We start from the raw sequence: 57,030 nt of genomic DNA on the forward strand, positions 1-57,030 counted from the left end.
AATAGGAATAGATAAAGGGATAAATTCGATAGCAGCGACATCAGAAGGAGAATTGTACTCAAACCCGAGATGGCTGCAGAAAGCAGAAAAGAGACTAAAAAGACTGCAAAGGCAGTTGTCAAGGAAAAAGAAAGGGAGCAAAAATAGAGAAAAGCAAAAGAAAAGACTGGCAAAACTCCATGAAAAAGTAGCAAATCAGAGAAGGGACTATCTGCACAAGATAAGCTATAACATAGTAAAAAACAATGACATCATATGCGTTGAGGATTTGCAAGTGAAGAATATGATGAAAAATCATAAACTTGCAAAATCAATAGCGAATGCAGGGTGGGGAATGTTGGATAAGTATTTACAGTATAAAGCGGAAAGAGAAGGGAAAATATTCATAAAAGTAAATGCTGCATATACATCACAAAGATGCTCAAGATGCGGAAGGATAGTAGAAAAAGATTTATCGGTAAGGATACACAGATGTGAATGTGGATTAGAAATAGACAGAGATATAAATGCAGCGATAAATGTGCTGCATGAAGGATTAAGACAATTGGGGATAGCTGCATAAAAACGCAACAACATTTTTCGTAGGGAAGGTTCCTCCCGAAGTTACGCCTATGGAGATCGTGGAAGACCTGTTGTGGACAACAGCAGGCAACGGTCAATGAAGTAGGAAGCCCCATCCTCTATAGGATGGAGTAGGTTCACTAATTATTTACAGGATAAACCGTGTCGCGTGTTTCCTGCACCCTTTGATTTACGCCTTCCGGAAAAAGATGAAGAAGATGAAGATGTGGTTAATGTACTTCAGCCAGATATAGTCGTTGTGTGTGATAGCTCGAGGTTGCGTGGTACAGGTTTTTATGGAGTGCCAGAACTTATAATAGAAATAGTTTCTCCTTCTTCAATTAAAATGGATAAACTGATAAAATTCAATTTATATGAAAAAGCTGGTGTAAAGGAATATTGGATAGTTGAGCCAGAAGGTAAACTGGTCAGTGTTTTTACATTGGGTGATAATGGATGGTACGGTAGACCTGAATTGTATTCAGAAGATGATAGTATTAAGGTGAGTATTTTTCCAGACTTAACAATAAACTTAAAATCAGTATTTAGCTTTTGATTGAAGTTTTTAGAATATTATAAGAATTGGAGAGTTTTCGAAAAAGGTATTGACAAAACTATCATAATTTTATATACTATTAGCAAACAAGGTGAGTGTACCTGAGTTTTCAGGTGCCATGGGTTTTATTAGAATAAAATTGAATTGTCAGGTATGCTGAGAGTACCTATAGGCAGAGAGGCCTAGAGATGAAATGTTCATCTTTAGGCCTCTTTTTTGTTTAGTAGCGCGCCTTTATCGATGGAAAAGGAGGTGATATTATGAGAATTTTGAAAAAACAGTGGTATTTTATCGGATTAATTGTGCTTAATATTCTTATCATTCTGTCGGGATTGTTGTTTTTCTACAGCGGAATAGTTACGGGATTTAAAATACCAGCTTTTGGTTCTTATGTTCCTGGATACACGCTGGGGCTATTGATACTGTACATGGGCATTGTTAATTTTATTAAATTACACCGGTTATCTGCAAGAATAAAAGGCAAAAAATTTAGTTTTTCCAATTTTAAATAAAAATAGAGAGAGGGTGTGTTGTATGGGCAGGAAAATGGTTAATAAGGTGATGGTAAGTTTATTGCTCATCGCAATACTGGTAGGTGTCCTGGGAATTGTAGCCTATGCGAAAGGAGGGGATCCCTCAGGGGCTTCTTATGGCACATTAAATGATATAACAGCAGCCAAACCCGGGCATCCCACGGTAGATGAAATTGCGGTACAGGTGGCAAAAAATAAAATAGGACTCAATTTTGTGTGGGTTATGCTGACCGCCTTTCTAATATTCTTTTTCCAGGCTGGATTTGCTCTGGTTGAGACAGGGTTTACCCAGGCGAAAAATGCCCTTCATACTATGGGTATGAACCTGATGGTATTTTTAGTCGGTCTTATTGGATTTTTTATCACAGGTTTTGCGTTTATGTTTGGCAACGCAGGTAGTGCTGCCACTTTGGGTGGCTCTCCAGTTCTCAATAATGGTATAACCGTCAACGGCTGGAACCTTTTGGGGCTAAAAGGGTTTTTCCTCAGCGGAGACACTTATGACGCCGGGGTTTACGCTCTGTTTTTCTTCCAGATGGTATTCATGGACACGACGGTAACCATACCTACAGGGGCTATGGCAGAGAGGGTTAAGTTTTTAGCAGTGGTTATAACGTCTTTCTTTATATCGATGTTCTACTACCCTATTTATGGCGGCTGGGTATGGGGCGGTGGATGGTTGTCCCAGCTGGGTGTCAAACTGGGCCTGGGCAATGGCGCGCTGGATTTTGCGGGATCCGGTGTGGTCCACGCCATGGGCGGTATGCTGGCGCTGGCTGGTGCTATCGTCATAGGACCTCGCATAGGTAAGTTCAGAAAAGACGGTACTCCGGTAGCCATTCCTGGGCACGACATACCTATGGCAGTTCTGGGTACCATCATACTCTTCTTTGGTTGGTTTGCTTTTAACGCAGGCAGTACGTTAAGCGCTACTGATTTCAGGTTAGCTGTGGTCGCCACCAATACCATGATAGCCGGTGCTGTAGGCGGCATGGCGGCTATGACTTATATGTGGATAAAGTATGGCAAGCCCGATATTTCCATGACGTGTAACGGTGCACTGGCGGGGCTTGTAGCTATAACAGCTCCTTGCGCCTTTGTGAGCGGCGTATCGGCTTTTATCATAGGGTTGGTAGCTGGTATACTGGTGTGCGTATCGGTAGAAGTGGTGGAAAAGAAGTTTAAAATCGATGATCCTGTGGGTGCTTTTTCGGTACATGGTGTAAACGGATTATGGGGTTTAATAAGTCTGGGGCTTTTTGCAGATGGCACTTATGGAGCAGGACTTAATGGTGTGTCCACCCCTGTTACTGGCCTTTTCTTCGGCGGCGGATTTGGCCAGCTAGGAGCCCAGCTCATCGATGCGGCGGTGGTAATCGTATACGGCTTTGGCCTCAGCTATCTATTCTTTAGAACCCTTGATGCTATAATGGGTATAAGGGTAAAAGCTGAAGACGAGATGGCCGGGCTGGACCTGCCTGAGATGGGCGCTATGGCATATCCCGATTTTCAGCTGGCACCCAGTTTATATGACAGCGGAGGGCTTAAGAAGAACCTTGCGGCTCCTGAGCTAAAAGTAGACGGGATATATAAAGATACACTGAATGGAAGGGGACTTGTTCAATGAAGAAAATCGAATGCATTATAAGACCGGAAAAACTGGAAGAGGTAAAAGCTGCCCTTGATAAGTGCGGTGTTCATGGCTTGACGGTGACACATGTTATGGGTTGTGGCCAGCAAAAGGGCCGTACAGAAGTTTATAGGGGCATTGAGCTTAACATAAATTTATTGCCCAAGATAAAGATTGAGATAGTGGCAAAAGATAGTGATGTAGATAAAATCGTGGAGGCGGTAGCAAATACCGCCAGGTCAGGTAAAATCGGCGATGGTAAGATATTCGTATATGAAATTGCTGAGGCTATAAGGATAAGGACGGGCGAGAAGGGCGATACCGCCATATAAGTCAGTAGACATATCGAAATTGCTACAAATCAAGCCGATGTGAAAAAGCCTTATATCTTTTTCGGATATAAGGCTTTTTGCTTTTAGTAAAATTTCTTTTTTGTTAATTCTTCTTGAACCAGGTCCAGTGTCTCTCCAAAGCGCTGGAAATGCACTATCTCTCTTTCCCGTAAAAATCTCAATGTATCTTTGACACAAGGGTCATCGGTTAAATTTATAAGGTGCTCATAGGTAGAGCGGGCTTTTTCCTCCGCTGCCATGTCCTCATGGAGATCTGCTATAGGGTCGCCCTTTGCCTGTATATATGTCGCTGTCCACGGCATTCCGGTGGTATCGGAGTAGAATAAAGCCCTGTCGTGTTCGGTATAATGTTCACCAAGTCCATGCCTTCTGAGTTCTTCTACCGGAACTCCTTTTAGAAGCTTGTAGACGAGGGTTGCGATTATTTCCAGATGTGCCAGTTCTTCTGTCCCTATATCCGTAAGAGTAGCTATAGATTGACCGGTAGGCATGGTATACCTTTGATTTAAATACCTCAGGGCTGCTGCCAGTTCACCATCGGGTCCGCCATATTGCGCGATTAAAAACTTAGCCATCTGTACATCGGGCTTGCACACATTGGCTGGATATTCCAGCTTTTTCTCATATACCCACATAAGCGTGCCTCCTTAATACTCTATTTGCCATGGCCACGGCTCATTTATATATTGCCATGGGTATGCGCTGGGCGTGAAGCCATAGGCTATGAGCGGGCCGTACTGCTGCTCGTAGGCCTGTTTTAATGCGTTGAGCTGCTGCGATACTGTGTTGTATTGAACCAGTGCATTTTGATCTTCTGGATGGGTATCCAGGTAAAGAGTTAACTCTATAGCGATAAAGCTTAGCTCCTGAATTTTTCTCAACAAGTCCATTTATCTTCACTCCTCTTCTTTTTTTCCATATAAGGCATGTATAGTTCAGGAAACATCGTGCCTTTTTTAAGGGCCTCTTCAGGGCTATAGCTCCTTGTATATATCTGAAATGGTACGTAGGCATGGGCCAATTTCCAGCCATAAGGCATATCTCTATCCATATCAAAACCTCCTGTGCAAAGGTATTTCAATAATAATATATTCAAAAGATATAGTATGGTGAGCTGTATAAAAATTTTATTATCGAAAAAAATAAACTATAAAGAAATTTACGAGGAGGTAGGAAGTATGCTCATTGGTAAAAAGCGAATACTGGTGTTCGCATTGGTTTTAATAATGCTCGCGGCAGGATATATGTTATACATAAACAACAGAGTTTCACAAATAAAAGATATACCGGATACCATAGGGTATGCTCAATCCCGCGGTTATTCGGATATGGGAGATGTATGGTTGCTGGCAAGGCTAGTCAACGGTGAAGCCAGAGGAGAGCCTTATGTAGGGAAAGTGGCTGTAGCAGCAGTAGTTTTAAACAGGGTTATGAATCCTTCATTTCCTAAATCGATACCTGGTGTCATATATCAGCCGGGAGCTTTTGAGTCGGTTTCTAACGGCCAGATTTGGACAAACCTGTCTACAGAAAGCCTTATGGCGGCCCAGGATGCCATGGCAGGCTGGGACCCTACAGGAGGAGCTCTTTTTTTCTGGAATCCCAGTAAACCGGTCAATCCGTGGATGTGGACCAGAATTATAACGACGCAAATCGGCAATCACGTATTTGCGAGATGAGGAGTGATTATAATGGATAGATGGATCAGGAGAATTGCAGCTCTGGCGGTTATGCTGGTTCTAATCGCTGTAGCCATATATCAGTACTGGGATAAGATGTTTTACTACAGGTATCTAGAAGGGCAGTACCAGAGATCCTTTTATGAACTAGTGGATCATGTACAGAGCGTACAATCGAATTTAGCAAAGCTTATGGTAGCAGACTCCACCACGCAAAATATCAATCTCCTTTCTGATACCTGGAGGCAGGCTTATGCGGCCCAGACCGATTTAAGTCAATTACCTGTAAACGCTATATCGATTATAAAGACATCTAAATTCTTGTCGCAGGTAGGGGACTATGCCAATAGCCTTGTGAGAAAACAGGCCTCAGGGCAAAAATTGGATGCCAGGGATATAAAAAACATAAAAGACCTTCATTCAAGGGCAGCGGCTATAACCGTAGAGCTTCAGAGGCTTAAAACTGACTCGGCAGCAAGGGGAATGGCTTTTTCACCCAGCAGTATAAAGCGAACCATGACTTCTCCAGCTGGGAAGAAGGATGTATTGAATGCCAGCATGGCTAATGTGGAAAAACAAATGGCCAATTATCCAAAGTTGATATACGATGGGCCGTTTTCATCTCATCTTGAAAATGTACCGCCCAAAGGTCTTACAGGTCCTGACGTTACACAGGCTCAAGCCCGTACCAGTGCAATAGACTTCATTGGCCGCGATAGAGTAAAGTCTGTTGCAGCATATAAGGCTAACAACGCCACATTTCCCTCTTATGGTTTTGTTGTAAATACTACAGGAGGTGCGGGGGATAGTATAGCGATAAATGTGAGCAAAAAAGGCGGGCATGTGGTATGGATGTTAAGCCAGAGGCCCATAGGGAAGACTAGTTTAACGCTATCACAGGCGGAAGGACGCGCGGCCGACTTTGTATCTAAAAAAGGTTTTAAAAATATGGTGGTGGCTTATTCTGAAAAGTATGAGAATACAGCTATATTCAATTTTGTACCATCGCAAAACGGTGTTATAATCTATCCCGACATGGTGAAAGTCAAGGTGGCTCTTGATAACGGCGAAGTGGTGGGCTTTGATGCCAGAGGGTACTATATGAACCACAGGGCCAGGACGCTTAAAGCGCCCAAACTGACCAAAGAGGAAGCGATGAAAAAATTGAGCAGAAATTTGAAGGTGGAATTCTCCAGACTTGCTGTTATACCACTGGAGAATCGCGTTGAAGTGTTAACGTATGAATTTAAAGGGACTTACAACGGAGATACATTCTACGTGTACATTGACGCCAATACGGGAAAAGAAGTCAAGGTTTTACAGCAGGTAAGGACGTATAAAGGCGATCTTACCATGTGATAATAAGTATGGGCCCAATTTAAGGTGGGGAGGTTTTAATGTGTCGAGACGCCGAAGTATCATGTCAGATGCGTTGAAATACGAACTGGCAAAGGAGCTTGGCGTTGAGGATATCGTTCGAACTGAAGGCTGGGGGTCAGTGTCATCGCGAAACTGCGGTAACCTTGTAAGGCTGGCCATAGAGAGAGCAGAAAGAGCTCTTGCACAACAGCAACAGGGTAGAGACGATAGATATTAGAACCACCGTGCCCACAAAGGTAGCGGATTTATTCCGCTATTTTTGTTTGTTCTCGAAAAAAATCCTATTGAATAAATTTTTATATGGGCTTAAAATCTATATAGATTGGGAGGGTTCTAAATGGAGAAATTAAATGTCGCAGTTTTGTTTGGCGGAAAATCAGGTGAACATGAGGTTTCAATCATGTCCGCTATGTCTGTGATGAAAAACCTATCAAAGGAAAAGTATAACATCATTCCTGTAGGTATTGATAAGGATGGGCAATGGTATCTCTACAAAGGCGATACGGAGAATATAAGGCCAGGAGAGTGGATAAAGAATTCTAAGAAGGCATTTATACCGCCTGACCCGTTTATAAAGGGTGTGATGGTATTAGAAGATGATAGCTATATTACTTTAAATATAGATGTGGTTTTCCCGGTTTTACATGGCCCTAACGGAGAAGATGGAACAGTACAGGGCCTTCTTGAGCTGGCCGAGTTGCCTTATGTAGGATCAGGAGTTGTGGGGTCAGCCTGTGCTATGGATAAGGCTGTAGCCAATTCGCTGTTTTTGCAGGCAGGTTTGCCCCATGCTGACTTTGTTGCATTGAGGAGCAGCGAAGCGGCTAAATTTATCGATGAAATAGAGAAAAGATTCGGCTATCCATGTTTTGTAAAGCCTGCTAATATGGGTTCCAGTGTAGGTATTACCAAGGCCCATAATAGAGAAGAGCTCGTCTTTGGCTTGAAAGAAGCGGGAAAATATGATAAAAAAATAGTGGTCGAAAAGTTTATAAACGCCAGGGAAATAGAATGTGCTGTGTTAGGTGATGATGACGTTGTGGTCTCGTATCCGGGAGAAATTATCCCGTCTAAAGAGTTTTATGATTACGAGGCCAAATATCTGGACGGAGATAACTCCAAACTGTTGATACCTGCCGACTTGCCGGAAGAGAAAACCAGAGAGATAAGAGAACTGGCTGCCAGAGCCTATAAAGCTGTAAATGCCGAGGGTATGGCAAGAGTAGATTTTTTGGTTGACAGAGATACATTAAAGGTTTATATAAATGAAGTCAATACTATCCCGGGATTTACCAGAATCAGCATGTACCCCAAATTGATGGAATATTCGGGGATACCATATGGGCAACTGCTGGATAGATTGATAGACATAGCGATTAAGAGACGGAAGAAGGATGAATAATGGATTCAAGGCCGATAGGAGTGTTTGATTCAGGGGTTGGGGGCATGACGGTGGTAAAAGAGCTCATGGATGTTCTTAAAAACGAGAGCCTTGTCTATTTTGGCGATACGGCGAGGGTTCCCTATGGTACTAAATCAAAGCAGACGGTAACCAAATATGCGTTCCAAAATACCAGGTTTTTATTAAGCCAGGGTGTAAAAGCAGTGGTTATCGCGTGCAATACCGCCAGTGCAACCAGCCTTGAGGATGTAAAGGCCCATTTTGATGTACCTGTATTTGGCGTAATAGAGCCGGGAGCTTTAGCGGCAGTAAGTGCTAGTAAGAATAAAAAAGTGGGTATAATAGGAACTGAAAGGACAATATTGTCTGGAGCTTACGAGAAGGCCATAAAAGCACTGGACCCATTTATTGAGATAAAGAGTACACCCTGTCCGCTTTTTGTGCCACTGGTGGAAGAAGGATGGGCTGACACCGAAGTGGCCTATATGGTGGCAAAGGAATATCTAAAGCCGTTAAAGGACAGCGGTGTTGACACACTGGTGTTGGGCTGTACCCATTATCCTTTGCTCATGAGTACTATATCAAAGGTGATGGGACAAGATGTGGTCCTTGTAAACCCGGCACGAGAAACAGCCTTGATGGTGAGAGAGAAGTTGGAAGAATTAGGTCTGTTTTCTGCAAATGATGAAAAGCCTTATTATAAATTTTTTGTCAGCGATAATCCTGAAAAATTTCAGGAGATAGGTGAAAAATTTTTAAAAAAACCTATTTATGGAATTGAACTTATTGACATAGAGCGATATTAATGAGAAAATAGTGGAAAGGGAGTTCTATGAATAAAAAAGCTATAATAACCATAAGAGGAATCCATCAGGTAGAGGATAATAGGGATACTATAGAGCTTGTCACAGAGGGGAACTATTATAAAAAAGGAAATAATTACTATATCCACTACGACGAATCTGAAATTTCGGGTATGGAAGGAACAAGCACTACTATAAAGATTGAACCAGAAAGGGTTGTAATGCTGCGGCGCGGTGAAAATACGGCCAGAATGGTATTTGAAAAAGGCAGGAAGCACGCGGCTGAGTATTATACACCCTTTGGCGAGATGGGCGTGAATGTGACTTCAAAGAAATTGAAGGCGGATTTTAATGAATCCAGCGGCGAATTGTATATAAAGTATGTTCTGGACATAGATGACAGGATATTGTCTACCAATGAGATACATGTAACGGTCAGGGGGGTAAATTAATGATAAACATCGTAATGGACATAAAGAACAACCTGATAAATTCTATAAAAAGAGCAATAAATAAGGCTGCATTTGACGGAGTTATTTCGTTTGACGAGGTCCCCGAGATAGAGATAGAGGTTCCAAAAGAGAAAAATTTCGGCGATTTTTCCACCAATGTGGCCATGCGCATGGCCAGCATATTGAAGAAAAATCCTCGGCAAATAGCGCAGGCTATTGCAAAATATATTGATGACGAAAGAACCGAAAAAGTAGATGTGGCGGGTCCGGGGTTTATCAATTTCTATTTAAAGAAGGATTGGGTATATGACGTCATACCTGCCATCCTGAGAGAAGGAGAGGATTACGGCAGATCCAATATAGGAAAAGGCGAAAAGGTACAGGTGGAATACGTAAGCGCCAATCCTACAGGCCCTATGCATATGGGCAACGCCAGGGGTGGTGCTATAGGCGATTCTATTGCCAGCATACTGGAGGCATCAGGCTATAATGTGACCAGGGAGTTTTACATAAATGATGCAGGCAATCAGATCGAAAAATTTGCCCTGTCATTGGAGGCTCGATATCTCCAGCTCTTTGGACAACCGGCAGAGATACCTGAGAACGGTTACCACGGCGAAGACATTGTGGAGAGGGCAAAAGAGTTTAAAGATATATATGGAGATAGGTACCTTAACACATCACCTGAAGAACGCAGAAAAGCATTGTGCGATTACGCTCTTAAGAAAAACGTGGAGAAGCTAAAAGCTGATCTGGAGGCTTATGGCATAAAGTATGATGTTTGGTTTTCAGAGCAATCCCTCTATGATAGCGGCAAGGTGGATGACGTTATAAAGACCCTGAAGGCCAATGGAAGCACATATGAAAAAGACGGAGCTATATGGTTTAAAGCGTCGGATTATGGGGCTCCCAAGGATGAAGTCCTGGTAAGGTCCAATGGTATACCTACGTATCTTGCATCAGATATCGCATACCACAGGGATAAGTTTATAGATAGAGGATTTGAACGGGTCATAACCGTATTAGGAGCAGATCATCACGGCCATATGGCCAGGATGCATGCAGCTATGAAGGCATTGGGCATAGACCCCGAAAGGCTTCAGTTTATTATATTGCAGCTGGTGAGGCTTGTAAGGGGGAAAGAAGTTGTCAGGATGTCAAAAAGGACAGGTAAGGCCATATCCCTTATAGACCTCATCGAAGAAGTGGGTAAAGATGCAGCCAGGTTTTTCTTCACCATGCGATCAGCTGATAGCCAGATGGACTTTGATCTGGATCTGGCTGTACAAAAATCCAATGAAAATCCTGTTTACTATGTCCAGTATGCCCATGCCAGGATATGCAGTATGGAGAGTATTTTAAAACAGGAAGGCATAGCCTTAAGAGATCCTGACAAAATCGACTACAGCGCATTGAAGCAGGAAGTAGAGTGGGAGCTCATGAGGAAGCTGGCAGATTACCCTGAAGAGGTAGCACTGGCAGCTCAAAACCTGGAGCCTCACAGAATAACCAGATATCTGCTGGATTTGGCAGGTTTGTTCCACAACTTTTATAATACCTGCAGGGTCAAAGGAGAAGAGGAGGAACTGTTGCAAGCCAGATTTGCACTTGCCCTTGCCGTCAAAGTGGTCATTAAAAATGGGCTGGATCTTTTGAAGATTACAGCGCCTGAGAGAATGTGAGGAGGATATATATGAAGATTAAGCATATTGCTCATGCGTGTTTTTACGTAGAGGCAGATGGCAAAAGAATTGTAATGGATCCCTTTGATAGTTCTATGGGCTTTTCGATGCCAGAGCTTTACGCTGATATTGTGACGTCAAGCCACGGACACTTTGATCACAATTATATTGAGGGTGTTAAAGGAGATCCAGAAGCGGTGACGACTTCTGGGGAGCACAATGTAAAAGGCGTAGATATTACAGGCGTGCAGGTGTTTCATGACAAGGAAAAGGGCGCTAAAAGGGGCATAAACAATGTATACGTATTTAAAGGCCTGGAGGGGATTAACCTCTGCCACATGGGCGATTTGGGTCATATCCTTTCCTTTGATGATCTTCAGGCCATTGGCCCTGTAGACGTGCTTATGCTTCCTGTGGGCGGTTACTTTACTATAGAACCCGATGAAGCAGTATATGTGGCTAAACAGATAAACCCCAAGATAGTTATACCTATGCACTATATGTCTGAGAATGCCAGCAAGTATGAGGGCTATAATTTGCCAATAAAGCCTGTGGAGGCATTTTTGGACCTTATCGGCGACGCTCAGTTTATGGATGAATTAATAATCTCCAAAGATACATTGCCAGAAAAAATGCAGGTGGTTGTATTAAAAGAGCAGATATAGCGGCAATATAGCCGCTTTTTGCATGTAAAGGGGTGCGTTTTATGAAAAAGTATAAAAAATATGTGCTTCCAATTTTGATAATCTTGATATTAATATCATCTACAGCTATTGGCTACGGGCAGACTTTAATTGCTGACAACAGTTCATCAGTGATACCTGCGGAAAGCGCATCAAATACTGATGATAACCTTGTATTTATAAGCGATATCATGAAGTTCATAGAAGATTATTACCCCTATGATGTAACAAAAGATGAGCTTACCGTAGCGGCTGTAAAAGGGATGCTGAGGAGTTTGGATCCCTACAGCGATTATTTTACTCCGGAGGAGATGGCTCAGTTTGAACAGCAGACATCAGGGACTTATACAGGGATAGGCATACAGATAGAGCAAAAAGATAATTATATTTCGGTGGTATCGGTTTTTAAGGATTCGCCAGCGGACAAAGCCGGTATAAAGGTTGGAGATAAAATTGTCGGGATTGACGGCAAAGGCGTATCGGGTATGACGCTGGATCAAGTCGCAGGGCTTTTAAGGGGCAATGAAGGCACGAAGGTAAAGCTTGCAATACAGCGAGCTGGCAGTAATAGTCTTTTGACCTTTGAGCTTATAAGAAGTAAAATAAAGATAAATCCTGTGACCTACAAGGTCATTGATGGCATAGGGTATATAAGGCTTGACGAATTCAATGAAAATGCCGGGGAGTTTATGGGTAAGGCTATAGGGGACCTTAAATCTCAGGGCATAAAATCAGTGGTACTGGATCTCAGAGACAACCCCGGTGGCTTGCTCACATCGGCTGTGGATGTGGCCAGGTACTTTGTGCCCAGGGGAAAGATCGTGACCATAGCTTATAAATCTGAGGCGCCTGACGTGTACTATTCATATCTGGACAATGTCCCATTTAAACTGGCAGTTTTGGTAAACGGCAATACCGCCAGCGCTGCGGAAATCCTGGCGGGAGCCATACAGGACAGAAAAGCAGGTGTGCTGATCGGCACACGGACCTTTGGCAAGGGTATCGTTCAGTCTGTAGTACCTTTAGATGACGGCAGCGCTATAAAGATGACCATAGCCAGATATCTTACACCGGCGGATAGGGATATAAACGACAGGGGAATTAGTCCGGATATAGAAGTACCCGATCCTGTGGTAAAAGCACCCCTTGATACATCAAATCTTGCACCTTTTGAGTATTCGGCATTAAAAGTAGGCGACAAGAAACTGGCTGTGTACGCATTAGAGCAAAGGCTTAAGGTGCTGGGCTTTTACGATGGCTCTTTGAGCGATAGCTTTACCTTGAATACATTGAAGGCCTTGAATAAGTATCAAAAGAGCAAAGGCCTTAAGATGACCAATACATTAGATAAAGCGACATATGATGCAATAAACAAGGACATCGATAAATTAAAGAATCCGACTTTTGTAGATAGTCAGCTGGAATTTGCTATAAAATATTTAAATGCGTTAAGCAGGCATAAATAATGATAGAAAATTATACTGGGGCAGGGAGGAATCAAATGAATCGTACAAAATATATATTTGTAACTGGAGGCGTCGTTTCATCATTAGGTAAAGGAATAACGGCGGCATCGCTGGGAAGGCTTTTAAAGAACAGGGGACTAAGTGTAGCTATACAGAAATTTGACCCATACATAAACATAGATCCCGGTACTATGAGTCCATACCAGCACGGCGAGGTTTTTGTGACCGATGACGGTGCTGAGACCGACCTGGATCTTGGCCATTACGAGAGGTTTATAGATGTCAACCTCACCAAAAACAGCAATGTGACCACAGGTAAGGTTTACTGGTCTGTAATCACAAAGGAGCGAAAGGGAGAATATCTGGGCGCTACTGTTCAGGTGATACCTCATATAACCAATGAGATTATAGAGAGGGTTCACAGGGTGGCTAAAGAACGCCAGGTGGATGTGGTGATTACTGAAATAGGAGGTACAGTGGGAGATATAGAAAGCCAACCATTTCTTGAAGCCATAAGGCAGGTGGGGCTTGAAGAGGGCGAAGGGAATGTGCTCTATATCCACGTCACCCTGGTGCCTAATCTGGGCAAGGTGGGAGAACTCAAGACAAAGCCCACGCAGCACAGCGTAAAGGAATTAAGGGGGATAGGCATACAACCCGATATAATCGTGTGCAGGACCGAATATCCGCTTTCTGAAGACATAAAGCGCAAGATAGCATTGTTCTGCAACGTATCACCAAAGGCTGTCATTCAAAACCTGGATGCCGATAACCTCTACGAGATACCGCTTATGCTGGAGAAAGAAGGCCTCGATGACATTGTCTGCAGTAAGCTTAACCTGCAGTGCGGAGAGGCTGATATGACCGAATGGCGACAGATGGTGGAAAAAATAAAAAACCTTAAAAAAAGGGTGAAGATCGCCCTGGTAGGTAAATACGTAGGCCTTCACGATGCCTATATATCAGTGGTAGAAGCCTTAAATCACGGCGGCTATGCCAACGACACTTATGTAGATATCAAGTGGATCAATTCAGAAGAAGTAAACGACCAGAATGCATCGCAGCTTTTAAGTGATGTATCAGGCATACTTGTGCCAGGTGGTTTTGGAGATAGGGGCGTTGAAGGCAAGATCGCGGCCATAAGATATGCCCGCGAGAATAATATACCTTATTTGGGCCTCTGCCTGGGTATGCAGTGCGCTGTCATAGAAATCGCCAGAAATGTGGCAGGGCTAAAAGGTGCTAACAGCACCGAGTTTGATCCACATACGCCCTATCCTGTCATAGATATCATGCCTGAACAAAAGGATATAGATGAGCTGGGAGGCACTATGAGATTGGGTCTGTATCCGTGCAAAGTAAAAGAAGGCACAAAAGCCTACCAGGCTTATCAGGATGAGATCATATACGAGAGACACAGGCACAGGTATGAATTCAATAACCAGTTCAGAGAGAAGCTGGCAAGGGCAGGATTGGTTATATCAGGCCTTTCACCTGACGAAAGGCTGGTGGAGATGATAGAGCTGGAAAACCATCCGTGGTTTGTAGCGGTTCAATTCCATCCGGAATTTAAGTCGCGGCCCAACAGGCCTCATCCCCTGTTCAGGGAATTTATAGCTGCAGCGCTAAATAGGTAACAGAGTTTACAATAATATTACAGATATGTAACAATTATTGACTATGGAAAAAGTGGGTGATATAATCATAAGCGTATGAGGGATTATTCCCTCTTCGGTACATAAAATAATAAAACTATATAAAAAGGAGGAATTTTGGCATGAGGAGTTTTAAGAAAGCTTTGGCTTTCGTGTTGACTGTAGCCTTGGTGTTAAGCTCAATGATGGTATTTGCCTTTGCTGACACCAATACGTCAACATATCCGGACGTAAATGGCACAGATTATGCCACAGCAGTCAACGCATTGACATCTCTGGGCGTGGTCAGCGGTTATCCTGATGGCACCTTTGGTGTAAATGACAATTTAAATAGAGCACAGGTTGCCAAGATGATCGTTTTGACTTTAGGCCTGGGGAATGCAGCTGACAATGCTAAATCAATCAGCAAGTTCAGCGATGTTAAACCAGGTGACTGGTTTGCTGGCTATGTGAATGTGGCTGCATCATTGGGTATTGTCAAGGGTTATGGCAATGGTAAGTTTGGACCCAACGACAATGTTACTTATCCACAGGTTCTGATCATGCTCATCAGAGCTCTTGGGTATAAGGACAGTGATGTGATCACATCGCCAGACAATTATATACTGGACTATATAGTAAAAGCTGGACAATTGGGGATCACTGATGGTGTAACAGTTAATACAGGAGTTGCTACACGTGGTGATACAGCTAAGTTGTTCTACAATGCTCTGAGCGCTAACATAGTAACAGGTCGAAACACCGATGGTTCTCCGATCGTAAGTGAAACCAAGACATTACTTACTAAGTTAGCATCAGTTGCTACGTATACAGTTTTGTCAACTCCAAGCGTTGATTCATCAGTTTCAGCTGGGTATGTAGTAACAGATAAGGGAAGCATTCTGACAGATATTAATTTAGATGCGTACTTGGGTAAGACAATAGAGGTTTATACCACAGGAACTCCGAGCAAAATAATTGCTTTAAAGAGTATTGATACCTATGATACCAGCGTTAAGACATTTACAACATCTGATAATGGAAAAGTTACACAGTCTGTAAATGGTAATGTTTACAGCTACAAGTTTGAGGATCCTGGTATAACCGTTTCGGATATACCTACCGTATTTGATGGCGTAAAGACGACATTAAGCAAGGTATATAATAATATTGACAAGAATTCAAATGTCACATTAATAGATTATAACAATGATGGCACATATGAATATGCAATAGTAAAAGATGCAACAGCAGGCGTAACTCCAATTGTTGTACAAAATAATGTGCCTTCTGGAGCAAGTTATATAGATAACATTTATTCTATAAACGACTCTAATGGGAATGCATATAAAGTACAGGGTGCTGTGACATCTGCTTACGACATAAAAGCGGGAGATGTTGTATATAAGGTACCTGTAGGACCATCTGCTTCACCGTCAACATATGTATATTATGTCGTGAGAAATAAAGTGTCAGGTACTATATCGCAGGTTTCGTTTGATGGGAGCACGTTAACTGCAACTATTAATGGTACTTCTTATACAGTGAAGACGTCTGAAATAACAACTTCTTCTGTGGGAGCACAAGGTACTGCAACACTTAACAAAAATGGTGAGATAATTTCTTGGAGTGGTACTTCGTCAACAACAACGACAAATTATGGTATTGTTACAGCAGTTCAGAGTTTCAGCGATCAATGGAATACAAAAGTACAATTAAATAAACCGGATGGAACGACTGCTGTATATGATGCTGTATATGACGATATTACGTCAGGCGCGGTTGTAAAGCCCGTTACTGTGCCCAGCGTAGTATATTATACACTTGATTCAACTGGCAAGATTGATTCAATGAATATGGTAAATGTTGTACAAAACTATACAGTAAATTCAGTGGATACATCGAATAATGTGGTAACTATAAATAATACACCTTATTATGTAAATAGCAGCACGCAGATATTTACTTATGATAGTGTTAATAAGACAATAACACCTGTTAAATTTACAGACTTAGCTAATTTAAGCGGAGCTACAGTTTATGCAATGGATGCGCCAAATTACAATATATTGTCTTACTTGATACTTAATAGTTCTCAGATTACTACAAGCAATCAACCTCTTGTATATGTAACAGGTGTCAATACAGTTTATACATCGGCAGGTCAGTATAAATCAATAAGTGTATTTGATAAGAATGGCGTATCTAAGACATACAATACTGCTGTAGGTAATACTAGTATCAACGTATCAGCAGGCAATGTTTACGTCTTAACATTGGATGTAAAAGGCAATGTAACAAATGCCACACCAGCGGCTTCTGCTTCTGGCTATACTGTAAAAACAGGAGTAACCAATGTAACAGTTGATTATACTAATAATGGAATTAAGTATACGGAGAATAATACGCCGAAGTCTGCGTTGCTTGATCCAAGTGTATTTGTTGTAGATAAGTCAGATACTGCAGTAAGTGCGTTGGGCAATATAGATAGTAGTTCATCAATTGATCTGTACTTCAACAGTGTCGGAAAAGTTGCTATAATTGTAATTCCTTAATTAAAACTGATATAGCGCAAAATGACCCTCCATGTGGAGGGTCATTTTGTATTTATTAACGCAATGAATAGAAGATGTTTCTTTACTTTGTTTGTGGATGGGACCATTTCATTATCCATAATTGCAGAAGGAAAATAAGACATTTTGTAGAATAGATTTATAGGTGGTGAATATGGTCCGCAGTCTTTTGAGCATAGATTGGGACTATTTCATCCCTGTAAAGAGAGAGTGGTTGGCCTCTTATATAGAAAATGAGAAGAACATAGTATCGATGTGGTATAAGAGGTATATAGAGAGTGCTTTAAAGGGGGAAGATCTGGAAAAGTCGGTAGACACAGGGCTTATATTAAAAGACTTTTGGTCCAAAATAAAAAAACACTTCAATTTTGCGAAGCGTATCAAGGTGTTTGTATCCGAGTCTCACAGATTGTCCTATTACATCGCCAAAAACAATGAGTGCCAGGAGGTCTACTCTTTTGATGCACATTCAGATCTGGGCTATACAGGAATAGATTCGGCGGGGTTTGAGCCAAACTGCGCCAACTGGCTGGGAAAGCTGCTAAGTGAAGGTAAGATAAAAAGGGCTCACATAATATACAGTCCCTATACCCTTGAAAAGCCAGAGGATTTCAGTCATTTTAATAGGGCATTTGAAATCCTATACTATAGAGATATAGACTGCCTGCCTAAAGGCATATATACGGCGGTTATACACATCTGCAGATCCGGAGCATGGACACCGCCGTGGCTTGACTGTAAGTTTGATGAGTTTATAAAGGAGCTCCATCTGCCTTTTGAGGTGATAAGCCTTTATAAGAGGAACTGGGATATTAAAAAACTCTCACTTTCAGAACAGATTTTTTACCTTAACTTTGCGTAAAAAGTAATGGGAGAGGAGAAAGTAAGGCGTGAAAACATCCAGGGTATTAATTATCATTTTTTGCATATTGCTTTTGATTGCCACACTGCTTCCATTGCCAATATATGCAGCTGCTTCTGAGCCCAGCTCTTGGGCAGCACCTGCTGTTGAATGGTGTAAGCTTAACAATCTCGCTGAAGGCATTTTTTACAGCGATTATCAAAAGTATATAACAAGAGAAGAAATAGCCATGCTTTTTGTAAAGGCGTATGATTTCCTTGAGCCTTCAGACGAAGTTGTTGACAGTGATTATCCGTTTGTAGACAAATATACGCCGATGTATAAAGAATATATACAAAAAGCATATCAGCTGGGGATAGTAAGTGGTTATGGCAATAATACATTCGGCGCTTTGGACAATGTTACAAGAGAACAGATGTCGGTGATGCTCGTCAGGTTTTTAAACATGGTTATACTTGGTGGAATTGATTACAGTGGGTATTTATTCTATGGCGATGGGTTTAGCGACAGCCAGAAAATATCCCCTTGGGCCAGAGATTCTATGCTGTATTTATATCATTTGGGAATAATTAAAGGGGTTTCTGGCGATAGAATTGACCCTAAAGGCTATGTGACAAGAGAACAGGCAATGGTTATAGTATATAGGCTGCTGACCAACGATTCTATTATATCAAATATCCAATCAAACCTGTATAATTCAAAAAATCTATATACTGTTAAATCATATGATGACGTTAAAAAAGCAATAGTATCAGCTCTTATGAATGGCGATGAAAGAATTTATTTAAAAAGCGAAGGTGGATATGTGATAAAAGATGAGGATGTACTAAATCTGTTCCTTCAGCATGATATGTATGCTTCGAGTATTGAGTACGGCCCTGTGGATAGGGTGTATTATATAAAATTTAATTATGGCATTGGAGAAGAACAGGTAAAAAAAACCATCAGCAAGGCCAAAGAAATAATAAGCCAGATAATAAAACCTGGTATGACAGATTATGAAAAAGAATTGGCTATACACGATTATATAGTGACACATACCAAGTATGATTATGATAATTTCTTGAAAGATACCATTCCAGAAGAATCCTATACAGCGTACGGTGTTTTAATAAACGGTGTGGGTGTATGTCAGGGGTATGCCAGCGCTATGCATATGCTTCTTATGCTGGCGGGTATTGACAATGTGATTGTCACAGGTACAGCTAAAAATGATTCTTTTTCAGGAGGCCATGCCTGGAATATCGTAAAGATTGGAGGAAAATATTATCACGTTGACGCCACATGGGATGATCCTGTTGTTATCGGAGGTAGTGAATTACTAAGTCATAAATACTTTAATCTAAGCGATACTGAGATGTCTAAGGATCATGATTGGGATAAGAGTCTCTACCCTGCGTGCAATTAAATTATTTTCATTGCAATTTTTCTTTGCCTCCTTTATAATATTCTTGTGCACAAAAATGTTATAACCAAGGTGCGAGAAAAGTGTGAATTTTTGCGGGATAAGGGGGATATAATGGATATAGCAAAGAAGTATTATAAGCGCAATGCTTTCTTGATATTTATCGATCCAGCACTGTTCATGAACGGAATGACGTTTCTATCTATAACAGCGGTCATACCTTATTTTTTGATAAAGCTGGGGGCAACGAATACGCAGATAAGCCTTGCCAATGTGCTGGTAAGCCTGGGGACTCTCATACCGCAGCTGTTTATTGCCAGAGTAGTACAGGGTATGAGATATAAGGGCGTAAATTTTACCAAAGTGCTGCTGGTACAGAGGCTTATATTTGCAGCGTATGTCTTTACCATTCCTTTTTTTGCCGTCAGCAATCCTCGTGCAGCGGTTATCATGTTTTTAATTTTTTGGGGTATATTTAGCTTTTTTGTAGGTACATATTCGCCTTTTTATTTTAGCATAATGACAAAGGTTATCCCTTACGATAAAAGAGGTAGTCTATTGGGTAATTCATATGCTTTTGGAAGCATCACAGGACTTATATCGTCATATTTATTAAATTTGTTTTTAAATAATATTAAATTCCCGCTTAATTATACCGTGATATTTTTTGTGGGTATATTTATACTTATTGTTGACGCATTGTTGTTTGCAATCATTAAGGAGCCACCTGATGAAGCAATAGAAGATGATAATGGTATAATAGAGTTTTTTAAGGAGATACCTTTGATATTTAAAACCAATAAAAACTTTAGAAATGCGGTTATAAGTTATGTGTTCATAGTAATAGCAAATGTATCGCTTTCGTATTATGCCGTGTATGCCACCAGGGTTTTTCACGCAAGGCCTTCAGACATAGCTGCGTTTACTGCTATTTCATTAGCAACTAATGTGGTGAGCAATGTGATATTGGGCCAGATTTCTTCAAAATTTGGACAAAGGACAGTTTTGATGATATCCACAATTTTGGGCATATTTGCTGGTTTAAGCGTCCTGCTTGTCAAGAATATGCTGGGCGTATTTGTGGCATTCTCTTTAAGTACGGTGGTCAACAGTGGATATATGCTCTCCAGCGGTATACTGATATCAAAGTACGCTGAGCAAAGCAAGATATCTACATATGTGGCTATAAACAATACCATAACGATGTTCTTTTCTACCCTTATGTTTATGATAAGCGGTAAACTGATAGACGCCTTTGGTTTTATGACGATATTTACTATAAGTTTGATATCTGCTACAGCTGCATTTTTGCAGCTGAAGTATAAAGTAGTAGATAATTAAGGGGGATTATAGTATGGCTAAAATGACGCCCAGGGAAAGGGCAATAAAAGCTCTGACACTGCAGCAGCCCGACTATGTGCCGACCATGGAGCTGGAGTTTCAGCTTACCGAGGAGATGTTTGGGGAAAGCTACATGAGTGAAAAGGACCTGAACAGGGGGATATCTAAAGAGGAAATCATAGACCACAATGCCAGGCTTTTGGCTAAAGTGGTGGAGTATTTTGATTACGCAATAGTCATGGTATGTTATGGCGTACCTCATTTCCCTGATGAAGACTATACGGATACCCTTATAAAGATGCAAAAGAAAACCAGGGAATATTTGAGCGAGGATAGACTTTTTGTATGCCATGGTGATGCTACCTATGCCATTCCCGATGGCAATACCATGCTGGACTTTGTTTACAGCCTGGTGGATCGCCCTGATGAGATGAAAGAAAATGCCAGAAGGATGGTAGAAAGGGAACTAGAGAGAGATAAGCGCCTTATTGACGGAGGATTTGATGGTTTTGCCCTTTGTTCTGATTATGCCTTTAATCGTGGTTCATTTCTCTCTCCGGCGATGTTTAGTGAGTTTGTAACGCCATATCTGGCGAAACTCATCGAAGGACAGAGGCAGATGGGTGCTTATGTCATAAAGCACACCGACGGAGATATCATGCCTATCATCGACCAGATTATAGATTGCAAACCCCATGCGCTGCATTCGCTGGATCCTCAAGGAGGCATAGATATAGCCGAGATAAAGAAAAAATATGGCGATAAGGTTTGCTTGATAGGAAATGTAAACTGTGCCCTCATGCAGACAGGGACAAAAGAGCAAATTTTAGAAAGTGCCAGGTATGCTATGGAAAACGGTAAGCCTGGTGGAGGATATATTTTCTCCACGTCCAATGTGGCATTTAAGGGTATGCCCCTGGAAAGTTATCTCCTGATACACGATTATTACTTAAAAAATAGATATTATTAAAATATAAAATTTATTTTATTTTATATTTTATAAAATGTATGCTAAAATGGAGGATAGGACAAGGGAGATGATGATATGGATTTTTTACGAGCTATAGTTAACAGTGATGATTTATCAAATATAATTAGACTTCCAGATAATTTAAAGCATAAAAAAGTAGAAATTCTTATACTTCCATTAGAAACGGCAGAAAGCAATAATGATATAAAAAACTTTAGAGGTATTTTTCGAAAATATAAAAATACAAAATTAATTAATATGGAACATGAAGCTTGGCAAAAAGCAGTGGAGGAAAAATATGGTAATAATTGATGCTAATATAGCGTTAAGGTATTTGCTTGACGATGTTCCAGAATTAGCTAATAAAGCTGCAGAGGTATTGGAAAACAATGAGATTTATATACCCAATGAAGTTTTTGCTGAAATTATATATGTGTTGGAGAAGATATATAAAATAGAAAGAGAAGAAATCGCTTCGATATTAGGGGATTTTATACAAATTGACAATATAAATGTTACAGATATAAATTTATTGCTGGAAGCTCTTAAATTATATAAAGTGCGAACGCTTGATTTTGTTGATACGTTATTATACTCGTATAAAAAACTTAAGAAATATGAGGTTTGTACATTTGATCAGAAATTAAAAAAACTTATAGAGAATTTGGGAGAATAGATATGTTATATTAAAATATAAGGAGGTTTTAATGTGGGCAATAATGAAAAAATCGGTGGCGGTGGTTTCCACCACGTGGCGCTACGGGTCAAAAATTTTGATGAAAGCTTGAAGTTTTATGTGGATGGCTTGGGATTTAAGCCGGCTATTACGTGGGGCGAGGGTGACAACCGCGCGGCTATGCTGGATACCGGTGATGGCAACTTCATTGAACTTTTTGCAGGCGGGACTGATGGGCCAAAGCCTGAAGGTGTGATTTTGCATATAGCGTTTAGAACAGACAATTGCGATAAAGCCATAGAACAGGCCAGAAAAGCCGGTGCTGAGATAACTATGGAACCGACAGATGTGGAGATAAAGGGGTCAGAGACATTACCCATAAGAGTTGGTTTCTGCAAAGGGCCTGATGGCGAGGTATTGGAGTTTTTCCAGTATAGATGATATAGGAGAAACAAGTTGATTTTTTTACGCCTGAGTTCTCATTGAAAATCAAGATGGGAATTCAGGCGTATTTTATGTCGTGGTCAATGGAGGCCGAAAGATACCAGGCCATTGTCGAAATGATTAGAGTATAAATACATATTAAATATTAAGAAAAGATTTATATAAAACGGTTGACTTATAATATATAAAACGGTTGATATACCATTTTTTATATTTGAAAACTATATATTAAACGGTTGACATATAGTAAATGGTGTAATATAATTAGGAAGTGGCGAAAAGGTTTTTACAAAAAGGTGGACGTCAATCTGGTACCAATAAGTGAAAGGAGAGTATTATGAAAAAGTCAAAAATTTTATCAATCGTATTGTCAGCCGCTTTATTAGTTTCACTTCTGGCGGGTTGCAGTACAAAAAGTAGCAACACAGGGAACAGCAATACAACAACATCCGCCAAAGGTTCAGAAACCGTTAAAATTACTTTTCTAAACTCCAAGGGAGAAATTCAAACCCAGTTAGAAGATGCAGCTAAAGCTTTTACCAAAGAGAATCCCAACATAACAGTTGAGGTACTTCCTGCACCAGCCGGTCAGTCGCCTTTTGAAAAGGTTATGGCGATGTATTCTGCAGGCAATGCCCCCACATTGGCGATGCTGGATCCGGGTGATATAGCTAAATTCAAAGATAAATTTTTAGATCTAAGCGGTGAGAAATGGGTTGCGGATGCGATCGATTGGACTTTAAGTGTAGCCAGAGTAGATGGGAAGGTTATTGCATTTCCATTAGCAGTAGAGGGATATGGCTTTATTTACAATAAGGCTGTATTGGATAAGGCTTTCGGTGGGAACTTTGATCCAAAGTCAATAAGAACCAGAAATGATTTGGAGAATGCTTTTAAAAAGGTAGAAGCATCGGGCGTGAAAGCCCTTGAGATATCTCCGATGGACTGGTCTTTAGGCGCACACTTTTTGACAATAGCGTATGCCGACCAGTCGAAAGATCCTGCTCAAGTAGATAAATTCTTGGCAGATATGAAAGCAGGAAAAGTTGATTTAGCAAACAATAAAGTATTTAACGGTTTAATGGATACTTTCGATATGATGAAAAAATACAACATAGACAAAAATGATCCTCTATCTCCAACCTATGACAGAGGCCCTGAACTTATAGGAAAAGGGGAAGTCGGCTTCTGGTTTATGGGAAACTGGGCATGGCCTCAAATAAAGACTTTTGATACTAATGGTCAATATGGATTTATACCTGTGCCCATAAGCAATAATCCTGGCGACTATGGTAATTCACAGATAGCTGTAGGTCCATCGAAGTTTATAGGAATAGATAAGACACAGAACAATGCCGCTCAACAGGATGCCGCTAAGAAATTCTTGAATTGGTTAGTTTACAGCCAGGCAGGCCAGGATGCTCTTGTGAACAAAGCCAATGTTATACCTGCTTTTAAAAATATTACATTAGAGCCACAGGATCCCTTGGCCAAATCTATAAAACAGTATATGGAGGAAGGTAATACACTAAAATTGGAATTTAATACTATATTGCCTTCAGATCATTGGTCAAAGCTGGGTGCTTCTATGCAGAAATATTTGGCCGGCAAAATAGATCGCAAGGGCCTGATAGGCGAAATAACCGATTACTGGAAAAATGTAAAATAGGACGGTCAGAATATTGAATAACGGATAGCCATATGTGCCTATCCGTTATTCAATGTAAATGAGAATTTTAAGAAAGGGTGTTACAATGAATCAAGAGAAGAGTTTTTTAGATAAATTTAAAACTTATTTGATATTTGCTGGGCCAACAACTGTTGCATTTTTTACCGTGATAATATTTCCCTTCCTGTTTGGTATATATTTGACCTTTACTGATTGGAATGGGATATCTGGCTCGCATTCTTATGTAGGATTTTCAAATTACCTGCAAGTGTTTAAGGATAAGGTGTTTTGGACCTCATTTTTATTGACGATAAAATATGTATTTTTTACTGTGATACTTATTAACGTCATAGCGTTCTTTTTAGCGTATATATTGACAAGCGGTATCAGAGGCCAGAACTTTTTCAGAGCGGGGTTTTTTACTCCTAACCTGATTGGAGGAATATTATTAGGGTTCATATGGCAGTTTATATTTTCAAACATTTTGGTGTATTTAGGCAAAAAATTTAATATACCGATATTTTCCTCTTCATGGCTGTCAGATCCGAATAAGGCCTTTTGGACATTGGTGATTGTAACGGTCTGGCAGTATTCCGGGTATATGATGATAATATATATAGCGGGTTTTATGAATATTCCAAAGGACTTGCTAGAAGCAGCAAGCATAGATGGCGCTAATGCTTACCATAGATTGAGACACATAGTGCTCCCACTGATGATTCCATCGTTTACCGTTTGCGTATTCTTATCCTTACAGAGAGGTTTTATGGTTTACGATATCAACCTGTCCTTGACAAATGGGGGACCTTTTAAGAGCACTGAATTGATATCAATGTATGTATATAACACTGCATTCTTAAGTCAGCAATATGGTGTTGGTCAGGCAGAGGCCTTCTTCTTATTTTTAATGGTGGCAATTGTCACTCTGGCCCAGGTGTACTTTAGCAAGAAGATGGAGGTAGAGGCTTGATGAAAAGAAGCAATTTTATAGTTAATATAATAAAATTCGTGTTTTTAGGCGTCTTACTGGTATTGTATGTATTTCCTTTTTTCATAGTTTTAATTAATTCCTTTAAAGATAGAAAGGAAATACTTACCAACCCATTGGCATTGGCCAGTAAGCTTAACTTCAGCAATTATACAGAGGCCTTTAGTAAAATGAATTATATACACGGCTTTATAAATTCTTTAATTATTACGGTTTTTAGTGTCCTTCTTATTACAATTTTATCATCAATGACCGCTTATATATTTGCAAGGAAAAAGTGGAAGTTCAATCAATTTATGTTCTTCCTTATGGTAGCATCTATGATCATACCTTTTCAGGGTATAATGATACCACTTGTTAAAATATATGGTTCTATAGGCATGCTGAACAGTAAATGGGCGCTAATATATATGTATGTAGGCTTTGGTGCGTCTTTAGCGGTATTTATGTATCATGGATTTATTAAGAGTATACCTTTAGAGCTGGAAGAAGCAGCTATAATAGATGGATGCAATCAATTGCAAACCTATTTTAAAATCGTATTTCCTCTTTTAAAGCCAGTGACAATGACAATAGCAATACTGGATATTTTATGGATATGGAATGACTTCCTGCTGCCATCCCTGGTGTTGATGGTACCAGAACAGAGAACTTTACCGTTATCCGTTTTTTATTTCTATGGGACCTATACAATTGAGTACGGGCTTGCTACGGCAGGGCTTGTGCTGGCGATAATTCCGGTTATAATTGTATATATAATAATGCAGAAACATATTATAAAAGGCGTTTTACAGGGTTCAATAAAATAAAGCATTGGAGATGAGATTATATGAATAAATTGGATGAAGCCGAAAAGTATATAAAGGCTAATAAGGAAAGATTAAATAAGCAGTATAGATTAGAATATCATCTTATGGGTGAATATGGATGGATCAATGATCCCAATGGATTTATTCAGTACAAAGGTAAGTATCACTTATTTTATCAGCATTATCCCTTTGATGCGGTTTGGGGTCCCATGCATTGGGGACATGCCATCAGCGAGGATCTGATCAAATGGCACTATGCGCCATTAGCTTTGGCGCCGGACGAAGAATACGATAAAGATGGTTGCTTTTCAGGCAGCGCCATTGAGAAGGATGATAAGCTATATCTTGTGTATACCGGCAATATACACACAGGTGCTGATGGAGGAGAGTATAAGCAGGTGCAGAACCTTGCCTATTCAGAGGATGGAGTGCATTTTAAAAAGTATGATAAAAATCCTGTAATAGGACAGGAACAGATACCAGAGAGAGCCAGTAAAAGAGATTTCAGGGATCCAAAGGTATTCAAAAAAGGCCAATATTACTATGTGGTGCTGGGATCAAATGACGGAATGGGCAATGGCCAGGTGTTATTGTACAGGTCGTTGGATCTAAAGCAGTGGGAATTTGTAAATATTTTAGCTAAAGGCGATGAAACCATGGGGTATAATTGGGAGTGCCCGGATTTGTTTGAACTGGATGGGAAAGGCGTACTCATTGTATCGGCTCAACACATGAAGGCTAGAGGAAATGACTTTAATAATCCCAATTCAGTCATCTATTTTATTGGAGACCTGGACATAGAAAAAGGTGTATTTCAGCTTGGCGATTGTCATGCTGTGGATTATGGTTTTGATTTTTATGCGCCGCAAACTACCCTTGATAAACTTGGAAGAAGGCTTATAGTGGCATGGATGGATATGTGGGAGATGCCTATGCCGACACAAGAAAGAGGCCACAATTGGGCAGGAGCTATGACGCTGCCAAGGGAGATCGTAAGGGTTGGAGATAGATTGTACTTTAAGCCCATTGAAGAAATAAAGAACTATAGAAAAAATCATTACCATTTGAGAAACATTAAAATAAATGGAGAAAAGTACTTAGATACCATCAGCGAATGCTATGAGCTTGAAATAGAGTTTGATGCTGGTGAAGCAAGGGAATTTGGCGTCAAGGTAAGAAAAGGAAAAGAGGAAGAGACAATTTTATGCTACAGCAGAGATGAAAGCCTGTTTATATTTAACCGCGACAAATCCGGGATAGGGCCAAAAGGAGAAAGAAAAACAAATATAGCATTAAAAAATAATAAGCTAAAGCTCAGAATATTTGTCGACAGATGCTCCGTCGAGGTATTTATAAATGATGGGGAAAAAACGATGACCGGAAGAATATATCCCGGCAAAGAATCACTGAACATATCAGTGTTTTCTAAAGGAGAGTGTAGCATTACTCGTTTAGACAAATGGGATATCGCCGTATTGCCGTAGGTATATTAACAGATTGATGTATCTTTTTGAGTTATAAATACTAAAATAAAGGAGCAATTTGGAGGATGTTATGTTAGATTTTAATGACAGTATAAAATTTGATGAGAAAGAAAATGACCTTTTAACCGTAGGTGAAATGTTGGTAGATATGATTTCAGCTGATTATAGTGAAGATTTTGAATGTGACACATACAATAAATTTTTTGGCGGTTCTCCGGCAAATATCGCTATGAATGCCAGGAGGTTAGGGATAAAGTCAATAATTGCTTCAGCAGTGGGGAAAGATGGATTGGGTGACTTCTTAATAAAACGCCTGGAGCAATGTGGAATTGATACCAGCTATATAAATAGAGTTGACTGTTCTACGAGCATGGTATTGGTCACCAAGAGTAAAAGCAGTCCTACGCCTATTTTTTATAGGGCAGCGGATTATAACATAGTGTATTCGAAGCAGCTTGAGCAAGCGGTACAAAACTCTAAAATAGTGCACTTCTCAAGCTGGCCTATTTCAAGAAAACCAGCAAGGGATACTATAGAAGCGATAATAGAAGAAGCTAGAAGGAATAAGGTATTGTTATGCTATGACCCAAACTATCATCCGATGATCTGGGAAAAGGGCCATGATGGATTAAGCTATATAAAATCCATTATAGGCAAGGTTGACATAGTGAAGCCATCAGAGGATGATGCCAGGAGGATATTTGGCGAGGATACTCCGGAGAACCAGCTTAACAAGTTTTTAGGTCTGGGAGCTAAGTTAGTAATAATGACGCTGGGCAAAAATGGAGCTATAGTATCCAATGGCAGGGAAACAAAGAAATTCAATACGCTGGCCACTGAGGTAGTTGATACCACAGGGGCAGGTGATGCTTTCTGGTCCGGTTTTTACAGTGGCCTGATAAAAGGCTATACGCTGGAAAAGTCCCTTAAGCTGGGCTTTGCGGTAAGTGCTTATAAATTGAGATACACAGGAGCCGTTGTCGAATTGCCAAATTTAGAAGAGATAAAAATCCTGTTTGGTATATAGGAGGCAGATTATGCATATAGCGTTTTTTAATCCACAGGGGAACTTTGACAGGAAAGATTCTCACTGGACTGAACATCCGGATTTTGGGGGGCAGCTGGTTTATGTTAAGGAGGTTGCTATTGCTATAGCAAAGCAGGGACACAGGGTAGATATAATAACGAGAAAAATTGACGATCCCGATTGGCCTGAATTTAAAGAAACCTTAGACCATTACGATGGAATAGAAAATATAAACATAATACGGATACCCTGCGGTCCTGCAAGTTTTTTGCCGAAGGAACAGCTATGGCAGTATCTTAATGAATGGGTAGACAATATATTGCTGTATTACAGAAATGAAGGGAGCATGCCTGATTTTGTAACAACCCATTATGGCGATGGAGGAATTGCCGGAGCATTATTTAAAGAAAAAACAGGAATACCTTTCTCTTTTACAGCTCATTCTTTAGGTGCCCAGAAAATGGATAAGTTGAAGGTAACCCCGGTAAATTTTGATGAAATGGAAAATAAATATAGGTTTTCTAAAAGGATATTAGCAGAGAGAACTGCTATGTTAAATTCTTCGATAATATATGTGTCTACAAGCCAGGAAATGGATGAACAGTATGTTCATCCATTGTATAAAGGAGCGGGAGATGTGAACAACCCGGAAAAGTTCAGAGTAGTTCCACCAGGGGTCAATACAAAGATCTTTAGTGCTTGCGGAGAAAATCCTGAAGAAGACCGTGTGAGAAACTATGTAAAGGCTATGTTTGAGCGGGATTTAGATGAAGGCAGAAGAGGGCTTCCTGCAATAGTAGTATCCAGCAGATTAGATCCTAAGAAAAATCATGTGGCATTGGTAAAGGCATATGCTGAAAGCAAAGAACTACAGGGAAGGGCCAATTTAGTAATTACTTTGAGAGGTATAGAAAATGCTTTTGCGGATTATTCAAAAGCAACAGAAGAGGAAAAAAAGATATTGGATGAGATAATGGCTATCATAAGAGAAAATGACTTGATGGGCAAGGTATCAATGTTCAGTATAAATGGCCAAGATCAACTTGCTGCTTGTTATAGAGAATTGGCAAGAAGAAGATCCGTATTCTGCTTAACAGCGGTATATGAACCCTTTGGATTGGCGCCTATAGAGGCTATGAGCTGTGGACTTCCGGCGGTGGTCACGAAATATGGCGGGCCCAGTGATGTACTCTACGAAAACGGAAAGAGATATGGTGTGCTTATAGATGTGTTTGATTTAAAGGATATAGCAAGAGGACTGGTTGAGGCCTTTGATAATTATGAATATTATAAAAAGCAGGGTATGCATAGAGTGGCAAGCAAATATACATGGGATGCTACTGCTAATGGGTATTTAGATGCGATAGTTAACATGGATAAAAATGATTTTAGTTCAAACGTGGAAGTGCCCTATTGGTTTAAAAACAATGATTTAGAGGATAATTCTATAAGTTGGCTGAGAAAAAATTATTTTGGCAGGTGATAGATATATGCCAGAGATACGACAAGACCCCTTTACAGATAAAATGGTAATTATAGCCAAAGAAAGAGAGAAAAGACCTTTAGATTTAAAAGACATGAATAGCAAAGAAAATAGCATTTCAAGTCATAGCGAGAAATGTCCCTTTTGTATTGGTAATGAGCATATCACTCCAACGGAGGTAGGAAGAATTGAAAGAGATGGTGAATGGAAGGTTAGGGTGGTTCCTAATAAATTTCCAATACTTTCTCCAGATGAATCTATAATGGATAAATCTGATTTTTACCGCTGCAGTTCTGGTTATGGCTTTCACGAAGTGATTATTGAAACCATGAGGCACGATGGAAGTTTCTTCAATATGAGCCTTCAGGAATTTAATGATTATCTTCAAATGCTCGTGGAGAGGTATCATGCGTTAAAGAAGAGCGAGAAGGTAAAGTATATAAGTATATATAAAAATTACTTAAAAAATGCAGGAGCTTCTTTAGAACATCCTCATAGCCAGATATTAACAATGCCTATCGTGCCGCCAGATATATCAAGGGAAATGGATAATGCTAAAAAATACTATAGGGAAAAAGGTCATTCCCTTCATGATATGATAATGAGCTATGAACGAGAAAAAAATGAGAGATTTATACATGAAAGTACCAATTTTATGATCATTGCTCCATATGCCTCCATGTACAATAACGAAATTGAAATAATAAATAAAGACAATGGTAAATTTGAGGAAATGGGTTCAAAGAAAATAGAAGAGCTAGCAGCTTTGCTTAAGAAGCTTTTTCAAAGGATGTATGCAGTATTGGGTGAATTCCCTTTCAATATGTTTTTTCATACTCATGCTGTTGATGAAAAGGCGACAGAATATTATAAGTGGCATATTCATGTGACTCCCAGAATGTCTTATCAGGCAGGTTTTGAACTGGCTACAGGTGTATTCGTAAATGCTGTTGCCCCGGAGAGTGTAGCCCAGATGCTAAAATGGTAAAACACTGATGTATGATATAACGTCTTTTTATAAATCCTGATATAGATAAATGCCTTATGTTGAATTATAATAAATATATGTACTTATTTTTGCATATCTAAGCGGCAAGAAATGCCAGGTCAGCTTTTTTGAATGGTTACAGTATTTGTACAATAAAAACCGTGATGATGTGAGAAAACCAAAGAATATGAGAGGGGAGGTGCTTTAAATAGCGACTATTAAGGATGTAGCGAAAAAGGCCGGTGTTACTGTTACAACAGTGTCAAGGGTTTTAAACAATAGGGGCTATATAAGTGAGGCTACGAGGAAAAAGGTTTATAAAGCTATGGAGGAGTTGAACTATCAACCCAATGAGCTGGCCAGGTCATTATATAGGAGAAAATCAAATTTAATAGGGGTATTGATACCAAGTGTATCTCACCCATTTTTTGGCCAGCTCACTTATTATATAGAATATTACGCTCATGAAGCCGGTTATAAGATATTACTATGCAATTCGGGACAGGACAGTGTAAAAGAGAAGGAATATATAGACATGTTAAAAAGGCACCAGGTAGATGGTATAATCATGGGAAGCCATACCCTTGATGTGGAACAATACGCAAATATTAATTTACCGATAGTTGCCATAGACAGACACCTTTCTGACGATATACCGTATATTTCATCAGATAACTATCATGGAGGTGTTTTGGCTACTGAGCTTTTACTGAAAAAAGGCTGCAAGAAGGTTGCACACATAAGTGGACCGTTAATATTGAATACTCCAGCAAATAATCGCTATAAGGCTTTCAAAGATGTGGTGACAAAAGAAAATGTTGAGCATTTTGTAGTTGAAACTAAGCTAAATAAATTTGAAATCGATGAATATATAAGATTAGGGACAGAGCTATTGGAAGCACATCCGGATATTGATGGGATATTTGCTAGCAGCGACATGATTGCGGCAGCTATAATTAATGTGGCGAGGATTTTAAATAAAAAAATTCCAGAAGAACTAAAGGTTGTAGGCTATGACGACATAGAACTTGCAGCTCTTATAGTTCCTCCACTGACCACCATAAGACAGCCTATTAAGGAAATAGCAAAAAAGGCTATTGAATTAATTTTAGATCAGGTAGACGGGAAAAAAGTAGCGACAGAAAATATTTTACCGATAACCCTGATAGAAAGGGAGACGACATAATAACCTGATTGGGGCTATTCCTTGGGGGAGGAAAGCCTCCCCACACAGGTTTTCATTTATTCTTACAATTCTTCTGCCACGCCTTTGACGAAGGATTTATGGGCGTCGGGCACATCCTGCGTCAAAAGGCTGACTGTAGGTACGGCAATCATGGATACGGCCATGGATATAGCGCCCAGCTGCGGTGCCATTCCGGCATTGAATTTAAATACCAATGCCAGTATTACTGATGTGGCAAAGCCAGATATAAATCCTGCAAAAGCACCGGATCTGGTGGTGCGTTTCCAGTACAGGCCGTAAAAGTATGGAGCCAGGAATGATCCCGACACGGTACCCCAAGAAAATGACATCAGTGATAGTATTACCGTTTGTCGATTTGTGGCTATGACAACTGATGCGATGATAAAGATAAGGCACAATAACCTCATTATCAGGGTTTCTGTGCTATTTTTTATGCCAGGTTTGATTTCTCGCAGCAGGTCCATAGAGATGGCAGAACTGGATACCAGGACCAATGATGCTAGAGTCGACATAGATGCTGACAGGATTAATATGGCCAATAATCCTAAGAGCCAGTCGGGAAAAGCTTTCATGGCTACAATAGGCATGATCATATCCATATCGGGTTTGCCTGTAGCAGCGTTTATTGGTATCTGATTATTGAGGAACAGTCTGCCAAACGCTCCGATAAAATAGGCGCCTCCTGCTACGATTAATGCAAATGCTGTTGATATGATGGTAGCCCGTTTGACAGCTTCATCGTCTTTTATGGTATAGAATTTGTGTATCATCTGAGGTAGTCCCCAGCTGCCTATACTGGTGAGTATTACTAATGACATAAGGGCAGAAAAACCTCCTGGTCCAACAGGTGCTACAAGTCTGCTATCTATATGAGCCAATTTCTCAAGGCCTGAGGACAGGCCGCCTACATGGGGGTTAAGCAATACAAATGCGACCATGACTATGGTGCCCATAAGCATTATAATGCCCTGGACAAAATCGTTAGTGGCGGTGGCCACATATCCGCCAAGCGTCAGGTATACAGCCGTCAACAATGCCATTGCCAGTATGCCGTATGTGAACGGGACATGAAATACTGCCTCAAAAAGGTATGTTAAGCCCTGATAGACCGATGCAGAATATGGCACAAGGAATATAAATATTATCAGCGCAGAGAGAATCTTTAAGGTTTTGCTGCCATATCTCTTTTCAAAAAACTCGGGCATTGTAGATATGTTTAATCTGTGGGTTACTTCACGGGTTTTTTTGGCCAGGACAAGCCATGCGGCAAGGCTCCCCAGCAACGCATTTCCTATGCCTATCCATATAGCAGATAAACCAAATCCCCAGCCTATTCTACCCGCGTAGCCTATGAAAATAACTGCAGAGAAATAGGTCGTGCCGTAAGCGAAAGCGGACATCCATGGTCCTATCTTACGTCCGCCCAGGAAAAAGTCATTCACAGAAGAGATCTTCCTCATGCTGATTAACCCTATAACCAGCATAATGAGAAAGTATGCAGCAATAAATACATATTTCATTTTTTACCTACCGTCCTCCCATCCTAAAATTTTTTTATGAGAACCTACCGTCCTACCAGAAGCTACAGAAAATTATCACATCCTTTTTTTAAGATATAATGTGCATCTACAGCAAATGATGCTAATAATAAATAATATATTCGACAAGAGATGTTAATATCCTTCTTCAGTATTGAGAAATTTCCAATAAACAAATTATGGTATAATGGAGATTGGAAAACGGTTAGTTAATTATCAGAAAGGACTGATAATAATGGCGGACAGGTATTACATAGGTATTGACATAGGTGGCACAAAATTGGCCGTGTGTATTGCAGATGGTAAGGGTAAGATTTTAGACAAATTAAAAATGCCTTCAGAAGCCCATAAAGGCCCTGAGCAGATGATTGATAAGATGTTTTTGATGGCGGATGAACTTATGGGCAAGTACGGTATCAAGAGCCAGGATGTCGAGGCTTTTGGTATAAGCTGCGGTGGTCCACTGGATTCCAAAAGGGGCATTGTCATGTCGCCGCCCAATCTGCCGGGATGGGATAATGTGCATATAACGGAGATAATCCAGGAGCGCTATTCCAGGCCGGCATATCTCCAGAACGATGCCAACGCCTGTGCCCTGGCTGAATGGATGTATGGTGCAGGTCGAGGATATAAGAATGTCATATTTCTCACCTTCGGCACAGGCATGGGTGCGGGGCTGATACTGGACGGGCGGCTTTATTCCGGTACCAACGATATGGCAGGGGAGGTGGGCCATATAAGGTTGGCACCTTTCGGACCTGTGGGCTATGGAAAAGAAGGATCTTTCGAGGGATTTTGCAGCGGAGGTGGTATCGCCCAGATCGCTGCGGCAGAGGTTTTGAAGAGAAGGCAGATGGGGATGGAAGTGGAATTTGCCAGGGGGTTAGAGCCTGAAGAGCTAACGGCTAAGATTGTAGGGGAGGCGGCGGACAAAGGTGATGAGGTAGCCATAGAGATTCTGCGCATATCTGCCAACTTTTTAGGTCTGGGGATATCTATCCTTATTGATATATTGAATCCTGAAGTGATTATCATAGGCAGCATATATGCCAGAAGTATTAAGTTTTTCAAAGACATTGTGGAGGAAGTTATCAAAAAAGAGGCTTTGCAGCGCTCTGCTAGTGTGTGCAAGGTGGTACCAGCGATGCTGGGAGAGCAGCTGGGTGATTACGCCAGTATAGCTGTGGCCATGAACAGAGGCAGATGAGCTTTTTACAAAAAAAGTAGAGAAGAAATCGATAACATATGTGAAAATTTCAAAAAAATTCAGTTGACATTTCGCTCCATTGCTGTTAGAATAACTAGTAATCATTAAACACCTCAACGCATATCAATACATAAAAGCTATGAAGGAGACGGATATACACTTAAAAACTATAGAGAGCCGGGGTTGGTGGAAACCGGTGTTGCGGTGTATATCTAACTCACTCTGGAGCTGCATGGCTGAAGTGGTAGTAGGTCATGCCGTGCGCCTGCGTTAAAAGGTAAGGTTTTAAAACCTGATGAGGCCCATGTCGTGAGGCATGGGTGGATTAGGGTGGTACCGCGAGCTTAACCCTCGCCCCTATACGACTGTATAGGGGACGGGGGTTTTTTAATACACAAGGGGGTGATCTTATAAAGCATGTTTTAGCTGTTCTCGTAAATAACCATCCTGGTGTTTTATCAAGGGTGGCCGGTCTTTTCAGCAGGAGAGGCTTTAATATCGAAAGCCTCGCAGTAGGGACTACGGAAGATTCTGACATATCCAGGATAACCATCGTTGTGGATGGTGACGACTATGTGGTCAATCAAATATCTTTGCAGCTATATAAACTGGTGGATGTCATAAAGGTACAGGACTTATGCAAAACAGATTATGTGGGTAGAGAGCTGGTCTTATTTAAAGTAGCTTTTAATTCATCAAACAGAGACGATATCATGCATATCATCGAAATTTTTAGAGCCAGGGTCATAGATGTATCTAGAAATTCTATGGTAATAGAAGCCACAGGGGATCTGGAGAAAATAAGTGCTCTTGAAGAACTTTTGAGACAATTTGAAGTGCTGGAAATTGTGAGAACGGGTCTTGTTTCACTGGAACGAGGAGATAAAATCTTAAAAGATTATGAGGAGGAGATTAACGATGACAAGAATGTACTATGATGCGGATGCCAATTTGGATTTATTAAAAGGCAAGAAGATAGCGGTTATAGGCTATGGCAGCCAGGGAAGAGCCCATGCTTTAAATTTGAAGGACAGCGGTCTGGATGTGGTCGTAGGCTTATATAAGGGTAGCAAATCATGGGAAAAAGCCGAAAAGGATGGGCTTACGGTTATGGAGACGGCAGATGCGGCTAAAGCTGCTGATCTCATAATGATATTGATACCTGACGAAAAACAGGCTCAGATGTACAAAGATAGCATTGAAGCCAATTTAAAGGAAGGGGATATACTGGCTTTTGCCCACGGTTTTAATATTCACTTCCATCAGATAGTTCCTCCCGAATATGTAGACGTCATAATGATAGCACCGAAGGGGCCTGGACACCTTGTGAGAAGGGTTTATGAAGAAGGTATGGGAGTTCCTGATCTCATCGCTGTGTACCAGGACTTTTCGGGCAAAGCGAAGGATTATGCACTGGCTTACGCTAAAGGTATTGGCGGAACCAGGGCAGGGGTCATCGAGACCACGTTTAAAGAGGAAACAGAAACAGACCTCTTTGGCGAGCAGGCGGTTTTGTGCGGCGGCGTGACAGAGCTTATAAAGGCGGGCTTCGAAACCCTGGTTGAGGCAGGCTATCAGCCGGAGATTGCCTATTTTGAGTGTTTGCATGAGATGAAACTCATAGTGGACCTTATCTATGAAGGCGGATTTAGCAAGATGAGGTATTCTATAAGCGATACGGCGGAGTTCGGCGACTATATGACAGGTAAGAGAATAATTACTGAAGAGACCAGAAAAGAGATGAAGCAGGTGCTAAAAGAGATCCAGAATGGCGAATTCGCTAAAAAGTGGCTTTTAGAGAACAGGGTTGGCAGACCTGTATTCAATGCTATGAGAGAAAAGGAAAGAAATCAGCTTATTGAAAAAGTAGGTAGTGAATTGAGGAGCATGATGTCCTGGCTGAAAAAAGATTGATATGGGGGGATTTTAATGGGGGTCAGCGATGTAATCATATACGATACTACGCTGAGAGATGGAGAGCAAACACCTGGCGTAAATTTGAATGCCAAAGAGAAACTGGAGATTGCCAAACAGTTAAAAAACTTAAATGTTGACATCATAGAAGCAGGATTTCCTATTGCGTCCAATGGAGATTTTGAAGCTGTGAAATTAATCGCGAATGAGGTAAAGGGCGTTGGAGTATCAGCTCTGGCCCGGGCATCCAGGGCTGACATCGATAGAGCATATGAAGCGCTCAAAGGCGCTGAACGCCCAAGAATACATGTGTTTATCGCTACATCAGATATTCACCTTAAATACAAGCTGAAGATGAGCAGGGAAGAAGCGCTGAATAAGGCTGTAGAAATGGTGGCCTATGCCAAATCAAAGCTCCAGGATGTGCAGTTCTCTGCGGAGGATGCCACCAGAAGTGATTGGGATTATCTGGCGAAAGTTTATGAAAGCGTCATTGATGCAGGTGCTACTACCATAAATATACCGGATACAGTGGGATATACGACCCCCGGTGAATTTGCTCAGCTGATTGATTATCTGAAAACCCATGTGAAAAATATCGATAAAGTCGCCATAAGCGTCCATTGCCACAATGACCTGGGTCTTGCTGTAGCCAATTCTCTTACTGCAGCGTTAAATGGGGTAAGGCAGATAGAGGTTACCATAAACGGGCTTGGAGAAAGAGCTGGCAATGCCGCGCTGGAAGAAGTGGTGATGGCGTTAAATACGAGGAAGGATTATTACAAAAGAAATGTAAACATCAATACACAGCAGATATACAGGACCAGCAGGCTTGTAAGTACTTTGACAGGTATAAGCGTTCAGCCCAATAAAGCCATTGTAGGTGCCAACGCCTTTGCCCATGAGGCTGGAATACACCAGCATGGGGTCTTGAGCGAGAGGAGCACCTATGAGATAATGACGCCTGAGTCTATAGGTTTAAGCCATAGCAGTATCGTGCTGGGCAAGCACTCGGGAAGACATGCCTTTGAGGCCAGGCTGAAGGAGCTGGGTTACAATTTAGATCCGGAGGCTATAAATAAGGCTTTTGAGCGCTTTAAAGACCTGGCGGACAAGAAAAAAACCGTGCTGGATCAGGATATCGAAGCTATTGTTGAAAATAAATCTATAAGTGTGCCGGAAATCTATCAGCTGGAGTTTGTGCAGATATCTTCAGGCTCTAATATAACGCCTACGGCGACGGTAGGTATAAAGCGAGAAAATGAAGTTGTTCAGGCAGCGGAATGCGGTGATGGACCGGTGGATGCGGTGTTTAAGGCTATAGAAAAGGCTGTGGGTCAGGAAGTAGAGCTGGAGGATTATTTCTTGAAATCTGTCACAGGCGGCAAGGACGCTTTAGGCGAAGTAACTGTGAAAATCAGTAAAAACGGGAAGGTGTTCCTTGGCCATGGCTTGAGCATAGACGTGATAGAGGCCAGCGCCAGGGCTTTTGTAAACGCTATAAATCGAATGATGGTAGAACTTCCCGGCGATAAAAGCGATGGAGGTCGAGATTGAGAATGGGAATGACGATGACGCAAAAAATCCTGGCAAAACATGCAGGATTGGATAAGGTGGTACCAGGTCAACTTATAAAAGCAAAAGTGGATATGGTACTGGGAAATGATGTGACATCTCCTGTAGCTATCAAAGAATTTGAAAAATTGGGCCTGGATCGGGTCTTTGATGTGAACAGGATAGCGTTGGTGCCTGATCACTTTACTCCCAATAAAGATATAAAGTCAGCAGAACAGGCCAATGTAATAAGAAAATTTGCTAAAAAATACGGCATTGTAAATTACTTTGAGGTAGGCCGTATGGGCATCGAACACGCCTTGCTTCCTGAACAGGGCCTTGTAGGACCCGGTGATGTGGTAATAGGCGCCGATTCCCATACGTGCACCTACGGCGCTTTAGGGGCGTTTTCTACGGGTATAGGCAGTACTGACATGGCTGCGGCCATGGCTACAGGGGAGGCCTGGTTTAAGGTGCCACAGGCTATAAAGTTTGACTTAAAGGGCAAATTGAACAAATGGGTCAGCGGAAAAGACGTTATTCTGTACATCATAGGGATGATAGGTGTTGATGGAGCTCTATATATGTCCATGGAGTATACAGGGGAAGGCCTGAAATCTTTGACCATGGATGATAGGTTCACCATAGCTAACATGGCCATAGAGGCGGGTGCCAAGAACGGCATATTCGACGTTGATGAGGAGACTTTAAACTATGTAAAGGGAAGGGCTAAAAGACCTTATGAAGTGTTTAAGGCCGATGAAGATGCCGAATACGAAAGAATCTATGAAATCGACCTGAGCGGTATAAGGCCTCAGGTGGCATTTCCCCATCTCCCTGAGAATACCAAGCCTATAGATGAGGCCAGAGGGGTAAAGATCGACCAGGTGGTCATAGGTTCTTGCACCAATGGCCGTATAAAGGATATGGAAGAGGCTTATCAGATACTTAAAGGGAGAAAAGTGCATCCCGATGTGAGGCTGATCATATTCCCGGCTACTCAGGAAATATATCTGGAGTGCTTGAAACGCGGTTATATTGAAGAGTTTATAAAAGCGGGTGCTGCTGTCAGCACGCCAACGTGCGGTCCGTGTCTGGGAGGTCATATGGGTATACTGGCAAAAGGTGAAAGGGCGTTGGCAACGACTAATCGCAACTTTGTCGGCAGAATGGGTCATCCAGAAAGCGAAGTTTATCTGGCCAGTCCCGCTGTGGCTGCAGCATCAGCTGTAGCAGGTTATATAGAGGATCCGGAGGTGGTATTAAATGATTAAAGGAAATGCCATAAAATACGGAGATAACGTGGATACGGATGTAATAATACCAGCTAGGTATTTAAACACCTCAGAGCCATCAGAGCTTGCCAGGCACTGCATGGAAGATCTGGATGCGACTTTTAAAGACAGGGTTAAGCCGGGCGATATCATCGTGGCAGGTAAGAATTTTGGTTGCGGTTCATCCCGTGAACATGCTCCTATAGCCATAAAGGCATCCGGCATATCCTGTGTCATAGCCCGTACCTTTGCCAGGATATTTTACAGAAACGCCATAAATATAGGTCTTCCTATACTGGAATGCCCTGAGGCGGTGGACGGGATAGATGACGGCGATGTGGTAAGCGTGGATTTTAATACAGGGGTAATCTACAATGAAACCAAAAATCTCACCTTTCATGCAGCGCCATTTCCTGAGTTTATCCAGGAGATCATAAAGCACGATGGACTGATAAATTATGTGAAGGCGCAGGTGAATAAGAATGTATAAGATAGCGGTGTTACCAGGCGATGGGATAGGCCCTGAAGTGGTAAATGAGGCGCTCAAGGTCTTAAATGCCATTGAGCGTAAGTACGGAGTAGATTTTGAAACAGCTATATACCCTTTTGGAGGTATTGCTATAGACAAAACCGGTGATCCATATCCTGCGGAGACCCAGGAGGCGTGCTTAAAGAGTGATGCCGTTCTTCTAGGGGCAGTAGGCGGGCCTAAGTGGGATGCATTGCCTGGCAGCAAAAGGCCTGAAGCCGGATTATTGGCCCTCAGGAAGAGCCTCAATGTATATGCGAATCTAAGGCCTGCGATCCTTTACGAGCCTCTTAAAAATGCATCGCCTTTGAAAGCAGAAATAGTCGGCGATGGACTGGACGTGCTGGTGGTAAGAGAGCTTACAGGCGGCATCTACTTTGGTACAAGGGGCAGGGAAAAAACCGATACAGGCTATAAAGCTTACGATACGGAGATCTATTCAACTGAAGAGATAAAGCGCATAGCAAAGGTGGCCTTTGATGCTGCTATGAAGAGAAAAAAGAAGGTAACATCAGTAGATAAGGCCAACATATTGGAGAGTTCCAGGTTGTGGAGGGAGACGGTGGAAGAGGTTGCCAAAGATTACCCTGAGGTTACCCTTGAACACATGTATGTGGACAATGCCTCCATGCAGCTTATCAAAAATCCCCGCCAATTTGATGTTATCGTGACCAGCAATATGTTTGGGGACATTTTGAGCGACGAGGCTTCCATGCTTACAGGTTCTATAGGTATGCTTCCCTCGGCTAGCTTGCGGGATGACAGAGTGGGCTTATATGAACCTGTACACGGCTCGGCCCCTGATATCGCGGGTACCAAAAAGGCTAATCCTCTTGCGACGATATTGTCGGTGGCTATGATGTTGAGGTATTCCTTTGATATGGAGGATGCCGCTAGAGATATTGAAGATGCGGTGTTATCGGTTTTAAAGAAGGGTTATAGAACCCAGGATATAATGCAGGATGGCATGATTCTTGTAAATACGGTAGAGATGGGAGATCTGGTTGTTGAAGAGATAAGGGGGTAAGCGGTATGGATGAGCTGAGTAAAAACGTAAAAGCTGGCGTGGAGAAAGCGCCGCACAGATCGCTTTTGTATGCTTTGGGAATTACGGATGAGGAGATGAAAAGGCCTTTTATCGGTGTTATAAGCTCTAAGAGCGAGATAATACCTGGTCATCTACACCTGGATAAAATAGCAGAGGCGGTAAAAGCAGGTATCAGGATGGCAGGGGGTGTCCCCTTTGAGATAAATACCATTGGTGTGTGCGATGGTATAGCTATGAATCACACGGGAATGAAATACTCTTTAGCCAGCCGTGAGCTTATAGCCGACAGCGTAGAAGTGGTGGTGAGAGCCCATGCCTTTGACGGCATAGTATTGATCCCCAACTGTGATAAGATCGTACCCGGCATGCTCATGGCAGCAGCCAGGCTTAATATACCTGCCATTGTAGTCAGCGGTGGGCCTATGCTGGCAGGCAGATTCCGCGGGCAGGATTCAGACCTCAGTAAGGTATTTGAAGCGGTAGGGGCGGTGTCCGCAGGAATGATGAGCGAGGATGAATTGCATGAGCTGGAACAGTACGCATGTCCTGGGTGTGGTTCCTGCTCAGGTATGTACACGGCTAATACCATGAATTGTCTTACAGAGGCTTTGGGCATGGGTTTGCCAGGCAATGGTACCATACCTGCAGTGTACGCAGAAAGAATAAGGCTTGCGAAGATGGCTGGTATGCGCATTATGGACCTGGTCCAAAAAGAGATTCGCCCCAGGGATATTATGACTCGAAATGCCTTCATCAATGCTTTTGCAGTGGATATGGCGTTAGGAGGTTCTACCAATACCGTTTTGCATTTGACAGCAATCGCCCATGAGGCTGGTGTGGAGATAAGCCTTGAAGATATAGACAGGATAAGCAATACAGTGCCCAACCTCTGCAAGCTTAGCCCTGCGGGTAAATACCACATTCAGGACTTATATGAAGCCGGTGGCATACAGGCTGTCATGGCGGAACTGAATAAAAAAGGCTATATAGACACGGGGCGTTTTACGGTCACAGGCAAGACCGTTGGAGAAAACATCAAAGGCGTTTCAGTTAGAAATCACGATGTGATAAGGCCTGTAGAGGAACCGTACAGCAAAACAGGTGGTCTTGCCATACTGAAAGGGAATCTGGCTCCTGATGGCGCTGTGGTAAAAGCGTCAGCGGTATCCCCTGAGATGATGGTGCATGAAGGGCCTGCCAGGGTGTTTGATTCGGAGGATGAGGCCATTGATGCCATATTAAAAGGCAAAATAAACAAAGGCGATGTGGTGGTTATAAGGTATGAGGGACCAAAAGGTGGTCCGGGTATGAGAGAAATGCTGAGCCCAACGTCGGCGCTGGCGGGGATGGGCTTGGATAAAGATGTGGCGTTGATCACCGATGGACGGTTCTCGGGCGCTACAAGAGGCGCGTCCATAGGCCATGTTTCTCCTGAAGCGGCAGAAGGAGGTCCTATAGCCGTACTCAAGGATGGGGATATCATATCTATAAATATACCTGAGCGCAAATTAGAGGTAAAATTGTCTGATGCGGAGTTGCATGAGCGCTTTAAGGTCTGGGTCAAAAAAGAACCACAGATAAAGAGCGGATACCTGAGAAGATACGCTGAAATGGTAACGTCAGCCAGCACAGGAGCGGTGTTTAAGCAAGGGGGGATGTGAATGAAGCTACAGGGGGCAGAGATCATCATAAGGTGTTTAAAGGATCTGGGAGTCGATGTGATATTCGGATATCCTGGTGGAGCTGTTTTGCCTATATACGATGCATTGTACGATTCGGATATAAAACATGTGCTGGTAGCCCATGAGCAGATGGCCGCTCATATGGCAGATGGCTATGCCAGGGTGACAGGTAAGCCTGGTGTTTGTTTTGCCACGTCAGGTCCCGGAGCTACCAATCTGGTTACAGGTATCGCTAATGCATACATGGATTCAGTGCCTATTATCGCCATAACAGGTCAGGTTGCCAGAAATCTCATAGGCAAGGACTCCTTTCAGGAGGTAGACATAGCAGGTATTACAATGCCTATTACAAAACATAATTACATCGTAAAAGACCCAGAAAAGCTGGCATATATCATCTATGAAGCCTTTGAAATCGCCACAACGGGTAGACCTGGTCCTGTCCTCATCGATGTGCCAAAAGATATTCAGGCCATGATGATAGAATATGAGCCTATAAATAGAAATTCTATAAATTATGAGCACAAGCCCAAGAAAAATATAAATTATGCTAATATAGAAAAGGCAGTGCAATTAATAGATCAAAGTGAGCGGCCTGTGATATATGCAGGGGGCGGAATAATATGCTCTGGAGCTTACGAAGAATTGAAAGAGCTGGCTGAAAAGGCTGACATTCCTGTGACCACATCCCTTATGGGGCTTGGAGCCTTTCCAGAAGATCACCCACTGGCATTGGGCTTTTTAGGGATGCATGGAAGCAAATACGCTAACATGGCTGTGTATAAGTCTGATCTGGTGATAGCTATCGGAGCCAGATTTAGCGATAGGGTTGCAGGAAAGGCTACAGGGTTTGCACCGGATGCAAAGATAATTCATATTGATATTGATGCGGCGGAGATCGGGAAAAACATAAAGACAAATGTGGGTATTGTAGGAGATGCAAAATCTGTTCTCAGAGAGCTTGTGCAGAAAGTAAAGCCTAATTATCATCATGAATGGCATAAACAACTGGCAGAAATGAAAGAAAAATATAAATTCAGGTATAATAGAGATGGCAAGCTAAAACCACAGTATATTGTGGAAAGAATTAGTGAGCTTACAAGTGGAGATGCTATAATAGCTACGGAAGTGGGGCAGAACCAGATGTGGGCTGCTCAGTATTATAAATTTACAAAGCCCCGCACTTTTATTACTTCAGGAGGATTGGGAACTATGGGATTTGGCTTACCTGCGGCTATTGGTGCACAGGTGGGTAAGCCAGATAAAAGAGTTATAAATATCGCTGGAGATGGCAGCATCAGGATGAATATAAAGTCGCTGGAGACAGCAGCCATATACAATATACCCGTTATTACAGTGATTTTAAATAACAATACACTGGGTATGGTTAGGCAATGGCAGACGCTCCTTTATAATAAACGGTATTCCCATACAGATTTGAATCCCAATCTCGATTTTGTAAAACTGTCAGAGGTTTACGGCGTTAGCGCGTGCAGGGTAACCAATGAAGAAGAGTTTAATGATGCGATTAAAAAAGCCCTTGGCGAAAATAAACCTGCGCTCATAGAATGCATGATTGATAAAGATGAAAAGGTATTGCCGTTTATCCCAGCAGGTGGTTCTGTAGAGGATACCATTGAAGAATAGGAATGGTATTTTTTAAATAACTGGCTCTCATCTCTCCAATTTATTGGGGAGAGAGCTGGTTATTTTTTTGCAAAAAAACCTTGCATTTTTTTATCTACGTAGTAAAATAATAAGCAAATGAGCACATTATGTGCACATAGAGGTGAAGTTATGAAAGTCGTCAACATTGGCGATAAGGTCATCAACATAGAGAAAGTTCACAGGATAATCGACAGGATATTTGAGATGAGGTCGAGAGGCTATTCACAGCAGGAGATCGCTTCAAGGTTTAATACCGATAGGACTTTTATATCGAGGTTAGAGAGTCTCGGAGAGGTAAGGCGCGGAGGTAATATCGCTGTCATCGGATTTCCCATCGGGAATAAGGCTGAAATCGAGCAGGTGCTGGATAAGCACGGTGTAGGATTTAAGCTGCTGTTATCAGAAAAAGAGCGTTGGGATTTCGTACTGGGTCTTTCGGGTCCTGAGCTGGTGAATAGGGTTATGGATCTGATAGCGGAGGTAAGGTCATATGACGTGGTGATCTTTTTGGGTTCTGACAAAAGGAGTGAAATAATCGAAGGGATATTAGACAACGATGTGATCACTGTAAATATTGGACCGTCGCCGCTTACACAGGATGTGTATGTGGAGCCGTCGGTTATAGAGGAACTTTTAAATTCGATAAAGTGAGGGAGTTGTTGTGAAAAGGATTGTGAGCGTAAGTGTAGGATCGTCAAAGCGAGATCATACGGCAGAAATCGATATACTCGGAGAAAAATTTGTCATTGAGAGGATAGGAACAGATGGGGATTTTAAGAAAGCCCTCCAGATGATAAAAGATCTGGACGGTAAAGTAGATGCGTTTGGTATGGGGGGAATAGACCTGTATGTTTACGGTGGCAATAAAAGATACATTATAAAAGATGCTGTACCTTTTAAAAAGGCTGCGCAGAAAACCCCTATAGTAGATGGATCAGGGCTTAAAAACACACTAGAAAGAAGGGTGATAAAGTATTTATCTGAGAATGGTATAGTGAATTTTAAGGGCAAGAAGGTGCTTATGACATGCGCCATGGACCGCTTTGGCATGGCTCAGGCTTTTGAACAGGAGGGGGCGGATCTTACCATAGGCGATTTTATTTTTTTACTTAATCTGCCTATACCCCTTAAATCCCTTAGATTGTTATATTTTCTAGCCGCCATACTGGCTCCCATTATAGTCAAATTGCCTTTTTCTATTATATATCCCGTAGGAAAAGAGCAGGAGGTAATAAAAGATAGGCATAGCAAATATTACAGGGATGCAGAGGTTATAGCGGGAGATTACCTCTTTATAAAGAGGTATATGCCCGTGGATATGACAGGTAAGACTATAATAACTAATACAGTTACAGCAGAAGATGTGAAATTGATGAGGGAAAGGGGTGTAGAGTTGCTGGTCACCACAACGCCTGAAATAAATGGTCGTTCTTTTGGCACCAACGTTATGGAAGCTGTTCTGGTATGCCTTGCAGGTAAGGCGCCTGAGGAGATGACACCAGAGGATTATAATACACTTCTGGATAAAATAGGTTTTAGACCAAGAGTGGAATATCTTCAAAAATAAATAAAAAAGCGGTTATTGAATATTAAGTTGAGTGGATGGAGGGAGTATAAATGCACACATTTGCTTTTTTGATACATCCCATAGAGTATGATGATATATTTAGAAAACTCAAATTTTTGCAAAAGGTACCTGTGGGCATAGTAAAAAGCCTTATGAAGGCATTACCGCCTGTAAAAGTTTCAAAAATAGAAGGAGTAAGGAGTGCATACGCTGCTACAGAAGGTTATTTTATAGGGGTTCCTCTGGTTTCAGATCAGATGATAAATCTACCGGAAGATTTTGTAATTAAAAAGATAATAAAGGCAGGCAAGCTAGCAGAGAAACTGGGAGCAGAAATCGTGGGCCTTGGAGCCATGACATCGGTGGTGGGTGATGCAGGTATAACTGTTTCAAAAAATTTGAATATTGCCGTTACTACGGGGAATAGCTATACTGTAGCTACTGCTATAGAAGGAACTATTAAAGCAGCGGAGATGATGGGCAAGGACATAAAGGATTGTAATGCTGTTGTAATTGGTGCTACGGGCTCTATAGGCAAGGTATGCGCAGAGATACTGGCAAGAGATGTAAAAGAACTTACGTTGGTGGCTCGAAATAGAGAAAGATTAAAGGATTTTGCCGAAACCCTTATGTACAGGACAGGGATATCTCCAAGTATTACCTCAAATGTGGATGAGGCCCTAATAAATGCAGATGTGGTGATAACGGTGACCAGTGCCGTAGATACCGTTATAAAGCCTGAGTATTTAAAACCCGGTGCAGTGGTTTGCGACGTAGCAAGGCCGAGAGATGTATCAAAAGAAGTGGTAGAGAAGAGAGACGATGTCTTAGTCATAGAAGGGGGAGTTGTGGAGGTCCCCGGTGATGTGGATTTTCATTTTAACTTCGGCTTTCCGCCTAAGACCAGCTACGCCTGTATGGCGGAGACCATGATTTTAGCCATGGAAGGGCGCATTGAAAATTATTCATTGGGAAGGGACATGACTGTAGAGCAGGTGGAAGAGATCGCTGCCCTTGCTAAAAAACACGGTTTTAAACTGGCAGGTTTCAGAAGTTTTGAAAAGGAAGTACCTATTGAAAAGATAAAAGAGATAAAGATGAATGCCAGAAGGAAAAAACTTAACATATCCACATACGACATGGGTAGTGTATAATTGCAAGAGCTTTATAATAAATTGCATATTTACTTTGGAGAATCAAAAATTTTAGTGAAGAATGGGCTGTATACGTTTTCACAACAGTGTATATTTGCAAGACATACTGTATACATATTCAAAATAGTTTTCTTTGTCGGATATATCTGATATAATATAGAATCAAAGGATAAATAAAAGAAAGGGGAAAGATATGATTACTACTAACAAGGCTGTTCTGGATTGGGTAGAAGAAATGGCAAGGCTCACAAAACCGGATAACATAGTATGGTTAGACGGGTCGGAAGAAGAGAAGCAGAAACTCATTAAGCAGGCCCTTGAAACGGGCGAACTACACGAACTAAATCAAGAAAAGCTTCCGGGCTGTTATTTACACAGGACCGCTGTAAGCGATGTAGCAAGGGTGGAACATAGAACGTTTATATGCACCAGAAATAAGGACGATGCAGGTCCAACCAACAACTGGATGGCTCCCGACGAGGCTTATTCAAAGCTGAGGAAATTATTTGACGGATCCATGAAGGGAAGGACGATGTATGTCATTCCATATATTATGGGCCCTGTGGGATCGCCTTTTAGCAAGGTGGGCGTAGAATTGACTGATAGTATCTATGTGGTCCTCAACATGAGGATTATGACGAGAATGGGCGATGTGGCTTGGCAGCAGCTAGGGGATTCGGATGAATTTGTAAAAGGGCTTCACTCCAAAGCGACATTGGACCCTGAAGAGAGGTATATTTGCCATTTCCCTGAAGACAATACTATATGGAGTGTAAATTCAGGTTATGGTGGAAATGTGCTCCTGGGTAAAAAATGCTTTGCATTAAGGATCGCAAGCTATATGGGCAGAAAGCAGGGCTGGATGGCTGAGCATATGCTCATACTGGGAGTGGAAGATCCTAAGGGAAATGTATCTTATGTGGCAGCGGCGTTCCCCAGCGCGTGCGGCAAGACAAATCTCGCAATGCTTGTGCCTCCTGAATATTATGCAAAGCAGGGATATAAGGTATGGACTGTTGGCGATGATATTGCATGGCTGAGGATTGGCGAAGATGGAAGGCTATGGGCAGTAAATCCTGAAGCAGGCTTTTTTGGAGTAGCGCCTGGAACCAGCTATAAGACCAATCCCAACGCTATGGAAACTATAAAGGCCAATACCATATTCACCAATGTTCTTCTAACCCCGGATAATACGGTTTGGTGGGAGGGCATGGGAGAACCGCCAGCCAGTGGTATTAATTGGAAAGGTGAGCCGTGGACGCCGGATAGCGGCGAAAAGGGAGCACACCCCAATGCTAGATTTACAGCACCTGCCAGTCAGTGCCCGTCGATTTCTCCAGAGTGGGAAAATCCCAAAGGAGTGCCCATTTCTGCGATAATCTTTGGTGGCAGAAGGGCGAAAGTAGCTCCCCTTGTTTATCAATCTTTTGATTGGAATCACGGCGTATATGTTGGGGCGACGATGGCATCAGAAACCACAGCAGCAGCTGCCGGCAAGGTAGGTGTGGTAAGACGTGACCCCATGGCTATGTTGCCTTTCTGCGGATACAACATGGCAGACTATTTTGCATACTGGCTTGAGATGGGCAAGAGGATACCCAATCCTCCCAAGATCTTCAATGTCAACTGGTTCAGAACGGATGATGAAGGCAATTTCCTCTGGCCGGGATTTGGCGAAAACATGAGGGTGCTGAAGTGGATAATAGACAGGTGCAATGGAAACGGTGAAGCGGTAGAAACGCCAATCGGCTATGTGCCAGCAAAAGGTGCCATAGATACCACGGGGTTGGATATCTCTGATGAGGTCATGGAGGAGCTATTGAGCGTTGATAAAGATGTATGGGCCGAGGAGATAAAAGATCAGGAGGAGTTCTTAAAACAGTTTGGTGACAGACTACCTGAGGAAATAATTGCCCAGAAAGAGGCATTGAAAAAGAGATTTGGATTATAAGCATTTGCATAAAAGGGTAACGCCAAAGTTACCCTTTTATTGCATTTAAAGGGCAGATCATTGGATTTATTGTGTAATTGCTTATTGTTAGAGGTGATTTAATGCAGCGCCTTGTTGGGAAGATAAGAAAAGCTATACAGGATTACAACATGATAGAAGAGGGCGATATAATAGCAGTTGGTGTGTCGGGAGGCAAGGACAGTATAACCCTTTTGTACGCTCTTTCCCTTTTACAGAAGTATTATCCTGTAAAGTTCAGGCTGATGGGGCTTACATTGACGATGGGTTATGAGGACATGGATTTTAGCAAAACCATGAATTTTTGCAAAGAGAATGGTATTGAATACCATATCAAAGAAACTCAGATAGCTAAAATCGTTTTTGATGTAAGAAAGGAGAAAAATCCCTGTTCGCTTTGTGCTAATTTGAGGAGGGGAGCTTTAAATAATTTTGCATTGGAGATGGGATGCAACAAAGTAGCGTTGGCCCACCACTATAATGATCTCATTGAGACTTTTTTGTTGAGCATTTTTTATGAAGGAAGGATAAATACATTTTTGCCCGTAACAAAGTTAGATAGAACGGGTTTAATTGTATTACGGCCTATGATATATGTAAAAGAGAGTGAGATAAAAGGGGTGGTCAGGCGATATGAGCTTCCCGTGGTACCCAATCAGTGTCCAGCTAATGGCAATACTAAAAGGCAGTATATAAAGGATCTTTTGAAGAGTTTATCAAAGGATATACCTGATCTGGAAAAACGTATATTTTCGGCATCTAAACATTTTTTTAATCTCATGAAAATTTGATTGGTCTGATTGAATAAATGGCATGATGGTGTTATTATAGTATTAATTATTTATTATTTGATTGATTGTTTACAAAAGGAACTTTCGAGAGGTGTAAATATGGATATAGATACAATTGATATGATTGAAGAAATCAAAAGGCTGAAAAGAGAGAAAAATGCAATTATCCTTGCCCATAATTATCAAGTTCCAGAGGTTCAGGATGTGGCAGACCTGGTAGGGGATTCTTTTGCTTTAAGCCAGGCGGCTGCCCGGACTGATAGCGACGTCATTGTTTTTTGCGGGGTTCATTTTATGGCCGAAAGCGCCAAAATATTATCGCCGGACAAAACTGTATTGTTGCCCGCCAGGGACGCCGGATGTCCCTTGGCTGACTTTGTATGGCCTGAAGCACTGGAGGCTAAAAAGAAGGAATATCCCAATGCTGCGGTGGTGTGTTATGTAAATTCGCCTGCATCTGTAAAAGCAATAAGCGACATATGCTGTACATCGTCAAATGCTGTTAAGATTGTAGAATCGCTGGACAGCGATGAGGTGCTTTTTGTACCAGATAAGAACCTGGGAACATATGTAGCCAACAAGGTTAAAGGTAAGAGAATTATTCCATGGGAAGGCTACTGCATAACCCATCACAGGATAAGCCTTGACGATGTTATAAAGGCCAGGGAGATGCACCCGGATGCAAAGATCCTGGTACATCCAGAAGTATCGCCTGAAATATGGCAATACGCTGATTTTATCGGAAGTACAGCTCAGATTATAGACTATGCCAGTAAGTCCGATAGCAAGGAATTTATCATAGGCACGGAGATGGGTATTTTACATAAATTGAAAAAGGATAATCCTGAAAAGACCTTTTACCTTCTTTCAAAAGGCCTTGTGTGCCCCAATATGAAGAAAACCAGACTGGAGGATGTATTAGATTCACTGAGAGAAATGCGATATGAAATCACCGTACCCGAGGATATAAGAGTGAGAGCGTTAAACGCCCTTGAAAAGATGCTAAATGTTAGATAATAGACGGGTGATTTGATGGAAAGGTATTTGATAAATTTTAATACAAAAGATGGTGATAACAGCAATTATGATGTTTTGATTATTGGCGGGGGTATAGGAGGTCTTTATACAGCGCTTTGCCTTCCTGAGAAGTTGCATGTAGCAGTGGTATGCAAGGGTTCTGTAGACGAAAGCAATTCGTATTTAGCTCAAGGGGGCATTGCTGCCAGCATAGGCGATGATGATAGAGAGCTTCATATAAAGGATACCATGGTTGCAGGGGCTTTTGAAAACGATGAAGATGCTGTTAGGGTGCTGGTGGAGGAATCACAGGGTGTTATTGAAGATTTGATAAACCTTGGAGTACCTTTTGATAGGGATGAAAACGGTAATTTATATAGGTCGCTGGAAGGAGGACATTCAATACCAAGGGTACTCCACGTCCATGGAGATGCTACGGGAAAAGGTATTATGGATACTCTCATAGAGGACGCCCGCCAGCGCAAAAACATAGATATATTTGAAAATTTGTTTGCGGTGGATATTTTAACGGGCAAAAACCGCTGCATAGGTGCTATATTGAGTAGTGGTGGACATATTAAGACCATTTGGTCTGATTTTGTGGTCATGGCTACGGGCGGGATAGGACAATTATACGCTAAAACCACCAATTCCAGGGTACTTACAGGCGATGGTATTGCCATGGCTATAAGAACGGGTGCTAAAATTGATGACATGGAGTATATACAGTTTCACCCCACGGCACTGTATTCGAAAAAAGAAGGAGAGAGATTATTTTTGATATCTGAAGCCGTGAGGGGTGAAGGGGGTATATTGAGAAATATCCATGGAGAAAGATTTATGGATAAATATGACGAAAGGATGGAGCTAGCGCCAAGGGACATTGTAGCGAGGGCCATATTTGATCAGATGAAAAAGACACAAAGCGATTTTGTGTACCTTGATGTTACCCATCTTAGCAGAGATTTTTTAAAGACACGATTTCCCACAATATACGAAACGTGCAGACATATGGGCGTAGATATGGCTGAAGATTACATTCCGGTTACACCCGTGGTTCATTACTTTATGGGCGGTATTAAGACGGATACCTGGGGGAGAACCAGCCTGGATAGGCTTTATGCGGTTGGCGAATGCGCCTGCACAGGAGTGCATGGAGCCAACAGGCTTGCCAGCAATTCTCTTTTAGAAGGATTGGTTTTTGGTAAGAGGATTGCACGAGATATAGCAAAACACTACGAAACAAGGGAAGTGGATGAAGATGATAAGGGGGTTCAGGAAATAGAGTTTAAGGCAAAGCGGGTTTATAACACTGTGGATTTTGACAGGTTGAAAAACGATCTTAAGGAAATTATGCTTTTAAATGTCGGTATAATTCGAAATGAAGATGATTTAAAAAAGGCTTTGAATTTTGTAAAGGGGAATATGGAGTTATTAGATAAAACTATTTTGGATGAAGTAGGTAAGATGGAAACTGCTAATATGTACCTGGTCGCCAGCTATATAATTGAGGGAGCCCTGAAAAACAAAAAAAGTGCTGGCAGCCATTATATCCAAAGTAAAGTATTATAGATATGTGGGGTGATTTTATGCTAAATTGGTTGGTAGTTGATGATTTGATACAGAACGCCCTTATAGAGGATATAGGTTTCGGCGATGTTACCACAGATTGCCTGATACCCAAGGAGCAGATTTCGGCAGGGAGATTTATCGCAAAGGAAGAAGGCATACTGGCCGGTATTGACGTGGCAAAAAGGGTGTTTGAATTATTGGACCAGGATATTTCTTTTAGAAAAAATTATCATGATGGTGATATATTAAACAAAGGTGATATAATTGCAGAAATCGAAGGTCACACTGCCGCTATTTTAAAAGGCGAAAGGGTGGCGTTGAATATATTACAGAGGATGTGTGGCATTGCCACCAAGACATATAGGGTTTGCTCACTTGTAAGGGATTACAATGTTAAAATTGTGGATACGAGAAAGACATTACCTGGCTTTAGGATGCTGGATAAATACGCCGTATTAGTAGGCGGAGGACACAATCACAGAATAAATCTCTCGGACCTTGTATTAATAAAAGACAACCACATAAAAGCCGTAGGCAGCATAAAAGATGCTGTGATGTTAGCGAAAGAGAAGGCGCCGTTTACAGTGAAAATAGAGGTAGAAGTGGAATCACTGGAGCAGCTGGAAGAAGCCATTGAAGCACGCGCTGATATAATAATGCTTGATAATATGGATGTGGAAACCATGCGAAAAGCTGTTGTGATTACGGATAAAAGGGCGTTGCTGGAGGCATCCGGAAATATCACAGAGGATAATGTAAGGGAAATAGCGTCGACAGGTGTTGATATAATATCCATGGGTAGTTTGACCCATTCTGTTAAAGCTCTTGATATTAGTTTGAGATTATTGTAAAGTGTTCACAGATGGCATTTATATTTCTTGACTTTTAATGTACAGTGCATTATAATATCCTTTATAAACAAAAATGTAATAAGCACTGCGTAAATGCGGTGCTTATTTGCATAAAGACATAAATTTTATTACGGAGGCATAGAATAAAAAAAGTATTTTACAAAGAGGGGAGATAAATGGCAAAGCAGACGATTTTAACATATGAAGGTTTGAAAAAGTTAGAAGAGGAATTAGAATACCTCAAAACTGTGAAAAGGCAGGAAGTGGCTGAAAGGATAAAACAAGCCAGGGCCTTTGGTGATCTCAGCGAAAATTCAGAATACGATGAGGCAAAAAATGAACAAGCCTTTGTAGAAGGCAGGATTGCCACACTGGAGGCTATGCTTAGAAATGCTAAGGTCATCGATGAAGAGGATATAACATTGGACAGAGTTAGCATTGGATGCACTGTAAAGGTATATGACGAAGACCTTGAAGAGGAAGTAGAATATACTATCGTGGGTTCCGCTGAAGCCGATCCGTCGAATATGAAGATTTCTGATGAGTCGCCTGTGGGCAAGGCTTTGTTGGGGCATCACGTAGGTGATGTAGTCGACGTAGAAGTTCCTGACGGGATTATTAAAATGAAAATTCTTGAAATCAGAAGATAATTATGCGTTGGATGGAGGAATTTACTGATGGAGCAGGAGATGAACTTAAATGAATTACAGCAGATAAGAAGACAAAAACTACAGCAGTTGTGTGAAACTGCTTATAATCCTTACGAAGTATTGCGCTTTGAGAGGACTAACTATTCGACGGATATTTTAAACAATTTTGAGTCCATGGAAGGCAAAGAAGTTGCTGTTGCAGGTAGGATTATGTCCATAAGAGGCCATGGTAAAGCCAGCTTTGTAGATTTAAAGGATCAAGAGGGTAAAATTCAGGTTTATTTTAGAATAAATGATGTAGGTGAAGAAAAATACGCTATATTTAAATTGTTAGATATTGGAGATATAATAGGAGTAAGGGGTGAAGTTTTTAAAACCCATAAGGGCGAAATATCTGTAAAAGCCCATGATTTTGTAGTAATGGCCAAGGCTATCCAGATATTGCCTGAAAAATGGCATGGACTTAAAGATATCGAGCTAAGATACAGGCAAAGGTATGTAGATCTGATCGTAAATGATGAGTCGAGGAAGAACTTTATAATAAGGAGTAAGCTCATCAGCAGAATGAGGCATTATCTGGATGCAAGAGGCTTTATGGAAGTAGAAACGCCTATTTTACAGACTATACCCGGTGGCGCAGCGGCAAGACCGTTTATAACCCATCATAATGCCCTTGATATAGATATGTACCTTAGAATAGCCACTGAGTTGTACTTAAAAAGGCTTATTATAGGTGGATTTGATAAAGTGTATGAAATAGGCAAGCAGTTTAGAAATGAAGGCATTGATGTCAAGCACAATCCTGAATTTACTACCATTGAGCTCTATCAGGCTTACACGGATCTTGATGGCATGATGGAATTGACGGAGAATATGATAAAGACGCTGGCCAAGGAAGTATTAGGTACCGATGTGCTTTTATATCAGGGTATTGAAATAGATCTGGCAAAACCCTGGACAAAGATGACCATGAGAGAAGCTGTGCTTAAGTATGCCGGTGTCGATTTTGATGATATACAGACTGATGAAGAAGCTAGAGAATTGGCGAAACAAAGGGGCCTTGAATTTGATGACAATGCTACAAAAGGGCAGATATTGAATCTGTTCTTTGAGGAATTTGCAGAAGAAAATCTAATCCAGCCCACGTTTATAACAGAATACCCAATAGAAGTATCGCCATTGGCAAAAAAGATTCCGGACAAGCAAGGTTTTACGTACAGGTTTGAACTTTTTATCTTTAAAATGGAGATCGCCAATGCCTTTTCTGAATTAAACGATCCATTTGACCAGAGAGAAAGGTTTGAGAAACAGGTAAAAGCAAGAGAGGCTGGAGACGAAGAGGCCCACAGGATGGATGAAGATTTTCTTACAGCTATGGAATATGGTATGCCACCGACGGGAGGATTAGGGATAGGCATTGATAGACTTGCTATGTTGTTCTCTAATTCTTATTCTATAAGGGATGTAATACTCTTCCCCACCATGAGGCCAAAAGATGTCAAGCAAACCAATGAAGGAAGGGAATCAGATCAATCGCAAAAATAAGGGAAGGAGAAGTCAATAAGGCTTCTCTTTTCTTTATTTTTGAAGTATATTAAACTATCCTGCCCGTTACTTCAATTTGGTACATATCGAGCCACCGGGTCTTTTTCTAACTTTTCTAGTAAATTATCCATTATTTTCTCCACCCCTTGAAATATTTAACTCCCTCTTGTTTTCCGTTAGCCTCCTCAAATAGAATTGTACGATGTAATATATATGAAGTCATTATACCTGAGAGTTTTGTTGCCATTTTGTGAATTTATCATTGATGATGTTGTGGTAAAGTATAAATCCCTCTTGACGTACCCCTTAAAGCTGTGGTATATTAATAAAGCCATCGCGAGAGGGGCAAGGGGACAAAAAAGTCGAGAGATACCCCTTGACAAAGAGACGAAACGATGGTAAAGTATAAGAGCTGTCGGGAGGGAGCAAAGAAGCCCTTGACAGACAGCCAGGTAAGTAGTAAAATAAGAAATCGTCAGCCGAGAGGCTGAGAGAACCTTGCCAATTAAACAGTGAGCGGGATACAATCTGTTTTGAGATATATATTTTACAAGAGAGTTTGATCCTGGCTCAGGACGAACGCTGGCGGCGTGCCTAACACATGCAAGTCGAGCGGAGGTAGTGGAGCTTGCTCAACTACCTTAGCGGCGGACGGGGGAGTAACACGTGAGCAACCTGCCTTTAAGACCGGGATAACACTTCGAAAGAGGTGCTAATACCGGATAACATTTATACACCGCATGGTGTATAAAGAAAGGGG

General features: G+C 41.5%; 55 protein-coding genes, 1 rRNA gene and 1 other annotated feature. Of the genes, 52 read left to right on the top strand and 4 right to left on the bottom strand.

Annotated features, from left to right (window positions below; translation table 11 throughout):
- From BUB87_RS07925 to BUB87_RS07945, 5 genes are all read left to right on the top strand, one after another.
- A partial coding sequence (locus tag BUB87_RS07925) for an RNA-guided endonuclease InsQ/TnpB family protein (protein WP_143156642.1) occupies positions 1-562 on the top strand: 562 nt, incomplete at its 5' end.
- 120 nt (positions 563-682) lie between these two features.
- The gene (locus tag BUB87_RS07930; RefSeq protein ID WP_084111043.1) at positions 683-1,117 is read left to right on the top strand and encodes a Uma2 family endonuclease; all 435 of its coding nucleotides are present in this window, start codon (positions 683-685) and stop codon (positions 1,115-1,117) included.
- A gap of 260 nt (positions 1,118-1,377) precedes the next feature.
- Entirely contained in the window at positions 1,378-1,629 is a 252-nt protein-coding gene (locus BUB87_RS07935; protein ID WP_073343772.1) for a hypothetical protein, read from the top strand.
- Between the two features lie 22 nt (positions 1,630-1,651).
- Positions 1,652-3,277: an ammonium transporter gene (locus tag BUB87_RS07940; RefSeq protein WP_234945995.1), complete on the top strand. Its 1,626-nt coding sequence runs from the start codon at positions 1,652-1,654 to the stop codon at positions 3,275-3,277.
- Positions 3,274-3,612 carry a P-II family nitrogen regulator gene (locus BUB87_RS07945; protein ID WP_073343774.1) on the top strand — a complete coding sequence of 113 codons (339 nt, stop codon included), beginning with the start codon at positions 3,274-3,276 and terminating at the stop codon, positions 3,610-3,612. The genes BUB87_RS07940 and BUB87_RS07945 overlap by 4 nt, the downstream gene beginning before the upstream one ends.
- 83 nt (positions 3,613-3,695) lie before the next feature.
- On the opposite strand, the gene BUB87_RS07950 is transcribed toward BUB87_RS07945, so the two are convergent.
- From BUB87_RS07950 to BUB87_RS07960, 3 genes are read right to left on the bottom strand one after another with little or no spacing between them, the layout of a single operon-like run.
- The gene (locus BUB87_RS07950; protein ID WP_073343775.1) at positions 3,696-4,268 is read right to left on the bottom strand and encodes a manganese catalase family protein; all 573 of its coding nucleotides are present in this window, start codon (positions 4,266-4,268) and stop codon (positions 3,696-3,698) included.
- Between the two features lie 12 nt (positions 4,269-4,280).
- The gene (locus BUB87_RS07955) at positions 4,281-4,523 is read right to left on the bottom strand and encodes a spore coat protein CotJB (protein WP_073343778.1); all 243 of its coding nucleotides are present in this window, start codon (positions 4,521-4,523) and stop codon (positions 4,281-4,283) included.
- Positions 4,511-4,684 carry a spore coat associated protein CotJA gene (locus BUB87_RS07960; protein ID WP_073343780.1) on the bottom strand — a complete coding sequence of 58 codons (174 nt, stop codon included), beginning with the start codon at positions 4,682-4,684 and terminating at the stop codon, positions 4,511-4,513. Before BUB87_RS07960 ends, BUB87_RS07955 begins: the two co-directional genes overlap by 13 nt.
- Positions 4,685-4,811: 127 nt before the next feature.
- Between BUB87_RS07960 and BUB87_RS07965 the strand changes: the two genes are divergently transcribed.
- From BUB87_RS07965 to BUB87_RS08090, 26 genes are all read left to right on the top strand, one after another.
- Complete coding sequence (locus tag BUB87_RS07965) at positions 4,812-5,312, top strand: cell wall hydrolase (protein WP_073343783.1); 501 nt, start codon at positions 4,812-4,814, stop codon at positions 5,310-5,312.
- 12 nt (positions 5,313-5,324) lie between these two features.
- Complete coding sequence (gene ypeB, locus BUB87_RS07970) at positions 5,325-6,671, top strand: germination protein YpeB (protein ID WP_084111046.1); 1,347 nt, start codon at positions 5,325-5,327, stop codon at positions 6,669-6,671.
- A gap of 40 nt (positions 6,672-6,711) precedes the next feature.
- Positions 6,712-6,909: a small, acid-soluble spore protein, alpha/beta type gene (locus BUB87_RS07975; protein ID WP_073343786.1), complete on the top strand. Its 198-nt coding sequence runs from the start codon at positions 6,712-6,714 to the stop codon at positions 6,907-6,909.
- Positions 6,910-7,029: 120 nt separating this feature from the next.
- Positions 7,030-8,094, top strand: coding sequence for a D-alanine--D-alanine ligase family protein (locus BUB87_RS07980; protein ID WP_073343789.1), 1,065 nt, complete (start codon positions 7,030-7,032; stop codon positions 8,092-8,094).
- The gene (murI, locus tag BUB87_RS07985) at positions 8,094-8,900 is read left to right on the top strand and encodes a glutamate racemase (RefSeq protein ID WP_073343792.1); all 807 of its coding nucleotides are present in this window, start codon (positions 8,094-8,096) and stop codon (positions 8,898-8,900) included. The genes BUB87_RS07980 and murI overlap by 1 nt, the downstream gene beginning before the upstream one ends.
- A 26-nt stretch (positions 8,901-8,926) precedes the next feature.
- Positions 8,927-9,349 (top strand): YwiB family protein, encoded by a 423-nt coding sequence (locus BUB87_RS07990; RefSeq protein ID WP_073343795.1) that lies wholly within the window; start codon positions 8,927-8,929, stop codon positions 9,347-9,349.
- A complete protein-coding gene (argS, locus tag BUB87_RS07995; protein ID WP_073343797.1) occupies positions 9,349-11,031 on the top strand; it encodes an arginine--tRNA ligase in 1,683 nt (560 codons plus the stop codon). The genes BUB87_RS07990 and argS overlap by 1 nt, the downstream gene beginning before the upstream one ends.
- An 11-nt stretch (positions 11,032-11,042) precedes the next feature.
- Positions 11,043-11,696: an MBL fold metallo-hydrolase gene (locus tag BUB87_RS08000; RefSeq protein ID WP_073343800.1), complete on the top strand. Its 654-nt coding sequence runs from the start codon at positions 11,043-11,045 to the stop codon at positions 11,694-11,696.
- A gap of 41 nt (positions 11,697-11,737) precedes the next feature.
- Positions 11,738-13,180: a S41 family peptidase gene (locus BUB87_RS08005; RefSeq protein WP_073343804.1), complete on the top strand. Its 1,443-nt coding sequence runs from the start codon at positions 11,738-11,740 to the stop codon at positions 13,178-13,180.
- A gap of 35 nt (positions 13,181-13,215) precedes the next feature.
- Positions 13,216-14,817, top strand: a complete 1,602-nt coding sequence (locus BUB87_RS08010; RefSeq protein WP_073343909.1) for a CTP synthase — start codon at positions 13,216-13,218, stop codon at positions 14,815-14,817.
- Positions 14,818-14,957: 140 nt separating this feature from the next.
- On the top strand, positions 14,958-17,369 hold the full coding sequence (locus BUB87_RS08015; RefSeq protein ID WP_073343806.1) for an S-layer homology domain-containing protein: 2,412 nt from the start codon (positions 14,958-14,960) through the stop codon (positions 17,367-17,369).
- Between the two features lie 172 nt (positions 17,370-17,541).
- Positions 17,542-18,249 carry an arginase gene (locus tag BUB87_RS08020; protein WP_073343810.1) on the top strand — a complete coding sequence of 236 codons (708 nt, stop codon included), beginning with the start codon at positions 17,542-17,544 and terminating at the stop codon, positions 18,247-18,249.
- A gap of 28 nt (positions 18,250-18,277) precedes the next feature.
- Positions 18,278-19,657, top strand: coding sequence for an S-layer homology domain-containing protein (locus BUB87_RS08025; protein WP_073343813.1), 1,380 nt, complete (start codon positions 18,278-18,280; stop codon positions 19,655-19,657).
- 111 nt (positions 19,658-19,768) lie between these two features.
- Positions 19,769-20,995 (top strand): MFS transporter, encoded by a 1,227-nt coding sequence (locus tag BUB87_RS08030; protein ID WP_073343816.1) that lies wholly within the window; start codon positions 19,769-19,771, stop codon positions 20,993-20,995.
- A 13-nt stretch (positions 20,996-21,008) separates the two neighbouring features.
- Positions 21,009-21,965: a uroporphyrinogen decarboxylase family protein gene (locus BUB87_RS08035; RefSeq protein WP_073343819.1), complete on the top strand. Its 957-nt coding sequence runs from the start codon at positions 21,009-21,011 to the stop codon at positions 21,963-21,965.
- Positions 21,966-22,040: 75 nt separating this feature from the next.
- Positions 22,041-22,277 (top strand): hypothetical protein, encoded by a 237-nt coding sequence (locus BUB87_RS08040; protein WP_073343822.1) that lies wholly within the window; start codon positions 22,041-22,043, stop codon positions 22,275-22,277.
- The gene (locus tag BUB87_RS08045) at positions 22,264-22,641 is read left to right on the top strand and encodes a PIN domain-containing protein (protein ID WP_073343825.1); all 378 of its coding nucleotides are present in this window, start codon (positions 22,264-22,266) and stop codon (positions 22,639-22,641) included. Before BUB87_RS08040 ends, BUB87_RS08045 begins: the two co-directional genes overlap by 14 nt.
- Before the next feature lie 33 nt (positions 22,642-22,674).
- Positions 22,675-23,082 carry a VOC family protein gene (locus BUB87_RS08050; protein WP_084111048.1) on the top strand — a complete coding sequence of 136 codons (408 nt, stop codon included), beginning with the start codon at positions 22,675-22,677 and terminating at the stop codon, positions 23,080-23,082.
- Positions 23,083-23,422: 340 nt separating this feature from the next.
- Positions 23,423-24,754 (top strand): ABC transporter substrate-binding protein, encoded by a 1,332-nt coding sequence (locus BUB87_RS08055; protein ID WP_073343829.1) that lies wholly within the window; start codon positions 23,423-23,425, stop codon positions 24,752-24,754.
- 85 nt (positions 24,755-24,839) lie between these two features.
- Positions 24,840-25,724: a carbohydrate ABC transporter permease gene (locus BUB87_RS08060; protein WP_073343831.1), complete on the top strand. Its 885-nt coding sequence runs from the start codon at positions 24,840-24,842 to the stop codon at positions 25,722-25,724.
- Positions 25,724-26,551, top strand: a complete 828-nt coding sequence (locus BUB87_RS08065; protein ID WP_073343834.1) for a carbohydrate ABC transporter permease — start codon at positions 25,724-25,726, stop codon at positions 26,549-26,551. The genes BUB87_RS08060 and BUB87_RS08065 overlap by 1 nt, the downstream gene beginning before the upstream one ends.
- A gap of 20 nt (positions 26,552-26,571) precedes the next feature.
- Positions 26,572-28,035, top strand: coding sequence for a glycoside hydrolase family 32 protein (locus tag BUB87_RS08070; RefSeq protein ID WP_073343836.1), 1,464 nt, complete (start codon positions 26,572-26,574; stop codon positions 28,033-28,035).
- 70 nt (positions 28,036-28,105) lie between these two features.
- Complete coding sequence (locus tag BUB87_RS08075; protein ID WP_073343839.1) at positions 28,106-29,062, top strand: carbohydrate kinase family protein; 957 nt, start codon at positions 28,106-28,108, stop codon at positions 29,060-29,062.
- Positions 29,063-29,072: 10 nt separating this feature from the next.
- Positions 29,073-30,545 carry a glycosyltransferase gene (locus BUB87_RS08080; protein ID WP_073343842.1) on the top strand — a complete coding sequence of 491 codons (1,473 nt, stop codon included), beginning with the start codon at positions 29,073-29,075 and terminating at the stop codon, positions 30,543-30,545.
- Positions 30,546-30,552: 7 nt separating this feature from the next.
- Positions 30,553-31,533 (top strand): galactose-1-phosphate uridylyltransferase, encoded by a 981-nt coding sequence (gene galT / locus BUB87_RS08085; protein WP_084111051.1) that lies wholly within the window; start codon positions 30,553-30,555, stop codon positions 31,531-31,533.
- 208 nt (positions 31,534-31,741) lie between these two features.
- The gene (locus BUB87_RS08090) at positions 31,742-32,719 is read left to right on the top strand and encodes a LacI family DNA-binding transcriptional regulator (protein WP_073343848.1); all 978 of its coding nucleotides are present in this window, start codon (positions 31,742-31,744) and stop codon (positions 32,717-32,719) included.
- A 62-nt stretch (positions 32,720-32,781) separates the two neighbouring features.
- Here BUB87_RS08090 and BUB87_RS08095 read toward each other — a convergent pair whose 3' ends face one another.
- Positions 32,782-34,260, bottom strand: coding sequence for a sodium/proline symporter (locus BUB87_RS08095; RefSeq protein ID WP_073343851.1), 1,479 nt, complete (start codon positions 34,258-34,260; stop codon positions 32,782-32,784).
- Between the two features lie 253 nt (positions 34,261-34,513).
- On the opposite strand from BUB87_RS08095, the gene BUB87_RS08100 reads away from it, so the two are divergent.
- The 21 genes from BUB87_RS08100 to BUB87_RS08195 all read left to right on the top strand — a co-directional run.
- Positions 34,514-35,485, top strand: coding sequence for an ROK family protein (locus BUB87_RS08100; protein WP_073343854.1), 972 nt, complete (start codon positions 34,514-34,516; stop codon positions 35,483-35,485).
- Positions 35,486-35,615: 130 nt separating this feature from the next.
- Positions 35,616-35,847: a binding site (T-box leader), on the top strand.
- A gap of 3 nt (positions 35,848-35,850) precedes the next feature.
- Positions 35,851-36,423: an acetolactate synthase small subunit gene (gene ilvN / locus BUB87_RS08105; RefSeq protein ID WP_407641832.1), complete on the top strand. Its 573-nt coding sequence runs from the start codon at positions 35,851-35,853 to the stop codon at positions 36,421-36,423.
- The gene (gene ilvC, locus BUB87_RS08110; protein ID WP_073343859.1) at positions 36,404-37,399 is read left to right on the top strand and encodes a ketol-acid reductoisomerase; all 996 of its coding nucleotides are present in this window, start codon (positions 36,404-36,406) and stop codon (positions 37,397-37,399) included. The genes ilvN and ilvC overlap by 20 nt, the downstream gene beginning before the upstream one ends.
- Before the next feature lie 15 nt (positions 37,400-37,414).
- A complete protein-coding gene (locus BUB87_RS08115) occupies positions 37,415-38,956 on the top strand; it encodes a 2-isopropylmalate synthase (RefSeq protein WP_073343861.1) in 1,542 nt (513 codons plus the stop codon).
- Between the two features lie 2 nt (positions 38,957-38,958).
- Complete coding sequence (gene leuC, locus BUB87_RS08120) at positions 38,959-40,227, top strand: 3-isopropylmalate dehydratase large subunit (protein WP_073343915.1); 1,269 nt, start codon at positions 38,959-38,961, stop codon at positions 40,225-40,227.
- On the top strand, positions 40,223-40,717 hold the full coding sequence (gene leuD, locus BUB87_RS08125) for a 3-isopropylmalate dehydratase small subunit (RefSeq protein ID WP_084111057.1): 495 nt from the start codon (positions 40,223-40,225) through the stop codon (positions 40,715-40,717). The genes leuC and leuD overlap by 5 nt, the downstream gene beginning before the upstream one ends.
- A complete protein-coding gene (leuB, locus tag BUB87_RS08130; protein ID WP_073343866.1) occupies positions 40,710-41,783 on the top strand; it encodes a 3-isopropylmalate dehydrogenase in 1,074 nt (357 codons plus the stop codon). The genes leuD and leuB overlap by 8 nt, the downstream gene beginning before the upstream one ends.
- Positions 41,784-41,788: 5 nt before the next feature.
- Positions 41,789-43,465, top strand: coding sequence for a dihydroxy-acid dehydratase (ilvD, locus tag BUB87_RS08135; RefSeq protein WP_073343869.1), 1,677 nt, complete (start codon positions 41,789-41,791; stop codon positions 43,463-43,465).
- Positions 43,466-45,133 carry a biosynthetic-type acetolactate synthase large subunit gene (ilvB, locus tag BUB87_RS08140; protein WP_073343872.1) on the top strand — a complete coding sequence of 556 codons (1,668 nt, stop codon included), beginning with the start codon at positions 43,466-43,468 and terminating at the stop codon, positions 45,131-45,133.
- Positions 45,134-45,283: 150 nt separating this feature from the next.
- Positions 45,284-45,805 (top strand): helix-turn-helix domain-containing protein, encoded by a 522-nt coding sequence (locus tag BUB87_RS08145; protein ID WP_073343875.1) that lies wholly within the window; start codon positions 45,284-45,286, stop codon positions 45,803-45,805.
- Between the two features lie 10 nt (positions 45,806-45,815).
- Positions 45,816-46,721 (top strand): quinate 5-dehydrogenase, encoded by a 906-nt coding sequence (locus BUB87_RS08150; RefSeq protein WP_073343878.1) that lies wholly within the window; start codon positions 45,816-45,818, stop codon positions 46,719-46,721.
- A 50-nt stretch (positions 46,722-46,771) separates the two neighbouring features.
- A complete protein-coding gene (locus BUB87_RS08155; RefSeq protein ID WP_073343881.1) occupies positions 46,772-47,875 on the top strand; it encodes an NAD(P)H-binding protein in 1,104 nt (367 codons plus the stop codon).
- A 193-nt stretch (positions 47,876-48,068) separates the two neighbouring features.
- Entirely contained in the window at positions 48,069-49,826 is a 1,758-nt protein-coding gene (locus BUB87_RS08160) for a phosphoenolpyruvate carboxykinase (GTP) (protein WP_073343884.1), read from the top strand.
- A gap of 101 nt (positions 49,827-49,927) precedes the next feature.
- A complete protein-coding gene (locus BUB87_RS08165) occupies positions 49,928-50,635 on the top strand; it encodes a tRNA 2-thiocytidine biosynthesis TtcA family protein (RefSeq protein WP_073343887.1) in 708 nt (235 codons plus the stop codon).
- A 99-nt stretch (positions 50,636-50,734) separates the two neighbouring features.
- Positions 50,735-51,652, top strand: a complete 918-nt coding sequence (gene nadA, locus BUB87_RS08170; RefSeq protein ID WP_084111054.1) for a quinolinate synthase NadA — start codon at positions 50,735-50,737, stop codon at positions 51,650-51,652.
- Between the two features lie 15 nt (positions 51,653-51,667).
- The gene (nadB, locus tag BUB87_RS08175; RefSeq protein ID WP_073343890.1) at positions 51,668-53,224 is read left to right on the top strand and encodes an L-aspartate oxidase; all 1,557 of its coding nucleotides are present in this window, start codon (positions 51,668-51,670) and stop codon (positions 53,222-53,224) included.
- Between the two features lie 17 nt (positions 53,225-53,241).
- Entirely contained in the window at positions 53,242-54,075 is an 834-nt protein-coding gene (nadC, locus tag BUB87_RS08180; protein ID WP_073343893.1) for a carboxylating nicotinate-nucleotide diphosphorylase, read from the top strand.
- Positions 54,076-54,251: 176 nt separating this feature from the next.
- Positions 54,252-54,725: a transcription elongation factor GreA gene (gene greA / locus BUB87_RS08185; protein WP_073343896.1), complete on the top strand. Its 474-nt coding sequence runs from the start codon at positions 54,252-54,254 to the stop codon at positions 54,723-54,725.
- 27 nt (positions 54,726-54,752) lie between these two features.
- A complete protein-coding gene (gene lysS / locus BUB87_RS08190; protein ID WP_073343900.1) occupies positions 54,753-56,270 on the top strand; it encodes a lysine--tRNA ligase in 1,518 nt (505 codons plus the stop codon).
- A 213-nt stretch (positions 56,271-56,483) separates the two neighbouring features.
- On the top strand, positions 56,484-56,672 hold the full coding sequence (locus BUB87_RS14130) for a hypothetical protein (RefSeq protein ID WP_143156643.1): 189 nt from the start codon (positions 56,484-56,486) through the stop codon (positions 56,670-56,672).
- A 145-nt stretch (positions 56,673-56,817) separates the two neighbouring features.
- Positions 56,818-57,030: ribosomal RNA gene (locus tag BUB87_RS08195) — 16S ribosomal RNA — on the top strand; the annotation flags it as partial.

Origin of the sequence: Caldanaerobius fijiensis DSM 17918, assembly GCF_900129075.1 — a bacterium.
Classification (GTDB): Bacteria; Bacillota; Thermoanaerobacteria; order Thermoanaerobacterales; family Caldanaerobiaceae; genus Caldanaerobius; species Caldanaerobius fijiensis.

Bases quoted from the DNA above. Each gene is read 5' to 3' on its own strand.
- BUB87_RS07965 (WP_073343783.1), top strand. From the start codon at position 4,812: ATGCTCATTGGTAAAAAGCGAATACTGGTGTTCGCATTGGTTTTAATA.
- ilvD (WP_073343869.1), top strand. From the start codon at position 41,789: ATGGATGAGCTGAGTAAAAACGTAAAAGCTGGCGTGGAGAAAGCGCCG.
- nadA (WP_084111054.1), top strand. From the start codon at position 50,735: ATGGATATAGATACAATTGATATGATTGAAGAAATCAAAAGGCTGAAA.
- leuB (WP_073343866.1), top strand. From the start codon at position 40,710: ATGTATAAGATAGCGGTGTTACCAGGCGATGGGATAGGCCCTGAAGTG.
- BUB87_RS08015 (WP_073343806.1), top strand. From the start codon at position 14,958: ATGAGGAGTTTTAAGAAAGCTTTGGCTTTCGTGTTGACTGTAGCCTTG.
- greA (WP_073343896.1), top strand. From the start codon at position 54,252: ATGGCAAAGCAGACGATTTTAACATATGAAGGTTTGAAAAAGTTAGAA.
- BUB87_RS08065 (WP_073343834.1), top strand. From the start codon at position 25,724: ATGAAAAGAAGCAATTTTATAGTTAATATAATAAAATTCGTGTTTTTA.
- ilvC (WP_073343859.1), top strand. From the start codon at position 36,404: ATGACAAGAATGTACTATGATGCGGATGCCAATTTGGATTTATTAAAA.
- BUB87_RS08045 (WP_073343825.1), top strand. From the start codon at position 22,264: ATGGTAATAATTGATGCTAATATAGCGTTAAGGTATTTGCTTGACGAT.
- BUB87_RS08155 (WP_073343881.1), top strand. From the start codon at position 46,772: ATGCACACATTTGCTTTTTTGATACATCCCATAGAGTATGATGATATA.
- BUB87_RS07955 (WP_073343778.1), bottom strand. From the start codon at position 4,523: ATGGACTTGTTGAGAAAAATTCAGGAGCTAAGCTTTATCGCTATAGAG.
- BUB87_RS08095 (WP_073343851.1), bottom strand. From the start codon at position 34,260: ATGAAATATGTATTTATTGCTGCATACTTTCTCATTATGCTGGTTATA.
- galT (WP_084111051.1), top strand. From the start codon at position 30,553: ATGCCAGAGATACGACAAGACCCCTTTACAGATAAAATGGTAATTATA.
- BUB87_RS07990 (WP_073343795.1), top strand. From the start codon at position 8,927: ATGAATAAAAAAGCTATAATAACCATAAGAGGAATCCATCAGGTAGAG.
- BUB87_RS08145 (WP_073343875.1), top strand. From the start codon at position 45,284: ATGAAAGTCGTCAACATTGGCGATAAGGTCATCAACATAGAGAAAGTT.
- BUB87_RS08115 (WP_073343861.1), top strand. From the start codon at position 37,415: ATGGGGGTCAGCGATGTAATCATATACGATACTACGCTGAGAGATGGA.
- BUB87_RS07940 (WP_234945995.1), top strand. From the start codon at position 1,652: ATGGGCAGGAAAATGGTTAATAAGGTGATGGTAAGTTTATTGCTCATC.
- BUB87_RS08020 (WP_073343810.1), top strand. From the start codon at position 17,542: ATGGTCCGCAGTCTTTTGAGCATAGATTGGGACTATTTCATCCCTGTA.
- BUB87_RS08060 (WP_073343831.1), top strand. From the start codon at position 24,840: ATGAATCAAGAGAAGAGTTTTTTAGATAAATTTAAAACTTATTTGATA.
- argS (WP_073343797.1), top strand. From the start codon at position 9,349: ATGATAAACATCGTAATGGACATAAAGAACAACCTGATAAATTCTATA.
- BUB87_RS07960 (WP_073343780.1), bottom strand. From the start codon at position 4,684: ATGGATAGAGATATGCCTTATGGCTGGAAATTGGCCCATGCCTACGTA.
- BUB87_RS08030 (WP_073343816.1), top strand. From the start codon at position 19,769: ATGGATATAGCAAAGAAGTATTATAAGCGCAATGCTTTCTTGATATTT.
- lysS (WP_073343900.1), top strand. From the start codon at position 54,753: ATGGAGCAGGAGATGAACTTAAATGAATTACAGCAGATAAGAAGACAA.
- BUB87_RS08080 (WP_073343842.1), top strand. From the start codon at position 29,073: ATGCATATAGCGTTTTTTAATCCACAGGGGAACTTTGACAGGAAAGAT.
- BUB87_RS07950 (WP_073343775.1), bottom strand. From the start codon at position 4,268: ATGTGGGTATATGAGAAAAAGCTGGAATATCCAGCCAATGTGTGCAAG.
- BUB87_RS08035 (WP_073343819.1), top strand. From the start codon at position 21,009: ATGGCTAAAATGACGCCCAGGGAAAGGGCAATAAAAGCTCTGACACTG.
- BUB87_RS08075 (WP_073343839.1), top strand. From the start codon at position 28,106: ATGTTAGATTTTAATGACAGTATAAAATTTGATGAGAAAGAAAATGAC.
- BUB87_RS14130 (WP_143156643.1), top strand. From the start codon at position 56,484: ATGAAGTCATTATACCTGAGAGTTTTGTTGCCATTTTGTGAATTTATC.
- nadB (WP_073343890.1), top strand. From the start codon at position 51,668: ATGGAAAGGTATTTGATAAATTTTAATACAAAAGATGGTGATAACAGC.
- ypeB (WP_084111046.1), top strand. From the start codon at position 5,325: ATGGATAGATGGATCAGGAGAATTGCAGCTCTGGCGGTTATGCTGGTT.
- BUB87_RS08040 (WP_073343822.1), top strand. From the start codon at position 22,041: ATGGATTTTTTACGAGCTATAGTTAACAGTGATGATTTATCAAATATA.
- BUB87_RS08165 (WP_073343887.1), top strand. From the start codon at position 49,928: ATGCAGCGCCTTGTTGGGAAGATAAGAAAAGCTATACAGGATTACAAC.
- BUB87_RS07935 (WP_073343772.1), top strand. From the start codon at position 1,378: ATGAGAATTTTGAAAAAACAGTGGTATTTTATCGGATTAATTGTGCTT.
- BUB87_RS08070 (WP_073343836.1), top strand. From the start codon at position 26,572: ATGAATAAATTGGATGAAGCCGAAAAGTATATAAAGGCTAATAAGGAA.
- BUB87_RS08055 (WP_073343829.1), top strand. From the start codon at position 23,423: ATGAAAAAGTCAAAAATTTTATCAATCGTATTGTCAGCCGCTTTATTA.
- BUB87_RS08000 (WP_073343800.1), top strand. From the start codon at position 11,043: ATGAAGATTAAGCATATTGCTCATGCGTGTTTTTACGTAGAGGCAGAT.
- murI (WP_073343792.1), top strand. From the start codon at position 8,094: ATGGATTCAAGGCCGATAGGAGTGTTTGATTCAGGGGTTGGGGGCATG.
- leuC (WP_073343915.1), top strand. From the start codon at position 38,959: ATGGGAATGACGATGACGCAAAAAATCCTGGCAAAACATGCAGGATTG.
- BUB87_RS08160 (WP_073343884.1), top strand. From the start codon at position 48,069: ATGATTACTACTAACAAGGCTGTTCTGGATTGGGTAGAAGAAATGGCA.
- BUB87_RS08005 (WP_073343804.1), top strand. From the start codon at position 11,738: ATGAAAAAGTATAAAAAATATGTGCTTCCAATTTTGATAATCTTGATA.
- nadC (WP_073343893.1), top strand. From the start codon at position 53,242: ATGCTAAATTGGTTGGTAGTTGATGATTTGATACAGAACGCCCTTATA.
- BUB87_RS07980 (WP_073343789.1), top strand. From the start codon at position 7,030: ATGGAGAAATTAAATGTCGCAGTTTTGTTTGGCGGAAAATCAGGTGAA.
- BUB87_RS07945 (WP_073343774.1), top strand. From the start codon at position 3,274: ATGAAGAAAATCGAATGCATTATAAGACCGGAAAAACTGGAAGAGGTA.
- ilvB (WP_073343872.1), top strand. From the start codon at position 43,466: ATGAAGCTACAGGGGGCAGAGATCATCATAAGGTGTTTAAAGGATCTG.
- BUB87_RS08100 (WP_073343854.1), top strand. From the start codon at position 34,514: ATGGCGGACAGGTATTACATAGGTATTGACATAGGTGGCACAAAATTG.
- BUB87_RS08010 (WP_073343909.1), top strand. From the start codon at position 13,216: ATGAATCGTACAAAATATATATTTGTAACTGGAGGCGTCGTTTCATCA.